General features: G+C 72.5%; 52 protein-coding genes and 2 pseudogenes (1 of these 54 running past the window's edge). 34 read left to right on the top strand and 20 right to left on the bottom strand.

Features of this window, described 5'->3' with window-relative positions; genetic code table 11:
- On the top strand, positions 1-387 hold the end of the coding sequence (locus ACIP4Y_RS04575; protein WP_401387625.1) for a hypothetical protein. 1,131 nt of this gene lie to the left of the window's left edge; only the last 387 of its 1,518 coding nucleotides appear in the window; its start codon lies off the left edge, out of view; it ends in the stop codon at positions 385-387.
- 96 nt (positions 388-483) lie between these two features.
- On the opposite strand, the gene ACIP4Y_RS04570 is transcribed toward ACIP4Y_RS04575, so the two are convergent.
- Positions 484-840 (bottom strand): iron-sulfur cluster assembly accessory protein, encoded by a 357-nt coding sequence (locus tag ACIP4Y_RS04570; protein ID WP_028422454.1) that lies wholly within the window; start codon positions 838-840, stop codon positions 484-486.
- Positions 841-1,105: 265 nt separating this feature from the next.
- Between ACIP4Y_RS04570 and nadA the strand changes: the two genes are divergently transcribed.
- On the top strand, positions 1,106-2,290 hold the full coding sequence (gene nadA, locus ACIP4Y_RS04565; protein WP_401387622.1) for a quinolinate synthase NadA: 1,185 nt from the start codon (positions 1,106-1,108) through the stop codon (positions 2,288-2,290).
- Positions 2,291-2,348: 58 nt separating this feature from the next.
- Here the strand turns inward: nadA and ACIP4Y_RS04560 are convergent, their stop codons facing one another.
- The 5 genes from ACIP4Y_RS04560 to ACIP4Y_RS04540 form a co-directional block, all read right to left on the bottom strand.
- Positions 2,349-5,450, bottom strand: a complete 3,102-nt coding sequence (locus tag ACIP4Y_RS04560; RefSeq protein WP_401387619.1) for an efflux RND transporter permease subunit — start codon at positions 5,448-5,450, stop codon at positions 2,349-2,351.
- Positions 5,451-5,607: 157 nt separating this feature from the next.
- Positions 5,608-6,288: a response regulator gene (locus ACIP4Y_RS04555; RefSeq protein ID WP_401387616.1), complete on the bottom strand. Its 681-nt coding sequence runs from the start codon at positions 6,286-6,288 to the stop codon at positions 5,608-5,610.
- Positions 6,285-7,502: a sensor histidine kinase gene (locus tag ACIP4Y_RS04550; RefSeq protein ID WP_401387613.1), complete on the bottom strand. Its 1,218-nt coding sequence runs from the start codon at positions 7,500-7,502 to the stop codon at positions 6,285-6,287. The genes ACIP4Y_RS04555 and ACIP4Y_RS04550 overlap by 4 nt, the downstream gene beginning before the upstream one ends.
- Positions 7,503-7,550: 48 nt before the next feature.
- On the bottom strand, positions 7,551-7,829 hold the full coding sequence (locus tag ACIP4Y_RS04545; protein WP_401387610.1) for a hypothetical protein: 279 nt from the start codon (positions 7,827-7,829) through the stop codon (positions 7,551-7,553).
- Positions 7,830-7,862: 33 nt separating this feature from the next.
- Entirely contained in the window at positions 7,863-8,642 is a 780-nt protein-coding gene (locus ACIP4Y_RS04540) for a PspA/IM30 family protein (protein WP_208031826.1), read from the bottom strand.
- 312 nt (positions 8,643-8,954) lie between these two features.
- Here ACIP4Y_RS04540 and ACIP4Y_RS04535 point away from each other — a divergent pair, with 312 nt between their 5' ends.
- From ACIP4Y_RS04535 to ACIP4Y_RS04525, 3 genes are all read left to right on the top strand, one after another.
- The gene (locus ACIP4Y_RS04535) at positions 8,955-9,551 is read left to right on the top strand and encodes a DUF3043 domain-containing protein (protein ID WP_401387607.1); all 597 of its coding nucleotides are present in this window, start codon (positions 8,955-8,957) and stop codon (positions 9,549-9,551) included.
- Positions 9,552-9,634: 83 nt separating this feature from the next.
- The gene (locus tag ACIP4Y_RS04530; protein ID WP_401388679.1) at positions 9,635-10,336 is read left to right on the top strand and encodes a class I SAM-dependent methyltransferase; all 702 of its coding nucleotides are present in this window, start codon (positions 9,635-9,637) and stop codon (positions 10,334-10,336) included.
- Between the two features lie 56 nt (positions 10,337-10,392).
- Entirely contained in the window at positions 10,393-11,484 is a 1,092-nt protein-coding gene (locus ACIP4Y_RS04525) for a S1C family serine protease (RefSeq protein WP_401387604.1), read from the top strand.
- A gap of 49 nt (positions 11,485-11,533) precedes the next feature.
- Here the strand turns inward: ACIP4Y_RS04525 and ACIP4Y_RS04520 are convergent, their stop codons facing one another.
- On the bottom strand, positions 11,534-11,743 hold the full coding sequence (locus ACIP4Y_RS04520; RefSeq protein WP_030340902.1) for a hypothetical protein: 210 nt from the start codon (positions 11,741-11,743) through the stop codon (positions 11,534-11,536).
- A 79-nt stretch (positions 11,744-11,822) separates the two neighbouring features.
- Between ACIP4Y_RS04520 and ACIP4Y_RS04515 the strand changes: the two genes are divergently transcribed.
- Complete coding sequence (locus tag ACIP4Y_RS04515) at positions 11,823-13,025, top strand: bifunctional adenosylcobinamide kinase/adenosylcobinamide-phosphate guanylyltransferase (protein ID WP_401387601.1); 1,203 nt, start codon at positions 11,823-11,825, stop codon at positions 13,023-13,025.
- 1 nt (position 13,026) lies between these two features.
- Here ACIP4Y_RS04515 and ACIP4Y_RS04510 read toward each other — a convergent pair whose 3' ends face one another.
- On the bottom strand, positions 13,027-14,001 hold the full coding sequence (locus ACIP4Y_RS04510) for a class I SAM-dependent methyltransferase (RefSeq protein WP_401387598.1): 975 nt from the start codon (positions 13,999-14,001) through the stop codon (positions 13,027-13,029).
- Positions 14,002-14,134: 133 nt separating this feature from the next.
- On the opposite strand from ACIP4Y_RS04510, the gene cobT reads away from it, so the two are divergent.
- The 3 genes from cobT (at position 14,135) to ACIP4Y_RS04495 (ending at position 17,904) form a co-directional block, all read left to right on the top strand.
- Complete coding sequence (gene cobT, locus ACIP4Y_RS04505; protein ID WP_401387595.1) at positions 14,135-15,259, top strand: nicotinate-nucleotide--dimethylbenzimidazole phosphoribosyltransferase; 1,125 nt, start codon at positions 14,135-14,137, stop codon at positions 15,257-15,259.
- Between the two features lie 43 nt (positions 15,260-15,302).
- On the top strand, positions 15,303-17,099 hold the full coding sequence (locus ACIP4Y_RS04500) for a phosphatidylglycerol lysyltransferase domain-containing protein (protein WP_358647580.1): 1,797 nt from the start codon (positions 15,303-15,305) through the stop codon (positions 17,097-17,099).
- Positions 17,100-17,169: 70 nt separating this feature from the next.
- Positions 17,170-17,904 carry a hypothetical protein gene (locus tag ACIP4Y_RS04495; protein WP_358647578.1) on the top strand — a complete coding sequence of 245 codons (735 nt, stop codon included), beginning with the start codon at positions 17,170-17,172 and terminating at the stop codon, positions 17,902-17,904.
- Here ACIP4Y_RS04495 and ACIP4Y_RS04490 read toward each other — a convergent pair.
- On the bottom strand, positions 17,844-18,608 hold the full coding sequence (locus ACIP4Y_RS04490) for a hypothetical protein (RefSeq protein WP_401387591.1): 765 nt from the start codon (positions 18,606-18,608) through the stop codon (positions 17,844-17,846). The genes ACIP4Y_RS04495 and ACIP4Y_RS04490 overlap by 61 nt on opposite strands.
- Before the next feature lie 60 nt (positions 18,609-18,668).
- Here ACIP4Y_RS04490 and ACIP4Y_RS04485 point away from each other — a divergent pair, with 60 nt between their 5' ends.
- The 9 genes from ACIP4Y_RS04485 (at position 18,669) to ACIP4Y_RS04445 (ending at position 31,781) form a co-directional block, all read left to right on the top strand.
- Positions 18,669-19,430, top strand: a complete 762-nt coding sequence (locus ACIP4Y_RS04485) for an adenosylcobinamide-GDP ribazoletransferase (RefSeq protein WP_401387588.1) — start codon at positions 18,669-18,671, stop codon at positions 19,428-19,430.
- Between the two features lie 191 nt (positions 19,431-19,621).
- Entirely contained in the window at positions 19,622-21,166 is a 1,545-nt protein-coding gene (locus ACIP4Y_RS04480) for a leucyl aminopeptidase (protein WP_358647572.1), read from the top strand.
- A gap of 284 nt (positions 21,167-21,450) precedes the next feature.
- Positions 21,451-22,839 (top strand): dihydrolipoyl dehydrogenase, encoded by a 1,389-nt coding sequence (gene lpdA, locus ACIP4Y_RS04475; RefSeq protein WP_401387585.1) that lies wholly within the window; start codon positions 21,451-21,453, stop codon positions 22,837-22,839.
- Between the two features lie 61 nt (positions 22,840-22,900).
- Complete coding sequence (sucB, locus tag ACIP4Y_RS04470) at positions 22,901-24,709, top strand: 2-oxoglutarate dehydrogenase, E2 component, dihydrolipoamide succinyltransferase (protein WP_401387582.1); 1,809 nt, start codon at positions 22,901-22,903, stop codon at positions 24,707-24,709.
- A 183-nt stretch (positions 24,710-24,892) separates the two neighbouring features.
- Positions 24,893-25,516: a GntR family transcriptional regulator gene (locus ACIP4Y_RS04465; RefSeq protein ID WP_358641062.1), complete on the top strand. Its 624-nt coding sequence runs from the start codon at positions 24,893-24,895 to the stop codon at positions 25,514-25,516.
- Positions 25,517-25,797: 281 nt separating this feature from the next.
- The gene (aceE, locus tag ACIP4Y_RS04460) at positions 25,798-28,500 is read left to right on the top strand and encodes a pyruvate dehydrogenase (acetyl-transferring), homodimeric type (RefSeq protein WP_401387579.1); all 2,703 of its coding nucleotides are present in this window, start codon (positions 25,798-25,800) and stop codon (positions 28,498-28,500) included.
- A 74-nt stretch (positions 28,501-28,574) separates the two neighbouring features.
- Positions 28,575-29,558: a helix-turn-helix transcriptional regulator gene (locus ACIP4Y_RS04455; RefSeq protein WP_401387576.1), complete on the top strand. Its 984-nt coding sequence runs from the start codon at positions 28,575-28,577 to the stop codon at positions 29,556-29,558.
- A 250-nt stretch (positions 29,559-29,808) separates the two neighbouring features.
- Positions 29,809-30,327: a DUF4240 domain-containing protein gene (locus tag ACIP4Y_RS04450; protein WP_401388676.1), complete on the top strand. Its 519-nt coding sequence runs from the start codon at positions 29,809-29,811 to the stop codon at positions 30,325-30,327.
- Between the two features lie 269 nt (positions 30,328-30,596).
- Positions 30,597-31,781, top strand: a complete 1,185-nt coding sequence (locus tag ACIP4Y_RS04445) for a MarP family serine protease (protein ID WP_358641068.1) — start codon at positions 30,597-30,599, stop codon at positions 31,779-31,781.
- 36 nt (positions 31,782-31,817) lie between these two features.
- Here ACIP4Y_RS04445 and ACIP4Y_RS04440 read toward each other — a convergent pair whose 3' ends face one another.
- A complete protein-coding gene (locus ACIP4Y_RS04440) occupies positions 31,818-32,306 on the bottom strand; it encodes a GNAT family N-acetyltransferase (RefSeq protein WP_401387572.1) in 489 nt (162 codons plus the stop codon).
- A gap of 73 nt (positions 32,307-32,379) precedes the next feature.
- Here ACIP4Y_RS04440 and ACIP4Y_RS04435 point away from each other — a divergent pair, with 73 nt between their 5' ends.
- Both ACIP4Y_RS04435 and ACIP4Y_RS04430 read left to right on the top strand, forming a co-directional pair.
- Positions 32,380-33,276 carry a TIGR01777 family oxidoreductase gene (locus tag ACIP4Y_RS04435; RefSeq protein ID WP_401387569.1) on the top strand — a complete coding sequence of 299 codons (897 nt, stop codon included), beginning with the start codon at positions 32,380-32,382 and terminating at the stop codon, positions 33,274-33,276.
- A gap of 180 nt (positions 33,277-33,456) precedes the next feature.
- Positions 33,457-34,821, top strand: coding sequence for an NAD(P)/FAD-dependent oxidoreductase (locus ACIP4Y_RS04430; protein ID WP_401387566.1), 1,365 nt, complete (start codon positions 33,457-33,459; stop codon positions 34,819-34,821).
- Between the two features lie 71 nt (positions 34,822-34,892).
- Here the strand turns inward: ACIP4Y_RS04430 and ACIP4Y_RS04425 are convergent, their stop codons facing one another.
- Positions 34,893-36,350: a regulator gene (locus ACIP4Y_RS04425; protein ID WP_401387563.1), complete on the bottom strand. Its 1,458-nt coding sequence runs from the start codon at positions 36,348-36,350 to the stop codon at positions 34,893-34,895.
- Between the two features lie 239 nt (positions 36,351-36,589).
- Between ACIP4Y_RS04425 and lipB the strand changes: the two genes are divergently transcribed.
- The 6 genes from lipB to ACIP4Y_RS04395 all read left to right on the top strand — a co-directional run bounded on the left by lipB (position 36,590) and on the right by ACIP4Y_RS04395 (position 41,946).
- On the top strand, positions 36,590-37,387 hold the full coding sequence (lipB, locus tag ACIP4Y_RS04420; protein ID WP_401387560.1) for a lipoyl(octanoyl) transferase LipB: 798 nt from the start codon (positions 36,590-36,592) through the stop codon (positions 37,385-37,387).
- A gap of 115 nt (positions 37,388-37,502) precedes the next feature.
- Positions 37,503-38,492: a lipoyl synthase gene (gene lipA / locus ACIP4Y_RS04415; RefSeq protein ID WP_358641080.1), complete on the top strand. Its 990-nt coding sequence runs from the start codon at positions 37,503-37,505 to the stop codon at positions 38,490-38,492.
- A 230-nt stretch (positions 38,493-38,722) separates the two neighbouring features.
- Complete coding sequence (locus tag ACIP4Y_RS04410) at positions 38,723-38,923, top strand: hypothetical protein (protein ID WP_208031848.1); 201 nt, start codon at positions 38,723-38,725, stop codon at positions 38,921-38,923.
- A 58-nt stretch (positions 38,924-38,981) separates the two neighbouring features.
- Positions 38,982-39,683 (top strand): DUF4191 domain-containing protein, encoded by a 702-nt coding sequence (locus tag ACIP4Y_RS04405; RefSeq protein ID WP_358641082.1) that lies wholly within the window; start codon positions 38,982-38,984, stop codon positions 39,681-39,683.
- A gap of 66 nt (positions 39,684-39,749) precedes the next feature.
- The gene (locus tag ACIP4Y_RS04400; protein WP_401387555.1) at positions 39,750-40,838 is read left to right on the top strand and encodes a nitrous oxide reductase family maturation protein NosD; all 1,089 of its coding nucleotides are present in this window, start codon (positions 39,750-39,752) and stop codon (positions 40,836-40,838) included.
- Between the two features lie 112 nt (positions 40,839-40,950).
- Positions 40,951-41,946 (top strand): methyltransferase, encoded by a 996-nt coding sequence (locus tag ACIP4Y_RS04395; RefSeq protein WP_401388673.1) that lies wholly within the window; start codon positions 40,951-40,953, stop codon positions 41,944-41,946.
- 73 nt (positions 41,947-42,019) lie between these two features.
- On the opposite strand, the gene ACIP4Y_RS04390 is transcribed toward ACIP4Y_RS04395, so the two are convergent.
- Genes ACIP4Y_RS04390 through ACIP4Y_RS04360 form a run of 7 tightly spaced genes read right to left on the bottom strand, consistent with a single transcriptional unit; the run spans position 42,020 to position 47,185 of the window.
- Complete coding sequence (locus ACIP4Y_RS04390; protein WP_401387552.1) at positions 42,020-42,352, bottom strand: TcmI family type II polyketide cyclase; 333 nt, start codon at positions 42,350-42,352, stop codon at positions 42,020-42,022.
- Between the two features lie 21 nt (positions 42,353-42,373).
- Positions 42,374-42,853, bottom strand: coding sequence for an SRPBCC family protein (locus tag ACIP4Y_RS04385; protein WP_401387549.1), 480 nt, complete (start codon positions 42,851-42,853; stop codon positions 42,374-42,376).
- Position 42,854: 1 nt separating this feature from the next.
- Entirely contained in the window at positions 42,855-43,109 is a 255-nt protein-coding gene (locus ACIP4Y_RS04380; protein ID WP_358641092.1) for an acyl carrier protein, read from the bottom strand.
- 19 nt (positions 43,110-43,128) lie between these two features.
- Complete coding sequence (locus tag ACIP4Y_RS04375) at positions 43,129-44,373, bottom strand: beta-ketoacyl synthase N-terminal-like domain-containing protein (RefSeq protein WP_401387546.1); 1,245 nt, start codon at positions 44,371-44,373, stop codon at positions 43,129-43,131.
- Between the two features lie 7 nt (positions 44,374-44,380).
- Positions 44,381-45,640 (bottom strand): beta-ketoacyl-[acyl-carrier-protein] synthase family protein, encoded by a 1,260-nt coding sequence (locus ACIP4Y_RS04370; protein WP_358641096.1) that lies wholly within the window; start codon positions 45,638-45,640, stop codon positions 44,381-44,383.
- Positions 45,637-46,044, bottom strand: coding sequence for a cupin domain-containing protein (locus tag ACIP4Y_RS04365; RefSeq protein WP_401388670.1), 408 nt, complete (start codon positions 46,042-46,044; stop codon positions 45,637-45,639). Before ACIP4Y_RS04365 ends, ACIP4Y_RS04370 begins: the two co-directional genes overlap by 4 nt.
- A gap of 58 nt (positions 46,045-46,102) precedes the next feature.
- Positions 46,103-47,185, bottom strand: a complete 1,083-nt coding sequence (locus tag ACIP4Y_RS04360) for a SchA/CurD-like domain-containing protein (protein ID WP_401387543.1) — start codon at positions 47,183-47,185, stop codon at positions 46,103-46,105.
- 200 nt (positions 47,186-47,385) lie between these two features.
- Here ACIP4Y_RS04360 and ACIP4Y_RS04355 point away from each other — a divergent pair, with 200 nt between their 5' ends.
- The gene (locus ACIP4Y_RS04355; protein ID WP_401387540.1) at positions 47,386-49,044 is read left to right on the top strand and encodes an FAD-dependent oxidoreductase; all 1,659 of its coding nucleotides are present in this window, start codon (positions 47,386-47,388) and stop codon (positions 49,042-49,044) included.
- A gap of 64 nt (positions 49,045-49,108) precedes the next feature.
- Here the strand turns inward: ACIP4Y_RS04355 and ACIP4Y_RS04350 are convergent, their stop codons facing one another.
- Positions 49,109-49,576 carry an RDD family protein gene (locus tag ACIP4Y_RS04350; RefSeq protein WP_358641104.1) on the bottom strand — a complete coding sequence of 156 codons (468 nt, stop codon included), beginning with the start codon at positions 49,574-49,576 and terminating at the stop codon, positions 49,109-49,111.
- A 210-nt stretch (positions 49,577-49,786) separates the two neighbouring features.
- Here ACIP4Y_RS04350 and glnA point away from each other — a divergent pair, with 210 nt between their 5' ends.
- The 6 genes and pseudogenes from glnA (at position 49,787) to ACIP4Y_RS04320 (ending at position 54,739) form a co-directional block, all read left to right on the top strand.
- Positions 49,787-51,196 (top strand): type I glutamate--ammonia ligase, encoded by a 1,410-nt coding sequence (gene glnA, locus ACIP4Y_RS04345; protein ID WP_208031859.1) that lies wholly within the window; start codon positions 49,787-49,789, stop codon positions 51,194-51,196.
- A 76-nt stretch (positions 51,197-51,272) separates the two neighbouring features.
- Positions 51,273-51,408, top strand: a pseudogene (locus tag ACIP4Y_RS04340) (AraC family transcriptional regulator); the annotation flags it as partial.
- A gap of 98 nt (positions 51,409-51,506) precedes the next feature.
- Positions 51,507-51,761, top strand: coding sequence for a hypothetical protein (locus ACIP4Y_RS04335; RefSeq protein ID WP_358641106.1), 255 nt, complete (start codon positions 51,507-51,509; stop codon positions 51,759-51,761).
- 47 nt (positions 51,762-51,808) lie between these two features.
- Positions 51,809-53,102: pseudogene (locus tag ACIP4Y_RS04330) on the top strand (hypothetical protein).
- 129 nt (positions 53,103-53,231) lie between these two features.
- A complete protein-coding gene (htpX, locus tag ACIP4Y_RS04325; RefSeq protein WP_401387535.1) occupies positions 53,232-54,152 on the top strand; it encodes a zinc metalloprotease HtpX in 921 nt (306 codons plus the stop codon).
- Between the two features lie 2 nt (positions 54,153-54,154).
- The gene (locus ACIP4Y_RS04320) at positions 54,155-54,739 is read left to right on the top strand and encodes a hypothetical protein (protein ID WP_401387532.1); all 585 of its coding nucleotides are present in this window, start codon (positions 54,155-54,157) and stop codon (positions 54,737-54,739) included.
- Between the two features lie 19 nt (positions 54,740-54,758).
- Here ACIP4Y_RS04320 and ACIP4Y_RS04315 read toward each other — a convergent pair whose 3' ends face one another.
- Positions 54,759-55,034, bottom strand: a complete 276-nt coding sequence (locus tag ACIP4Y_RS04315; RefSeq protein WP_401387529.1) for a hypothetical protein — start codon at positions 55,032-55,034, stop codon at positions 54,759-54,761.
- Positions 55,035-55,179: 145 nt separating this feature from the next.
- Between ACIP4Y_RS04315 and ACIP4Y_RS04310 the strand changes: the two genes are divergently transcribed.
- Positions 55,180-55,950, top strand: coding sequence for an alpha/beta hydrolase (locus tag ACIP4Y_RS04310; protein WP_401387527.1), 771 nt, complete (start codon positions 55,180-55,182; stop codon positions 55,948-55,950).
- Positions 55,951-56,021 lie beyond the last annotated feature (71 nt).

The following is a 56,021-nucleotide window of genomic DNA, read 5'->3' as shown; positions in this document are numbered from 1 at the left end:
GCGGTCGACCCGAAGTACCTGGCGTCGGCGTCCGCGCCCTCGTCGCCCTCCTTGGCGCCGTCGGCCTCCACGGCGCCCGGGAAGAGCCGGAGCGTGCCGGTGAACGCCTACACGGCCGACGGGCGGACGCTGAACCTGAGCTTCTACGGCGGGGTGTGCGCCGACTACAAGACGTCGGCCCGGGAGAGCGGCGGCCGGGTGACGGTGACGGTCACCGAGAAGCCCTGGCCGGACCGGGTGTGCGTCCTGATCGCCAAGCAGTACGTGAAGACTGTGACACTGGAGGCGCCGCTGGACGGGCGGACGGTGGTCGGCACGGACGGCAAGGCGGTCCCGAAGGCCAAGCCGGGCTCGCTGCGGCCGGACGCGTCGGCGCAGCCGCGCTAGCCGGGCGCGGGCGCCGGACACGAAAGGGCGGCGGCCCCCCGAAGGGGACCGCCGCCCTTTCCTGCCTTGTCCGTGCCTGTGCCGGCCGGCGTCGGCTCAGCTGAAGGAGTCGCCGCAGGCGCAGGAGCCGGTCGCGTTCGGGTTGTCGATCGTGAAGCCCTGCTTCTCGATCGTGTCCACGAAGTCGATGGTGGCGCCGCCCAGGTACGGGGCGCTCATCCGGTCCGTGACGACCTTGACCCCGCCGAAGTCCTTCTCCACGTCGCCGTCGAGCGAGCGCTCGTCGAAGAAGAGCTGGTAGCGCAGGCCGGAGCAGCCGCCGGGCTGGACGGCGACGCGCAGCGCGAGGTCGTCGCGGCCTTCCTGGTCGAGCAGGGCCTTGACCTTGGCCGCGGCGGCGTCGGTCAGGATGATGCCGTCGGTGACGGTGGTGGTCTCGTCCGATACGGACATCTACATCTCTCCCGGGTTGTACGGAGACTGCTTGCCGACGAGTGCAACCGGCGCTTCCGCGGATTCATTCCGGGCCGGGCATTCGCGTGGTCGCGTTCTTTCCTTGCTTCCTCATGCTCGCACATGCCCGGGGAGGCGGACAGGCGCCCGAAGAGGGACCCCGGCGGGATTCACGTCACATCGACGCTATCGCCATCGTCAAAGTGACGTGAACCAGTTATGATAGATAGCGTCAGTTAGACGAAAAGTAGAAAGGGTGCGTGTGGTGACCACCGCCCAGACCCAGGAGCTCGACGTGCAGCCGACTCCGCTCGCCCTGCTGCTGCTCGGCCGCGAGGCCGACCCGAAGAGCGAGCGGGGCGTCGAGTGTCCCGGTGACCTGCCGTCGCCGTCCGACCCCGATCTGGTCGAGCGTGCCCGCGCCGCCAAGGAGAAGCTCGGCGACAAGGTCTTCGTGCTCGGCCACCACTACCAGCGCGACGAGGTCATCCAGTTCGCCGATGTCACGGGCGACTCCTTCAAGCTGGCCCGGGACGCGGCGGCGCGCCCGGAGGCCGAGTACATCGTCTTCTGCGGTGTGCACTTCATGGCCGAGTCGGCGGACATCCTGACCTCGGACGACCAGAAGGTCGTCCTGCCCGACCTCGCCGCCGGCTGCTCCATGGCCGACATGGCGACGGCCGAGCAGGTCGCCGAGTGCTGGGACGTGCTGACCGAGGCGGGCATCGCCGAGCAGGTGGTCCCGGTGTCGTACATGAACTCCTCCGCCGACATCAAGGCGTTCACCGGCAAGCACGGCGGCACGATCTGCACCTCGTCCAACGCCAAGCGCGCCCTGGACTGGGCCTTCGAGCAGGGGGAGAAGGTCCTCTTCCTGCCGGACCAGCACCTGGGCCGCAACACCGCCGTCCGCGACATGGGCATGTCCCTGGACGACTGCGTGGTCTACAACCCGCACAAGCCGAACGGCGGGCTGACCGCGGAGGAGCTGCGCGCCGCGAAGATGATCCTGTGGCGCGGCCACTGCTCGGTCCACGGCCGCTTCAGCCTGGACTCGGTCAACGACGTCCGCGAGCGCATCCCGGGCGTGAACGTCCTGGTCCACCCCGAGTGCAAGCACGAGGTCGTGGCCGCGGCGGACTACGTCGGCTCGACCGAGTACATCATCAAGGCCCTCGAAGCCGCCCCGGCCGGGTCCAAGTGGGCCATCGGCACCGAGCTGAACCTGGTCCGCCGGCTGGCGAACCGTTTCGCGCCCGAGGGCAAGGAGATCGTCTTCCTCGACAAGACCGTCTGCTTCTGCTCGACCATGAACCGCATCGACCTGCCCCACCTGGTCTGGGCCCTGGAGTCCCTGGCCGAGGGCAACCTGGTCAACCGCATCGAGGTCGACAAGGAGACGGAGGCGTTCGCCAAGCTGGCGCTGGAGCGGATGCTGGCGCTGCCGTAGCCCATGCGAGAAGGCCGGGTCCCGTACGTCGTACGGGACCCGGCCTTCTCGCATGCCGTCAGACCCCGGCCGGCTCCGGCGTCCGCTGCTCGCTCGGCGCCCTCTTGGCCGCCCGCTTCTTCGCCCGGCGCTCCTTGCGCAGCTCCAGCATCGCGTAGAGCGTCGGGACGAGGAGCAGGGTCAGCAGGGTCGAGGTGATCAGGCCGCCGATGACCACCACGGCCAGCGGCTGGGCGATGAAGCCGCCCTCGCCGGTGACCCCCAGGGCCATCGGGAGCAGGGCGAAGATGGTCGCCAGCGCCGTCATCAGGATCGGGCGGAGCCGGTGCCGGCCGCCCTCGATGACGGCCTCCACCACACCGTGGCCCTGCGCCCGGTACTGGTTGATCAGGTCGATCAGCACGATCGCGTTGGTCACCACGATGCCGATCAGCATCAGCATGCCGATCATCGCGGGCACGCCCATCGGGGTGCCGGTGGCGACCAGCAGGCCGATCGCGCCCGTCGCCGCGAACGGGATGGAGACCAGCAGGATCAGCGGCTGGGCGAGGGAGCGGAACGTCGCGACCAGAAGCATGAAGACGATCGCGATGGCCGCCAGCATGGCCAGGCCCAGGTTCTTGAACGCGTCGTCCTGGTCGGAGCTGACACCACCGATCTCGGCCGTGGCGCCCGCCGGGAGCTTCAGCGCCTTGATCCTGGTCTGGAGCCTGCTGCTGATCGCGCCCGTGTTGTCACCGGTCGGCCTGGCCGTGACGGTGGCCGCGCGCTGCCCGTCGATGCGGGTCATGGACACCGGGCCGTCCACCAGCCGCACCGTGGCGATGTCGCCGAGCTCGACCGGGCCGAGGCGCAGGTTCTTCAGCTGGGCCAGCGTGGTCGCGGGCTTCGCCGACCGTACGACGACGTCCCGCTCGGTGTCGTCCAGGATCGCCTTGGCCGCCGTCGTACCGCGCACGGCCTGCGCCACCGCGGCGCCCAGCTTCTGGTCGTCGAACCCGGCCGCCGCCGCCTTGGCGTTGGCCTTGACGGAGATCCGCGGCACGCTCCGCGCCAGGTCGCTGCTGACGTCCGTGACGTGGTCGAGGCCGGCGACCGTGGAGCGGACCTGCTCCGCCGCCGTCCGCAGCGCCTGCGGATCGGACGCCTTGACCACCACGCTCAGGTCCTGGTTGCCGAAGCCGTCACCGGCCGACACGGTGGTCGTACCGATGCCCTCGAGCTTCTTCAGGCCGTCCTCGAGGTGCTTCTGCACGTCGTCGTAGGACGCGGAGTCCTTCAGCATCACCTGGTACGACGCCTGGTTGGTGTCGGTGCCGCCGCCGAAGGCCGCCATGAAGCCGGAGGAGCCGACGGTGACCTGGTAGTCCTTCACGCCCTCGGTGGAGGCGAGCAGCTTCTCGACCTTCTTCGCCTGCGCGTCGGTGGCGGCCAGGCTGGTGCCGGGCTTCAGCTTCTGCTTGACGGTCAGGACCTCCTGGTCGCCCTGGTCGAAGAAGTTCGTCTTCAGCAGGCCGGACATGCCGAAGGTGACGACCAGGACGACGATCGCGAGGAGCACGCTCGTGAGGCGGCGGCGGGTCGCGAAGCGCAGGACGGGGACGTAGGCGCGCTGGAGACGGCTGCCGGCCTCCTTCTCCTCGGCCTTGCGGCGGGCCTCGGCCGCGTCGTCGGGGGTGCCCTTCAGGGCGCGCAGGAACCAGTACGACAGCACCGGTACGACGGTGAGCGACACGAGCAGGGAGGCCAGCAGGGCCGCCGTCACCGTGATGCTGAACGAGCCGAACAGGGCGCCCACCATGCCGCCGACCAGACCGATCGGCAGGAACACGGCGACCGTGGTGAGGGTGGAGGAGGTGACCGCGCCGGCCACCTCGCGCACCGCGGTGAGGATGGCCTCCTTGCGCTCCTCGCCGTAGCCGAGGTGCCGCTTGATGTTCTCCAGGACGACGATCGAGTCGTCGACGACCCGGCCGATGGCGATGGTCAGCGCGCCCAGCGTCAGCATGTTCAGCGACAGGTCGCGCATCCACAGCACGAGCAGCGCGAGGACCACGGACAGCGGGATGGACACCGCCGTGACCAGGGTGGAGCGGACCGAGGCCAGGAAGACCAGGATCACCAGGACCGCGAAGAGCAGGCCGAGCGCGCCCTCCGTGGTCAAGCCCTTGATGGACTTGGACACGGCCGGGCCCTGGTCGCTGACGACGGTGAGCCGCGCACCGGAGCCGAGGTCCGCGCGCAGGCCGGGCAGCTTGTCCTTGACCGCGTCGGAGATGGCGACCGCGCTGCCGTCGTGGTCCATCGTGACGTTGACGGCGAGGCTGGGCCGGCCGTCGGTGCGGGTGATGGAGTCGGCCGGGGCCGGCTGCTCCTTCACGGTGGCCACGTCGGCGAGCCGCACGGGCCGCTTCACGCCCTCGCCGGTGACCCTCAGGTCCCTGATCTGCTGCAGCGAGGTGAAGCCGCCGCCGACCTGGACGGTGCGGTTGGCGCCGTCCTCGTCGAAGGAGCCGGCCGGGACGGTCGCGCCGCCCGCCTGGAGGGCCTGGCCGAGAGCGGCGGCGGTGAGACCGGCCCGGGCGAGCTTCGCGTCGTTGGGGGTGACGGTGACCTGGAGGTCACGGACGCCCATGACCTGCACACGGCCGACACCGTCGATGTCCTTCAGCGCCGGTACGACGGTGGTGTCGAGCTGGTCGGCGAGGGCCTGCTGGTCCTTGTCGGAGGTGACGGCGAGGACGACGGTCGGCATGTCGTCCGTGGAGCCGGAGACCACCTGCGGGTCGACGTCGTCCGGGAGCCGGTTGCGGGCCCGGTTCACGGCCTGCTGGACGTCGGAGACGATCCGCTCGGTGTCGTTGCCGTAGTCGAAGGACGCCATGATCACGGCGTTGCCCTCGCTCGCCGTGGAGGTGACTGCGGTGACGCCGTCGACGCCCTGGAGGTTGTCCTCGATCGGCTCGACGACCTGCTTCTCGACCACGTCGGGCGAGGCGCCCTGGTACGGCGCGACGACCGACACCATGGGCAGTTCGATGGTGGGCAGCAGCTGCTGCTTGATCTGGGGTATCGCGATCAGCCCGAAGGCGAGCGCGATGATCGACACGAGCCCGACGAGGGCCCGTTGGGCAAGGCTGAATCGGGACAGCCAGGACATGGGTCAGGGTCTCTCTTCTGTGAGCGGCAGAAGCGGCAAGGACGCAGGTGAGCGCCCACTCGACCACCCTGAGCCATGCCGGGGGCCCGTTCCGTAGGCCCCAGGTCCCGTTCCTTTATCGCGCCCCTACTCCGCGCGCAGTACGCACGGGTGGAGATCACTCCATCCTCGGACGGACCAGCCCCGACTCGTACGCGATCACGACGAGCTGCGCCCGGTCCCGTGCGCCCAGCTTGGCCATGGCCCGGTTGACGTGCGTCTTCACCGTCAGCGGGCTGACCGCCAGGCGTTCGGCGATCTCGTCGTTGGAGTGGCCGCCGGCGACCTGCACGAGGACCTCCCGCTCCCTGCCGGTGAGCGCGCCGAGCCGCTCGGAGCGGGCCGGGTCGCGGCCGTCGCCGTCGTCGCCCCGGGCGAGGAAGCGGGCGATCAGGCCCTTGGTGGCGGCCGGGGACAGCAGCGCCTCGCCGCCGGCCGCGACCCGGATGGCGCTCAGCAGCTCCTCGGGCTCGCTGCCCTTGCCGAGGAAGCCGGAGGCGCCGGCCCGCAGCGCCTGGACGACGTAGTCGTCGACCTCGAACGTGGTCAGGATGACCACGCGGACCTGCGCGAGGGCGGGATCGGCACTGATCAGCCGGGTCGCGGCGAGACCGTCGGTGCCGGGCATCCGGATGTCCATGAGGACGACGTCGGGGCCGTGCTCCTGGGCGAGACGGACCGCCTCCGCGCCGTCGGAGGCCTCCCCCACCACCTCCATGTCGGGCTCGGAGTCGACCAGCACCCGGAACGCGCTGCGCAGCAGTGCCTGGTCGTCGGCGAGCAGGACACGGATGGTCATACGGACTCCCCCTGGGCCGTCGTCGTCTTGACCGGCAGGATCGCATGGACCCGGAAGCCGCCCCCGTAGCGGGGCCCGGTGGTCAGGGTGCCGCCGAGGGCGGTGACCCGCTCCCGCATGCCGAGCAGCCCGTGCCCACCGCCGGCCTCCGGCGCGCCGGCCGTGCCCGAGCCGTCGTCCAGCACGGTGACCTCCACGTTGGGTCCGACCCGTACGACGCTCACCTCGGCCTCGGCGTCGGGCCCCGCGTGCTTCTGCACGTTGGTGAGGGCCTCCTGGACGATCCGGTAGGCGGCCAGGCCGACGGCGGCCGGGAGTTCGGTGCCCTGGTCGGCGCGGGCCACGGCCACCGGCAGGCCCGCGCTGCGGAAGGTGTCGGCCAGCTCCTCCAGGCGGCTCAGGCCGGGGGCCGGTTCGGTGGGGGCCTCCGGGTCGCCGGACTGGCGGAGCAGGCCGACGGTGGCGCGGAGTTCGTTCAGCGCGCTGCGGCTGGCCTCCCGGACGTGCGCGAGGGCCTCCTTGGCCTGGTCGGGCCGCTTGTCCATGACATGCGCGGCGACGCCGGCCTGCACGTTGACCAGGGCGATGTGGTGGGCGACGACGTCGTGCAGATCGCGGGCGATCCGCAGCCGCTCCTCGGCGACCCGGCGGCGCGCCTCCTCCTCCCGGGTGCGTTCGGCGCGTTCCGCGCGGTCCCGGATGGCCTGGACGACCGCGCGACGGCTGCGTACGGCGTCCCCCGCGGTGGCCCCGATGCCGGTCCAGGCGAGCACGCCCAGGTTCTCCTGGGCGTACCAGGGCAGCGGGCCGGCGAGCATGGCGGCGGCCGTCAGCACCGTCATGGTGAGCAGGCCGAGGCGCCAGGTGGTGGGGCGGTCGGTGGTCGCGGCCACGGTGTACAGGGCGACGACGGCGGACATCGCGACCGGGGCGCGCGGGTCGCCGGTGACGCACTCGACGAGGGACACCGTGCCGGCGACGGCCAGGACCGTGCGCGGGGTGCGGCGGCGGAAGACGAGCGCCGCCGCACCGGCCAGCATCAGCAGCAGGCTGAGGGCGTCCGGGATCCGCAGCTCCCAGGTGACGCCGTGTTCCCGCCGGGGCACGGCGAAGGAACCGGCGACCATGCAGGCCAGCACGCCCGCCGCGACTGCCGCGTCCAGGGCGAGGGGGTGCGCTTTGAGACTGCACCGGGCGCGTTCGAGAGTGCTCACGGAGGAACAGTACGGTTCCGGCACAGGCCGGATCAGGCCCTGATGCGCTCAGCCCGGGATCAGCCCGTCGTCGCTCAGCAGTTCCCGGACCTCCTCCAGCGTCGCGTCGGCCGACGGCAGGATCAGGTCGGACGGCTCCAGCGAGGCGTCGGGCAACGGCGTGCCGAGCCCGCGGACGGCGTCCAGGAGAGCGCCGAGGGTGCGGCGGAAGCCGTCCTCGTCGCCGCTCTCCATCTCGGCCAGCAGCTCGTCGTCCAGCTTGTTCAGCTCGGTGAGGTGGGTGTCGTCCAGTCTCACCTGGCCCTCCCCCATGATCCGTACGATCATGTCGGCCTCCTCGGCTCGGTCCCCGGCGCCGGCCTACTGCTTGTCGAAGCGCGGGGTGTCCTGCGGCTGCTGCTGGGACTGCCCCTGACCGGTGCCGCCCTCGATGGCCTGCTGCGGGGAACCCCCGGCCAGCTCGGCCTTCATGCGCTGCAGTTCCAGCTCTACATCCGTACCACCGGAGAGCCGGTCCAGCTCGGCCTGGATGTCGTCCTTGTGCATGCCGGACTGGTCGTCCAGGGCGCCGGAGGCGAGCAGTTCGTCGATGGCGCCGGCCCGGGCCTGGAGCTGGGCGGTCTTGTCCTCGGCGCGCTGGATGGCCAGGCCGACGTCGCCCATCTCCTCGGAGATGCCGGAGAAGGCCTCCCCGATGCGGGTCTGGGCCTGGGCCGCGGTGTAGGTGGCCTTGATGGTCTCCTTCTTCGTACGGAAGGCGTCCACCTTGGCCTGGAGGCGCTGGGCCGCCAGGGTGAGCTTCTCCTCCTCGCCCTGGAGGGTCGCGTGCTGCGTCTCGAGGTCCGTGACCTGCTGCTGGAGCGCGGCCTTGCGGGACAGCGCCTCGCGGGCCAGGTCCTCCCGGCCGAGCGCGAGCGCCTTGCGGCCCTGGTCCTCCAGCTTGGCGGACTGCTGCTGCAGCTGGTTGAGCTGGAGCTCCAGGCGCTTGCGGCTGGTCGCCACGTCGGCCACGCCGCGCCGCACCTTCTGCAGCAGCTCCAGCTGCTTCTGGTAGGAGTAATCGAGGGTCTCGCGCGGGTCCTCGGCCCGGTCAAGGGCCTTGTTCGCCTTCGCGCGGAAGATCATCCCCATACGCTTCATGACACCGCTCATGGGCTTCGCGCGCCCCCTTCTGACGGACTCCAGCTCACCGATCCTGCGACAGGACCCACAGTACGGGCCCTGCTTCCATTACCGCACTGTTCGCGGGGTGATGCGCTCATCCCCGAGGACGACTGCGGACCGCACCGCTCCGGCGTAAGGAGTAGGTGATCCACCCGGATCCCACCGCTTCCGTCCCCGGTCTCGTCCCGGTCTCGTCCCCGCTCTGTCCCTCTGAAGACGTCCGGTGTTGCCGGATCGTTCCCCACCGGACTGGGGTCCATGCCGGTGCAGCCCGTACCCTTGGGTTTTGTGTTCCGTAGCCGTGCCAAGGAAGAGAAGGCCCCCGCCGACAAGGCGCCGGTGACCGACTCCAAGCAGCCCCGTGACCCGCAGGCCCCCAAGGGCAGGCCCACGCCCAAGCGCAGTGAGGCCCAGTCCCAGCGCCGCAGCGTCGCCCACACGCCGACCAACCGCAAGGAGGCAGCCAAGCGCCAGCGCGAGGAGCGGCGACGAGCGCTGGAGCGGCAGCGCCAGGCGCTGGCCGGCGGCGACGAGCGGTACCTGCCCGCCCGTGACAAGGGCCCGGTCCGGCGGTTCGCCCGGGACTGGACGGACTCGCGGTTCAACGTGGCCGAGTTCTTCCTGCCGCTCGCCGTGGTCATCCTGGTGCTGAGCGTGGTGCGGGTGCCGGCGATCCAGAGCATCGCGCTGCTGATGTGGCTGGTCGTGATCGTGCTGATCGTGCTGGACGCGGCGTTCAGCGGCTTCCGGCTGAAGAAGCGGCTCAAGGAGCGCTTCCCGGACGAGAACACGCGCGGCGCGGTCGCCTACGCCCTGATGCGGTCCCTGCAGATGCGCCGGCTTCGGCTGCCGAAGCCGCAGGTCAAGCGCGGAGAGCGGCCCTGAGCGCTGACGCTTTCACCGGGGGCGCGGCCGAGGCCCGGCCGAACAGGCTGGGCGGCCTGCGGGATGTCGTGAGCCAGGAGCTGGTGGCGCGGCAGCTGGACGAGCAGATAGCCGGGCGGTTCCCGGTCGGGCGGCGGCTGCGGGTGCTCGACGTGGGGATGGGCCGCGGCGCGCAGGCGCTGCGGCTGGCCCGGCTCGGCCACCAGGTGACCGGGGTGGAGCAGGACGCGACGATGATCGCCGCCGCCCGGGAGGCCGTGGCCCGGGAGCCGGAGGGCATCCGGGAGCGGGTCCGGCTGGTGCAGGGCGACGGGCGGGACACCGGCGTGCACTTCCTGCCGGGCAGCTTCGACGTGGTGCTGTGCCACGCCGTACTGATGTACGTCGAGGAGCCCGACCCGCTGGTGGCGGGCCTGGCCCGGATGCTGGCCCCCGGCGGTCTGCTCTCTCTTCTGGTGCGCAACGGCGACGCGCTCGCCATGCGCCCGGGCCTGACCGGCGACTGGGCCGGCGCCCTGGCCGCCTTCGACACCACCGCGTACCGCAACCGCCTCGGCCTGGACGTCCGCGCCGACCGCCTGGCCTCCCTGACCGCCACGCTCGCCGGCATCGCCGCCCCGCTGCACGCCTGGTACGGCGTCCGGGTCTTCACGGACACGGCGGCGGGCGACGCGGCGATACCGGACGACCTCCCGACGCTGCTCGCGGTGGAGGAGCGGGCCGGGCGCACGGACCCCTATCGCGGGGTGGCGGCGCTGCTGCATCTGTGCGGGGTACGCGGCTGAGCCCGTTCGGGGCAACAGCGCGGGACGGATGATCACCTTGCGGTGAGACTCGGGGCATGGACGCTTCCCGTACCCGTGCGCGTGCCCCGCGGACGGCCGTCCGCGCCGCCGCGCTGGCGTGCTGCGCGGCCCTCGCCGCCGGCTGCACCGTCCCCGCCGCCCCGGCCGGGCGGGACGCCCCGGCGACGGTTCCGGCGGGCACCCGGGCGGCCGTGCCGATGGCCGCGAGCGACCTGCAGAACCAGTACCAGAGGGTCATCAAGGAGGTCCTGCCGTCGGTGGTGCAGATCCAGGCGAGCCACGACCTGGGCTCCGGTGTGGTGTACGACGGCAACGGACACATCGTCACCAACGCGCACGTGGTCGGGTCGGAGAAGACCTTCCAGGTGACCACGGCCAGCAACGAGGAGCCGCTCACCGCGAGCCTGGTCTACTCCTACCCCGAGCAGGACCTGGCCGTGATCCGGCTGGACCGGGTGCCGGACGGGCTGAAGCCGGCGGTGCTCGGGAACTCCGACAAGGTGGAGGTCGGTCAGATCGTGCTGGCGATGGGGTCGCCGCTGGGGCTGTCGTCCAGCGTGACCCAGGGCATCGTCTCGGCGACCGGACGGACCGTCAGCGAGGGCAGCGCGGAGGGCGGTACGGGCGCGACGATCGCGAACATGGTGCAGACGTCGGCCGCGATCAACCCCGGCAACAGCGGCGGCGCCCTGGTCGACCTCGACGGGCAGGTGATCGGCATCCCGACGCTCGCGGCGGCCGACCCCAGCCTCGGCGGCAGCGCGGCGCCCGGTATCGGGTTCGCGATCCCGGCGTCGATGGTGCGGACGATCGCCGACCAGATCGTCAAGCAGGGCAAGGTCGTCGACTCGGGGCGGGCGGCCCTCGACATCACCGCGCGGACCGTCGTGGACGACCGCTACCAGCCGGTCGGGGTGGCGGTGGTCAGCGTCCGGGCCGGCGGTGCGGCCGACCGGGCGGGCCTGCGGCCCGGGGACATCATCACCAGGGTGGGTGACGAGCCCATCACCACCATCACCTCGCTCGCCGAGGCGCTGGCGGCCGACAAGCCGGGCCGGCGGACGTCGGTGACGTACCTGCGCGACGGCGCCGAGAAGACGGTCCAGGTGACGCTGGGCGAGCAGTGAGGAGGGAAGCCCGCGGCCCCCTCCCCACCTTCTCGTCCCGCCGGTGGCCTCAGGCGTCGGCCTGCAGGCTCATCGGCCCGTAGATCTCGGTGGTCTCCTCGAACAGCCGCACCTGGTCGGCCCCGCCCTCCAGCAGCGCCTTCCAGTGTTCGCCGATCCAGGACTCGGCGTCGCCCTGGGTGGTGAACTCCTCGGGCTGCACGGCCGGCTGGACCTCCGTCCCGTCGGCCTTCTCGAACCGCCACGTCCATGCCGTCATGTGGGCCTCCTTTGATCCAACACCTGCCGAGAGCCTAGCCGGAAGCGCAAGACCTGCTCAGAGAGGTGAAAATCGATCCGTGGACATCACTCTGCTCGGTACCGGCGCCCCCGCGGGACTGCCTCGCCCCGACTGTTCCTGTGCCGCCTGTGCGACCGCGCTCGGGCCGGACGCACGGGCCGCGACCGCGGTGCTCGTGGACGGCGCGCTGCTGCTCGACCTGACACCGGGTGCGGCCTTCGCGGCGGCGCGCGCCGGGCATTCGCTGGGCGGGGTACGGCAGGTGCTGCTGTCGCATCCGCACGACGGTCCCGCGGTGGAGGTGCCGGCCGGGCTGCCGCAGCCCGGGCGGGTGCCGGACGGGCGGGAGTTGGCGCTGCTGACGGGGCATCGGGTGCGGGCGGTGGCGATGGACGCGGGCGGCACCGGGTACGCGGTGACCGGGCCGGACGGGCAGCGGCTGCTGTACCTGCCGCCGGGCGGGGCTCCGGCCGGTCTCGAGGAGGCGACGGCGGAGTCGTACGACATGCTCCTCGCGGATGTCGTCGGGCGGCCCGACGCGCTCGCCCGGCTCCGCGCGGTGGGCTCGGTCGGGCCCACGACCGACGTGCTCGCGGTCCATCTGGACCACGACGTGCCGCCCGGCGCGGAGTTGCGGCGCCGGCTCGCGGCGGCCGGGGCCCGGGCGGTGCCGGACGGTACGACGCTGGTGGTCGGGGCGTACGAGGAGGTGCCGGACGTGCCGCGGCGGACGCTGGTGCTGGGCGGGGCGCGCTCGGGCAAGTCGGTGGAGGCGGAGCGGCGGCTGGAGACCTTCCCGGACGTGCTGTACGTGGCGACGGGCGGCACGCGGGGCGGGGACACCGAGTGGGCGGCGCGGGTGGCCGTGCACCGGGAGCGGCGGCCGGGGTCGTGGCGTACGGCGGAGACGACGGACCTGGTGCCGCTGCTGGCCGAGGACGGGCCGCCGCTGCTGATCGACTGTCTGTCGCTGTGGCTGACCGATGTCATGGACTCCGTCGGGGCGTGGGACGACGCGGAGTGGGCGGGCGGCGGCGAGAAGGCGTTGCGGGAGCGGGTGCGGGAACTGGCGTCCGCGGTGCGCGCCACTCGGCGGACCGTGGTCGCGGTGTCCAACGAGGTCGGCTCCGGGATCGTCCCCGCGACGGCCTCCGGGCGGCGGTACCGGGACGAACTCGGGCGGCTGAACGCGGCGTTCGGCGCGGAGTGCGAACAGGTGCTGCTCGTCGTCGCCGGGCAGGCGTTGGTGCTCCGGGGGTGAGCTACTTCCGCGCCACGATCCGGTACGCGTTGGAGAAGCGGGTGCGGCGGAAGAGGGGGGCCAGGGCGTGGTCCAGTGCTGCGGCCACGTCCAGGAGGGGGCCGGCCGCGAGCTGGAGCAGTGGGTGGGCGGGGGCCAGGGAGAGGGCGACGGCGGCTGCGAGGTCGTAGGGCACATGCGGATCCTTGCGGTCCGTCACCAGGATCGTGCAGCCCAGGGTCTCCAGCTCCGCGCGCAGGTTGGCCAGGGGCAGCAGGTGCAGGTGGCGCGGCTGGCCGTAGGGGAGCCACCGTCTGCCGAGGAGCGTGGCGAACAGGCAGCGGGGGTCCGGGACTTCGACGACCAGGTGGCCGCCGGGCCTGAGCACGGTCAGCGCGGCCCGGAGTTCGGCGCGCGGGTCGGGCGCGTGCTCCAGGTGACGGAACAGGGTGACCACGTCGTAGCGGGCGCGCAGCCGCGCCGCCATCCCCGGCGTGGCCAGGTAGCCCTGGTGCGCCTCCTCCACCCGCCCCTCCCGCAGCGCCTGCTCCACCCGGGCCGTCGGATCGAGCCCGTCGAAGCTGGTGTAGGGGAAGAACTCCTTCGCCGCCTCGGGAAAGCGGCCGTAGCCCGTGCCGACGTCCAGCCAGCTCTCCGGCTCGCGCAGCGCCGACAGGCGCCAGGCGGTGGTGCGGTGCCGGCGGCGGACCGCTCCGGGGGAGAGGACGCGGGCGGTGAGCTCGTCGAGGTGTCTTTCGTAGAAGTCCCGGTGGAAGAAGGCGATTCCCTCCGCGGTGAGCCGCGGGTTCTGGAAGGCGTGGCCGCAGTCCCGGCACCGGTCGAGGACGAACGTGCCGGGCCGGTGGCGCAGCGGGTCGGGCGCGCGTACCCGGGTGCGCAGGCTGCGGGAGCCGCACCAGGGGCAGTCCTCGCGGCGCGGCTCCTGGAAGGGGTCGAAGGGGGTGGTGATCTGCGGGGTGAGGGGCGTGGTCGGCATGGGCGGCTCCCTGTGCGACATTCCGCGGCAAAACGGAACGTATGGGATACCGACCTGAGGTGCAAAGACGTCGCGGGGGTGTGGTGGCGATGTGGCGCGGAAGCCGTCGTTGGCTGGCGGTACTGTTCGGCGAATGAGCAGCCTTAATCTGGACGACTTCACCGATCTGATCGAGCGCCCGGACGGGGGCGTGCGCCGCGACGCCGAGGCCCGGCGGGAGCGCCAGATCGTGCCGCCGGGGGCGCTGGGCCGCCTGGACGAGCTGGGCGAATGGCTGGCGGCCGCGCGGGGCGCCGTACCGGTACGGCCGGTCGAACGGCCGCGGGTGGTGCTGTTCGCCGGTGACCACGGCGTCGCCGAGCTGGGCGTGTCGGCTCGGCCCGCGGGCGGTGCGGAGCAGCTGGTGCGGGCGGTGCTGGAGGGCGCCAGCCCGGTGTCCGTGCTCGCGCGCCGACTGGAGGTGCCGGTACGGGTCGTGGACATGGCGCTGGACTGCGAGCCGGACGCCTTCCCGAAGGACGTGACACGGCACCGGGTGCGGCGGGGCAGCGGCCGTATCGACATCGAGGACGCGCTCACGCCGGAGCAGGCCGAGGCCGCCCTGCTGGCGGGTGTCGCGGTCGCCGACGAGGAGGCCGACTCGGGCACCGATCTCGTGGTGCTCGGGGATGTCAGCGTGGGCGGGACCACGCCGGCGGCGGTGCTGATCGCCGCGCTGTGCGGGACCGACGCGTCCGTGGTGACCGGGCGGGGCGGGGTCGCGATCGACGACCTGGCGTGGATGCGCAAGTGCGCGGCGATCCGGGACGCGCTCCGGCGGGCCCGGCCGGTGCTCGGCGACCAGGTCCAGCTGCTGGCGGCGGTCGGCGGGGCGGACCTCGCGGCGATGACCGGGTTCCTGCTCCAGTGCGCGGTACGGAAACTGCCGGTGATTCTCGACGGGGTCGTGGCCGCAGCCTGCGCGCTGGTCGCCCAGCGGGTGGCGTTCCGGGCGCCGGACTGGTGGCTGGCCGGGCACGACAGCGGGGAGCCGGGACAGGCGAAGGCGCTGGACCGGATGGCCCTCGAACCGCTGCTGGCGCAGGGCGTGAAGGTCGGCGAGGGGGTCGGCGCGCTGCTGGCGCTGCCGCTGGTGCGGGCCGCGGCCGCGCTGGCGGCGGAGTTGCCGGAGACGCCGGGGCCCGGGGAGGAGCCGGAGACGGAGGAGGCGGAGCAGCCGGGCGGGGGAAGCGGAGGGGCGACGTCCGCGCCGGAGTGAAAAGTGCCGTTCGCCATATCCGCGCCCCATATGATCCTGCCCCATGGGAGATGCCCGAATTGCCGTGGAGCAGCGAGTCGAGGCGGCGCGGACGGGTGAGCAGGTGCGGCGGTCCACCGGGGCGTCCCGGCGGGCCGCCGCCTTCGCCGTCTGGTACCTGCGGACCGTCGCCTTCATCAACTTCCTCAGCGCGGTGTGGGTCTCGCTCGGCCAGGACGTGCGCCGGCACAACCAGGACGACTTCTTCACGCCGTACCTGCTGACGGCCGGCTTCGCCTCCGGGGTGTTCACCGCCTTCCTGGCGATCACCATGCGGCGCCGCAAGCGGGCCGCGTGGATCCTCAACCTGGTGGTGAGCGGGCTCTTCCTGGCCCTGTTCGCGTTCGCCATGGCCTTCCCGGAGATCCGGCGGTACGCGCAGAACTGGATCTCCCTGGCGCTGACCGCCGCCTTCGTGGGCGCGCTGCTCGTCGGCCGGCGGGAGTTCTACGCCAAGGGCGACCGGTCCAACCCGCGGCTCGCGGCCACGGTGGCCGTCGGCGGCGGGCTGGTGGCGAGCCTGCTGGCCGGGCTGCTGGTGACGGTCACCAACCAGGCGCCGGACGCGGCCCGCTCGACGTTCCCGGAGCGCTGGCACTACGGCACCCTGCGGCTGGTGTCGGTGGCCGCCGAGGAGTCCCACTTCCCGGGCATCGACCCGCCGAACTGGGCCAACGTGGCGGTCAACGTGCTCAGTACGGCCCTGGTCCTCGCCGTCCTCTACGCCGCCTTCCGGTCCCGGCGGGCCGTGGACCCGCTCACCGAGGACGACGAGAAGCGGCTGCGCGAGCTGCTGGAGCGGCACGGCGACCGCGACTCGCTCGGCTACTTCGCGCTGCGCCGGGAGAAGAGCGTCGTGTGGTCGCCGACGGGGAAGGCGGGCGTCGCCTACCGGGTCGTCGGCGGGGTGAGCCTGGCGTCCGGGGATCCGATCGGGGACCCGGAGGCGTGGCCGGGGGCCATTGCGCCGTGGCTCGCCCAGGCGCGGGCGCACGGCTGGATCCCGGCGGTGATGGGGGCGAGCGAGGAGGCCGGGACGGTCTACTCCCGGCACGGCCTGGACGCCCTCGAACTCGGGGACGAGGCGATCGTGGAGGTCGCCGAGTTCACCCTGGAGGGCCGCGCGATGCGTACCGTCCGGCAGGCGTACAACCGGGTGAAGCGGGCCGGGTACCGGGTGCGCATCCGGCGGCACGCCGACATCCCGGCCCACGAGATGGCGTCCCTCGTCGAGCGGGCCGACGACTGGCGGGACGGTGCCACCGAGCGCGGCTTCAGCATGGCGCTGGGCCGGCTCGGGGACCCCGGGGACGGCCGGTGCGTGATGCTGGAGTGCACGGACGCCGAGGGCCGGCTGCGGGCGCTGCTCTCCTTCGTGCCGTGGGGGCCGCACGGGCTGTCCCTCGACCTCATGCGGCGCGACCGGGACTCCGACAACGGGCTGATGGAGTTCATGGTCATCGAGCTGCTGCGGCGGGCCGGGGAGATCGGGATCACGCAGGTCTCACTGAACTTCGCGATGTTCCGGTCGGTCTTCGAACGTGGCGCACGTCTCGGTGCCGGTCCGGTGCTGAGGCTGTGGCGGTCGCTGCTCAGCTTCTTCTCACGCTGGTGGCAGATCGAATCGCTGTACCGCGCCAACGCGAAGTACCGGCCCATCTGGGAGCCGCGGTTCCTGCTCTTCGAGAAGAGCGCGGACCTGCTGCGCATCGGCCTCGCCTCGGCCCGCGCGGAAGGCTTCCTGGAAGCGCCGGGACTGCCGAAGTGGCTGCACCGCAGGCACCTGGACACGCACCGATGAGACACGCTCGACGGGGGAACGCTCGATGGCCGGAACGCTTGACGGGGGAACGTTCGATGAGGGCCGTGCCATGAGGGCCCTGGCCCGCTGGGCACGTGCCGAGTGGGGGCCGCTGTGCGCCGCCGCACGCGAGGCCTTGCGGAAACGGGGGCCGGCGGCGGTCCCGATGACGGTCGCCGCGGTGGGTCTGACGGCGTTCCTGCAGTACGTGCAGAACCAGCCGTGGGGCTACCAGCCGGTGCAGAACCTGGGTGCGGTGCGGGCCGAGGACCCGCTGTGGCTGGCCCTGCTGCGCACGCCCCTGTCACTGTTCGTGCCCGCGCTGGACCTGCCGGTGTGGGGGGCGCTGGCCCAGATCCTGCTGGTGTTCGGGATCGCCGAGCTGTGCCTGGGCTGGTGGCGGACGCTGACCATCGCCTACGTCGCCACGCTCGCCGGAACCCTGTACGCGCGCCTGGGCATCACCCTCGGCGGGCACGCCCCGTTCGGGCTGCCGTGGACCGACGGGCAGGTGGTGGACACCGGCCCGTCGGCGGCGGTCGTGGGCCTCGCGGTGTTCGTGGCCTGGCGGTACGGCGCCTACGTGACGGCGGGTGCGGTGACCCTGGCCATGGTCGTCGAGGTGCTGGTGAAGGAGAACCTGGCGGGCAAGGAGCACCTGGCCGCGCTGATGGCGGTGGGGCTGCTGTGCCTGCTGGCGGCGGTGCGGCACCAGCGGGCGGGCCGGCCGCGCCGCGCCCGCCGTCACCTGTGGTCGGGCAGGCGCGCCGGACGCGGGTCGGGCTTGCCGCCGATCCAGTCCTGAACGGCGCGGCGCGGCCGGGCCCAGCGGCGGTCGTGCCGGTAGGCGCGCAGGGCGGCCTTGGCGCGGGCGCGGGGGCGGCGGACGTAGAAACGGCGGGCCCACGGGGAGCCGGGGCGGGCGAGCCGGACCGCGCCGACCAGCGCGACCAGCGGCACGATCACCCCGAAGAGCGCGGTGCGGGCCTTGCCCTTGCCCAGGGCGATGAGCGAGAGGAGGAAGTTCCCGGAGATGGTGGCGAGGGCGCCGCCGCGGTCCTGGAGCTCCTCCTGCGACAGGTCGTTGACGCCGAACGGGGAGAAGCCCCCGAGCAGCAGGCCGACGAGGGCGGCGGTGAGCACGACGACCTCGACGCTCTTGCGGCCCTCCTCGGTCCAGTAGACGTCGTCCAGGTGCAGGATCAGCGCGAACTCGTCCAGGACCAGGCCCGCGCCCATGCCGAACAGCACGGAGGAGACGGTCCCGCCTGCGCCGTGCCGGTCGCTGGCGACCGCGCCGAAGCCGCCGACGAGGGTCAGGACGACCCCGGGCACGACGTGGTGAATGTGCAGCCCGCCGGCCTTGACGTTCCCGAACGGGCCCTTGCCGGCCCGGATGAGACGGGTGACGACCCGGGTGACGACGAAGGTCAGCACGAAGGCGGCGAGGGCGAGCAGCAGCGGGAGTTTGCCCGGCTCGACGATGTTGCGCACCCACCAGTGCCCCATGTGCGCACTGTATCCCCGGCACCCATCGGTGGCCCTCCGGCCGCCCGGTACCCTGCGCCGATGCAGAAGTCCTCCCCCCTCGACGGTCTCCGGTTCGCCTTCGGCACCCTCACCGTGCTGCCCGTCCGGGTGCACCGCTGGGACCGGGTGGCCGCGCGCGGGGGCATGCTGTCGGCCCCGGTGGCCGGGCTGGTCGTCGGCGGCTGCGCGGCCGGGCTCGGTGTGCTGCTGCTCCTGCTCGGCGCGGGCCCGCTGCTCGCCGCCGTCGCCTCGGTCGCCGTACCGGCCGCGCTGACCCGGGGCCTGCACCTCGACGGGCTCGCCGACACCGCCGACGGGCTGGGCAGCGGCAGACCCGCCGAGGACGCGCTGCGGATCATGAAGCAGTCGGACATCGGGCCGTTCGGGGTGCTCACCCTCGTCCTGGTGCTGCTGGCCCAGGTCGCCGTGCTGGCGCAGCTCTACGGCGACTCGTGGGCCCGGGGTGCCGTGGCGGCCGTGGCCTCGGCGGTCACGGCCCGGCTGGCCCTCACCCTGGCCGCCCGCGCGGGGGTGCCGCCCGCCCGCCCGGAGGGGCTGGGGGCGGCGGTGGCCGGGGTCGTGCCGGGGGCTGTCGCCCTGGGGGTCGCGGTGGGGGTGGTGGCGGTGGCCGCGGTGGCGGGCCCGCGGGTCGCTGCGGCTGTGGTGGCGGGGGCCGGTGGGGCCGAGGTGCTGTTGCGGCTGTGCGTCCGCAGGTTCGGCGGGGTCACCGGAGACGTGTTCGGCGCGGTCGCCGAGACGGCCGCGACCATGGCCCTCGTGGTGCTGGCTCTTGGTCGCTAGCGCCTTGGGGCACCCGAAGCAATGAGCGAACGCGCCCACGCGCGTAGTCTCGTCCCGGGTGTTCGCCGACAGGGTGAAGGCCCCGGTTGCCACCTGTCCCCAGGCGTGGACCTAGGGTCGGCTCTCGGGCCCGGTCGACCCACCCCATTTCGGCCACTGCAACTTCACATCGGAAGCGAGATTTCACCACCGTGACTGCTCTGACTCTCAGCACCGCCTCGGCGCCCGGCCTGCGGGCCGACGCGATCGTGATCGGTGTCGCCAAGGGCGCCCAGGGGCCCGTCGTCGCGCCGGGCGCCGAGGCCGTGGACAAGGCGTACGACGGCAAGCTGGCCGGCGTCCTGGAGACCCTCGGCGCCTCGGGTGCCGAGGGCGAGCTGACGAAGCTGCCCGCACCGGCCGGCTTCAAGGCCCCCCTCGTGGTGGCGGTGGGCCTCGGCGCGGAGCCCGACGACAAGGACGCCGACGCCGGCTACGACGCCGAGGCCCTGCGCAAGGCCGCCGGCGTGGCCGCCCGCGCACTCACCGGGTCCCGGAAGGCCGCGTTCGCGCTGCCCGTGGACGGCCCCGGCGCCATCGGCGCGATCAGCGAGGGCATCCTGCTCGGCGCCTACTCCTTCGACACCTACAAGGGCGGCGCCCAGGACGCCAAGAACGCCAAGGCCAAGAACGGCAAGGCGGCGCTGGCCGAGGCCGCGCTGCTCGGCGGCAAGCCGCGCGACGCCGCCCACAAGGGCGCGCTCGCCCGCGCGGTCGCGGTCTCCGAGGAGCTGAACCGCGCCCGCGACCTGATCAACATGCCGCCGAACGACCTCACCCCCGCCGCCTTCGCCGGCATCGCGCAGACCGCGGCCAAGGAGCACGGCCTCAAGGTGCAGGTGCTCGACGACAAGGCCCTGGCCAAGGGCGGCTACGGCGGCATCCTCGGCGTCGGCGGCGGCTCGGCGGCCACCCCGCGCCTGGTGAAGCTGTCGTACCGGCACCCGAAGGCGGAGAAGCACCTGGCCTTCGTCGGCAAGGGCATCACCTACGACTCGGGCGGCATCTCGCTGAAGCCGGCCGGGCACAACGAGACGATGAAGTGCGACATGAGCGGTGCCGCCGCCGTGTTCGCCGCGGTCGTCGCCGCCGCGCGCCTCGGGCTGGAGGTCAACGTCACCGGCTGGCTGGCGCTGGCCGAGAACATGCCGTCCGGCTCCGCGGTGCGCCCGGGTGACGTGCTGCGCATGTACAGCGGCAAGACGGTCGAGGTGCTCAACACCGACGCCGAGGGCCGGCTGGTACTCGCCGACGCGCTGTGGGCGGCCTCGCAGGAGGACCCGGACGCGATCGTGGACGTGGCCACGCTGACCGGCGCGATGATGCTGGCGCTGGGCAGCCGGACGTTCGGTGTCATGGCCAACGACGACGCGTTCCGCTCCGCGGTGTACGAGGCGGCGGAGGAGGTCGGCGAGCCGGCCTGGCCGATGCCGCTGCCGGAGCACCTGCGCAAGGGCATGGACTCGACCGTGGCCGACATCGCGAACATGGGCGAGCGGATGGGTGGCGGGCTGGTCGCCGGTCTCTTCCTCCGCGAGTTCGTGGGCGAGGGCATCACGTGGGCGCACCTCGACATCGCCGGGCCGGCGTTCAACGAGGGCGGGCCGTTCGGTTACACGCCCAAGGGTGGTACGGGGTCGGCGGTGCGGACGCTGGTCCGGCTGGCCGAGCTGACGGCCGCGGGTGACCTGGGCTGAGTCGCCTGACGACTCGGTCCGGTCCGTAGTACGGCGTCTGCAGGGGCGTGGGGAAGCTGTTCGCGCAGTTCCCCGCGCCCCTGCCCCGGCGCGCCTTCGTTTTCCAGTGAACGTGGGACGTCTCACACACCGGCCCGGCGTCTCGATCCCGTCCGACAAGTGCAAAGATGGAGCCCGGCAGGACAGGGCCCCCACCGAAGGGCCGAAGCATCAAGCGGCCGGACACCAGCCGCCTGCCGGTCATCGGAGACCGGCGTACGGCGCACATGCATGGAGGACGTGACGTGGCGAACGACGCCAGCACCGTTTTCGACCTAGTGATCCTCGGCGGTGGTAGCGGTGGTTACGCCGCGGCCCTGCGCGGGGCGCAGCTGGGCCTGGACGTCGCCCTGGTCGAGAAGGACAAGGTCGGCGGCACCTGCCTGCACCGGGGTTGCATCCCCACCAAGGCCCTGCTGCACGCGGGCGAGATCGCCGACCAGGCCCGCGAGAGCGAGCAGTTCGGCGTCAAGGCCACCTTCGAGGGCATCGACGTCCCGGCCGTCCACAAGTACAAGGACGACGTGATCTCGGGCCTGTACAAGGGTCTGCAGGGGCTCATCGCGTCCCGGAAGGTGACGTACATCGAGGGTGAGGGCCGGCTGTCCTCCCCCACCTCCGTGGACGTGAACGGCCAGCGCATCCAGGGCCGCCACGTCCTGCTGGCGACCGGCTCCGTGCCGAAGTCGCTGCCGGGCCTGGAGATCGACGGCAACCGCATCATCTCCTCCGACCACGCCCTCGTCCTGGACCGCGTGCCCAAGTCCGCGATCATCCTCGGCGGCGGTGTCATCGGTGTCGAGTTCGCCTCGGCGTGGAAGTCCTTCGGCTCGGACGTCACGGTCATCGAGGGCCTGAAGCACCTCGTCCCGGTCGAGGACGAGAACTCCTCGAAGCTCCTCGAGCGCGCGTTCCGCAAGCGCGGCATCAAGTTCAACCTCGGCACCTTCTTCCAGAAGGCCGAGTACACCCAGGACGGTGTGAAGGTCACCCTCGCCGACGGCAAGGAGTTCGAGGCCGAGGTCCTCCTCGTCGCCGTCGGCCGCGGCCCGGTCTCGCAGGGCCTGGGCTACGAGGAGGCCGGGGTCGCCATGGACCGCGGTTACGTCCTCGTCGACGAGTACATGCGGACCAACGTCCCGACCATCTCCGCCGTCGGTGACCTCGTCCCGACGCTCCAGCTCGCGCACGTCGGCTTCGCCGAGGGCATCCTGGTGGCGGAGCGTCTGGCCGGTCTGAAGGTCGTTCCGATCGACTACGACGGTGTCCCGCGGGTGACGTACTGCCACCCGGAGGTCGCCTCCGTCGGTATCACCGAGGCCAAGGCCAAGGAGATCTACGGCGCGGACAAGGTCGTCGCTCTGAAGTACAACCTGGCGGGCAACGGCAGGAGCAAGATCCTCAAGACCGCGGGCGAGATCAAGCTCGTCCAGGTCAAGGACGGTGCCGTGGTCGGCGTCCACATGGTCGGCGACCGCATGGGTGAGCAGGTCGGCGAGGCCCAGCTGATCTACAACTGGGAGGCGCTGCCGGCCGAGGTCGCCCAGCTCATCCACGCCCACCCGACGCAGAACGAGGCGCTCGGCGAGGCCCACCTGGCCCTGGCCGGCAAGCCGCTGCACTCCCACGACTGAGCCTTCGGTCAACGGGCGCGACGACACAGACTTCCGCAATTCGTTAGGAGCAACCGAAACCATGGCGGTTTCCGTAACCCTTCCGGCGCTCGGTGAGAGCGTCACCGAGGGCACTGTCACCCGCTGGCTGAAGGCCGAGGGCGAACGCGTCGAGGCCGACGAGCCGCTGCTCGAGGTATCGACCGACAAGGTCGACACCGAGATCCCGGCCCCCGCCTCCGGTGTGCTGGCCTCCATCAAGGTCGCCGAGGACGAGACCGTCGAGGTCGGCGCCGAGCTGGCGCTGATCGACGACGGCACCGGTGCGCCTGCTGCCGCCCCGGCCCCCGCCGCCGCCGAGGCCCCCGCCCCGGCTCCGGCCGCCGAGCCCGCTCCGGCCCCGGCCGCCGAGGCCCCGGCCGCCCCGGCTCCGGCCCCCGCCGCCGAGACCGCTCCGGCCGCTCCGGCCGGTGGCGCCGAGGGCACGGACGTGGTCCTGCCCGCGCTCGGTGAGTCCGTCACCGAGGGCACCGTCACCCGCTGGCTGAAGTCGGTCGGCGACTCCGTCGAGGCCGACGAGCCGCTGCTCGAGGTCTCCACGGACAAGGTCGACACCGAGATCCCGGCGCCCACCTCCGGTGTGCTGCTGGAGATCACGGTCGGCGAGGACGAGACCGCCGAGGTCGGCGCCAAGCTCGCCGTCATCGGCGCCCCGGGTGCTGCCCCGGCCGCCGCTCCGGCTCCGGCCGCCCCGGCCCCCGCCGCGGCTCCGGCCCCCGAGCCGGCGCCCGCCGCCGCTGCCCCGGCGCCCGCCCCGGCTCCGGCTCCGGCCCCCGCCGCTCCGGCCCCGGCCCCGGCGCCCGCCGCCGCTGCCCCGGCGCCCGCGCCGGCGCCCGCCCCGGCTCCGGTCACCCCGGCCACCGCGCCCACCTCCCCGACCGCCACCCAGGCGACGGACGAGGGCGCGTACGTGACCCCGCTGGTGCGCAAGCTCGCCGCCGAGAACGGCGTCGACCTGGCCACCGTGAAGGGCACCGGCGTCGGCGGCCGTATCCGCAAGCAGGACGTCGTCGCCGCCGCCGAGGCCGCGAAGGCCGCCGCCGCCCCGGCTCCGGCCGCTGCCGCCGCCCCGGCCGCCGCCAAGAAGGCCCCGGCGCTGGAGGTCTCCCCGCTGCGCGGCCAGACCGTCAAGATGCCTCGCATCCGCAAGGTCATCGGCGACAACATGGTCAAGGCGCTGCACGAGCAGGCCCAGCTGTCGTCGGTCGTCGAGGTCGACGTCACCCGCCTGATGAAGCTGCGCGCCAAGGCGAAGGACTCCTTCGCGGCCCGCGAGGGCGTCAAGCTCTCCCCGATGCCGTTCTTCGTCAAGGCCGCCGCGCAGGCGCTGAAGGCCCACCCGGTCATCAACGCCAGGATCAACGAGGCCGAGGGGACCATCACCTACTTCGACACCGAGAACATCGGTATCGCGGTGGACTCCGAGAAGGGCCTGATGACCCCGGTCATCAAGAACGCCGGCGACCTCAACATCGCGGGCATCGCCAAGGCCACGGCCGAGCTGGCGGGCAAGGTCCGGGCCAACAAGATCACCCCGGACGAGCTGTCCGGCGCGACCTTCACCATCTCCAACACCGGTTCGCGCGGCGCGCTGTTCGACACGATCATCGTGCCGCCGGGCCAGGTCGCGATCCTCGGCATCGGTGCCACGGTCAAGCGTCCGGCCGTCATCGAGACCGAGGAGGGCACGGTCATCGGCGTCCGCGACATGACCTACCTGACCCTCTCCTACGACCACCGCCTGGTCGACGGCGCCGACGCGGCCCGTTACCTGACGGCGGTCAAGGCGATCCTGGAGGCGGGCGAGTTCGAGGTCGAGCTCGGTCTCTGACCCGTAGTCGCCGATCAGGCCGTACGGCACCCCGCCCGGAACCTTCCGGGCGGGGTGTTCGCGTTTGTCTGCATGCCGGGCGTGTAAGCCTTGTCTCACCTGCGCAAAAGCACCCCCACGCGCCCTACCCGCGGAGCGGACCGGCCTTATTGTCTAAACGTCAGCCCTCCCTAAGGAGCCCTCATGACCGCGCCCGTCGTCCACTCGCTGCGCGAGCAGATCCGCGAGCACATCGTGGAGGGGATCGTCAGCGGGCGCTGGCAGCCGGGCGAGCGCATCGTGGAGCGCCGGATCGCCACCGAGCTGGAGGTCAGCCAGACCCCGGTCCGTGAGGCCCTGCGCGAGCTGGAGTCCCTGCGCCTGATCGAGTCGGCCCCCAACAAGGGCGTACGCGTGCGCAACCTGACCGCGGCCGACCTGGAGGAGAGCTACCCGGTGCGGGCCGGCCTGGAGGCCATCGCGGCGGAGCTGGCGGCGGAGCGCCTCGCGGAGGACTGCTCGGCGCTGGAGCCGCACGTCCTGGCCCTGTACGAGGCCGACCGGAAGGCGGACGGCACGGCCCAGGTGCGCCACACGGTCGGCTTCCACCGGGAACTGGTCCGCGCGGCGCGCAACTCGGTGCTGCTGCACACCTGGGAGGGCCTGGGCATCGAGGTGTTCACGGCGCTGTCGATCCGCTGGCTGGGCACGGTCCAGCAGTCGTACGCGGAGGAGCACGAGGAGCTGGTACAGGCGTTCCAGCGGCGGGATCCGCGCATCGCCGAGCTGGTCAAGGCGCACGTCCTCGGCTGCGCGCCGCGGGCGTGACGGGGCCCGGTTCAGTCGAGCGCGCCCTCGCTCAAACGCCGCCTCACCTGCGAAAACAAGGCTTTTTCGCGTCACCCGGTGCCATCATTGAAGGCACCGGGTGCCTACTTTCTCGGAATCAAGACTTTTTCACCCTCAACCCTTTGATCGATCATCGATCAGGGAGTTACAGTCGCCGACGGACTTCCACCGAGGTCCGCTGCCCTGTCCTGCCAAAGACCAAGGGCACCCCCGAACCCTTACCGATGAGGGAACCCCCTTCGACTGAGGAAGGCGGCGACATGACCGACCCCAACGCCATCCAGCCGAGCGCGCTCGACCAGCTCCCGGACCGCGACCCGGAGGAGACCGCCGAGTGGCAGGCCTCCCTGGACGCCGTCGCCAGGGAGGCCGGGCCGCACCGCGCCGCGTACCTGATGCGCCGCACGCTGGAGCGCGCCGAGGCGGGCGGCATCGCGCTGCCGAAGCTCCTCGAGACCGACTACGTCAACACCATCCCGACCGCCGCCGAGCCGGCCGTGCCCGGTGACGAGGAGATGGAGCGCCGGATCACCGCGTGGAACCGCTGGAACGCGGCCGCCATGGTGACCCGGGGCAGCAAGTACGGCGTCGGCGGCCACATCGCCACCTTCGCCTCGGCGGCCTGGCTGTACGAGACCGGCTTCAACCACTTCTTCAAGGGCAAGGAGGGCGACGGCTCGGGTGACCAGCTCTACATCCAGGGCCACGCCTCCCCCGGCATCTACGCCCGCGCCTTCCTCGACGGCCGGCTGAACGAGCACCACCTCGACAACTTCCGTCAGGAAACGGGCGGCAACGGCCTGCCCTCCTACCCGCACCCGCGCCGCCTGCCCTGGCTGTGGGAGTTCCCGACGGTGTCGATGGGCCTCGGCCCGCTCTCCGCGATCTACCAGGCGCGCTTCAACCGCTACCTCACCAACCGCGGCATCAAGGACGTCTCGGCGTCCCACGTGTGGGCCTTCCTCGGCGACGGCGAGATGGACGAGCCGGAGTCGACGGCGGCTCTCGCGCTCGCCGCGCGTGAGGAGCTGGACAACCTCACCTTCGTCATCAACTGCAACCTGCAGCGCCTCGACGGCCCGGTCCGCGCGAACTTCAAGATCGTGCAGGAGCTGGAGGCCCAGTTCCGCGGCGCCGGCTGGAACGTCGTCAAGACGCTGTGGGGCACCGCCTGGGACGAGCTGTTCCAGCTCGACACCACCGGTGCGCTCGTACGCCGCCTGCGCGAGGTACCGGACGCGCAGATCCAGACGTACCAGACCCGCGACGCCGCCTACATCCGCCAGGACTTCTTCGGCAAGGACCCGGCGCTCGCCGAGATGGCGAAGCTGCTGAGCGACGACAAGATCCTCGAGTGCTTCCACCTCTCCCGCGGTGGCCACGAGTCCCGCAAGGTCTACGCGGCCTACAAGGCGGCCGTCGAGCACAAGGGCGCGCCGACCGTGATCCTGGCCCAGACGGTCAAGGGCCACACCCTCGGCGAGGGCTTCGCGTCGAAGAACGCCAACCACCAGATGAAGAAGCTCTCGGTGGACGAGTTCAAGGCGATGCGCGACCTGCTGGAGCTGCCGATCAAGGACAGCGACTTCGTCGACGGCGTGGTGCCCTACGGCCACCCGGGCGCCGACTCCCCCGAGGTCCGCTACCTCCAGGAGCGCCGCGCGGCCCTCGGCGGCCCGGCCCCGGCCCGCCGTACGCACCCGCTGCCCGCGCTGCCCGCCCCGGCGGAGAAGGCCTTCGCCTCCTTCGACAAGGGCTCCGGCTCGCAGAACGTGGCCACCACCATGGCCTTCGTCCGCCTGGTCAAGGACCTGGTCCGCGACAAGGAGACCGGCAGGCGCTGGGTGCCGATCGTCCCGGACGAGGCGCGCACCTTCGGCATGGAGTCGCTGTTCCCGTCGCTCGGGATCTACTCCCCCAAGGGCCAGACGTACGAGCCGGTCGACCGCGACCAGCTGATGTACTACAAGGAGGCCAAGAACGGCCAGATCCTCAATGAGGGGATCACCGAGGCCGGTTCGATGGCCGACTTCATCGCCGCGTCCACCGCGTACGCGACGCACGGCGAGGCGATGATCCCGTTTTACATCTTCTACTCGATGTTCGGCTGGCAGCGCACGGCCGACCAGATGTGGCAGCTCGGCGACCAGCTCGGCCGCGGCTTCCTCGTCGGCGCGACGGCCGGGCGTACGACCCTCACCGGTGAGGGCCTGCAGCACGCCGACGGCCACTCCCCGGTGATCGCCGCGACCAACCCGGCCGCGCTGACGTACGACCCCGCGTTCGCCTACGAGATCGCGGTGATCGTCCGTGAGGGTCTGCGCCGGATGTACGGCGAGGCCAAGCCGGGCGAGGACCAGAACGTCTTCTACTACCTGACGGTCTACAACGAGCCGCTGCCGCAGCCGGCGAAGCCGCAGGGCCTCGGTATCGACGAAGGCATCGTCAAGGGCCTGTACCGCTTCAACACGGCCGAGTCCGCGGGCGTGTCCGCCCCGGCCGACGCCCCGCGCATCCAGCTGCTCGGCTCCGGTACGGCGATCCACTGGGCCCTCGAGGCGCAGCGGCTGCTCGCCGAGGACTGGGGCGTGGCCGCCGACGTGTGGTCCGCGACCTCCTGGTCGGAGCTGCGCAGGGACGCGATGGAGGCCGACGCGGCGCTGCTGCGCGGCGAGGAGCGGGTGCCGTACGTCCGCCAGGCGCTGCAGGGCGCCGAGGGCCCGGTGCTGGCGGTGTCCGACTACATGCGCCAGGTTCCGGACCAGATCGCGCAGTGGGTGGAGCAGGACTACTCCTCGCTGGGCGCCGACGGCTTCGGTCTGTCGGACACCCGTGAGGCCGCCCGCCGCCACTTCGGCGTCGACGCCCAGTCGATCGTCGTCGCGGCCCTGGCCCAGCTCGCCCGGCGCGGCGAGGTGAAGGCCACGGCGGTCAAGGAGGCCCGGGAGAAGTACGGGCTGTAATCACCGCGGTCCTGGAAGGGGTACGGCTGCTGCCGTACCCCTTCTTTGTCAGTGGCCCCCGGCATCATGAACGCATGCGTGCCGCACGTCTGATCAAGATGGTCCTCCTGCTCCAGTCCCGGCCCGCCATGACCGCCGCCGAACTCGCGCGCGAACTGGAGGTGTCGGAGCGGACCGTCACACGGGACGCGCAGGCGCTGTCGGAGGCGGGGGTGCCGGTGTATGCCGACCGGGGGCGGGCCGGCGGGTACCGGCTGGTCGGCGGGTACCGGACGCGGCTGACCGGGCTGGCCCGGAGCGAGGCCGAGGCGCTGTTCCTGAGCGGGGTGCCGGGCGCGCTGCGGGAGATGGGTCTGGAGGACGTCGCCTCGGCGGCCCGGCTGAAGGTGTCGGCGGCGCTGCTGCCCTCCCTGCGGGACGCCCCGGACACCGCCGCGCAGCGCTTCCATCTGGACGCCCCGGCCTGGTTCCGGGAGCCCGAGACGCCCGCGCTGCTGCCCGTGATCGCCGAGGCGGTGTGGGACGACCGCTGCCTCAGGGCCCGCTACCGGCGCGGGGACGGCGAGGTCGAGCGGACGCTGGAGCCGTACGGGCTCGTGCTGAAGGCGGGCGTCTGGTACCTGTGCGCGCGGGTGGCCGGCGGCTCCTTCCGGACGTACCGGATCGACCGGTTCGAGGCCGTCGACGCCCTCGCCGAGCGTTTCCACCGGGCGGCGGATTTCGACCTGCCCGCCCACTGGGCCGAGCAGGCCGAGCGGTTCGCCCGGTCGATCCTGCACGCGGAGGTGGTCGTACGGCTCTCCCCGGACGGCGTGCGCCGGCTGCCGCACGCCGTCGATCCGCTCGCCGCCCGGGAGGCGCTGGCCGGTGCGGGCGCGCCGGACGCCGAGGGCTGGGTGACGGTGACGCTGCCCGTGGAGTCGCAGGAGGTCGCGCACGGCCAGCTGGCCGCGCTCGGACCGGAGGCGGAGGTGCTGGCTCCGGCGAGCCTGCGGGAGCGGTGCGCCGCGGACGCGGCCCGGCTCGCCGCGCGGTACGCCCGCGGGGACGCCGGTTGACGATCCGCGGCCCACGGCGCGGTACTCCGCGTGCGGCCCGCCCGCCGGGGCCCGGCTGGGTGACGGTGACGCTGCCCGCGGAGTCGCAGGAGGTCGCGCACGGCCCGCTGACCCCGCTCGGACCGCAGGCGGAGGAGCCTGCGGGAGCGGTGCGCGGCGGACACGGCCCGATACGCCGGTTGACGATCCGCGGTCCGGCGCGGTACTCCGCGTGCGGCCCACCGGCCGAGGCCCGATGCTGGTGACCGTGATGGACGAGACGGAGTTCTGGGAGCTGATCGACTCCACCCGCGAGGCCGCCGAGGGCGACCCCGAGGAGCAGGCCGACCTGCTCGTGGACCGGCTGCTCCAGCTGGATCCCGAGCTGGTCCTGGACTTCGCCCGTCACTTCGAGGCCCGCTACAACCGCGCCTACCGCTGGGATCTGTGGGGCGCGGCCTGGCTGCTGCTGGACGGGTGCAGCGACGACGCCTTCGACTTCTTCCGGTGCTGGCTGATCGGCCAGGGCCGGGAGGTGTTCGAGGGCGCGCTGCACGATCCGGACGCGCTGGCCGGGCTGCTGGGCGAGTTCGACGAGGAGATCGACGGCGACGGCGAGGAGCTGGGGTACGCGGCGGACGAGGCGTACGAGCAGCTGACCGGCACCGTCGCGCCCGACCTGGGCATCGCCCCGGCGCCCGCGGAGCCGCAGGGCACGCCCCTGGACCTGGAGAACGACCGGGTGCTCGCCGAGCGCTATCCCCGCCTGTGGGAGCGGTTCAAGGGGTGACGCCGGCCCCTGCGCGGTCGCCGGGGCCGAGGACGACGGTCACGACCGCGCAGACCACCGCGGGCTGCGTGCCGCCTGGGCCGCGGGCGCTGTGCGGTGCCCGTGATGTGCGCTGCGCCACCGGCTGGAACCATCGTCCAGGTCCGGGTCGTTCCTGGGGGTACACGCGTGCCTGACCGGTTCCGCCGCCCGGTGGCCGTCTCCGGTGCGTGTGCTGATCAGCGGACCGGTCCGGTCCGTACTGAGGGGTCCGAGAGAAAGGCGGCTCCGTGGACCTGCTCGACCTGGTGCTTGTGCTGGTGATCGTCGTCTACGCGGTGTCCGGGTACCGGCGCGGCCTGGTGGCCGGATGCGTCTCGCTGGCCGGGTTCGTGGGCGGAGCGGTCATCGGCGTGTGGCTGCTGCCCTGGGTGACGGGCCAGGTGGAGCGGGGCACGTCGGCGGCCACGGTGCTCGCGGTGCTGACGGTGCTGGTGCCGGCGGTGGTGGGGCACGAGCTGGCGGGCCGGCTGGCGCTGCGGCTGCGCGGGGAGCTGGACCGGGGTCCGCTGCGGGTGGCGGACGGGCTGGGAGGTGCCGCGGCGAACTCGGTCGCGGTGCTGATCGTGGCCTGGGTCGCGGCGAGCGTGCTGAGCGCGGCCCCCTCGCAGCCCCTGACGACGGCGATACGGAACTCGGCACTGCTGGGCGCGGTGCAGGAGGCGATGCCGCAGACCACGCCGGCGTGGTTCGCGCGGGCCACCTCCGCGCTGACCGAGGCGGGCTTCCCGCAGGTCTTCAACCCGTTCGAGAACGAGTCGACGGCCCGGGTGGCCCGCCCGACCGGGGACAGCGTCACCCCGGCCGCGACGAGCGCCGCCAAGCGAAGCTCGGTGAAGATCGAGGGCGCCGCGGGCGTGGAGGGCCGTGAGGGCAGCGGGTTCGTGTACGCGCCGCAGCGGGTGATGACCAACGCGCACGTGGTGGCCGGCATCGACGACCCGGGCGTGCGGGTCGGCGGGGTGGGGCCGTCGTACCGGGCGCGGGTGGTGCTGTTCGACCCGGACCGGGACGTGGCGGTGCTGTATGTGCCGGGGCTGCGCGCGCCGGTGCTGCGGTTCGACCCGAGTGCCGCGCGCGGGGACGCGGCGGTGGTGGCGGGCTATCCGCAGGACGGGGCGCTGGACCTGCAGGCGGCGACGGTGGCGAACCGGGTGCGGGCGACCGGCCGGAACATCTACAACGACCGCACGGTCACCCGGGAGATCTACTCGGTCCGCTCCACGGTCCGGCCGGGCAACTCCGGCGGCCCGCTGCTGACCACGGACGGCAGGGTGTTCGGGGTGGTCTTCGCCCGGTCCACCTCGGACGCCGAGACGGGGTACGCGCTGACGGCGGCCGAGGTGGCGGGCGACGCCCGTCGCGCGGCCACGGCGACGGCGCGGGTGGACACGGGCCAGCTGGTCGACTCGTAGGCCGGCGTGCCGCGTGGGCCGGCGTGGGCGCGGGGCCTACAGGCCGCGGCCCATGCACACGTCGTCGACGTACCGGCCGTCGATGAGGAACTCCTCCGGCAGCACGCCCTCGACGGCGAAGCCCTCGGACGCGTACAGCGTCCGGGCGGGGGTGTTGTGCGCCAGCACGCGCAGGGTGAGGCGCCGCGCGCCGCGCCGGCGCGCCTCGGCGACGGCGGCCCGGATCAGGGCGCGCCCGACACCCCGCCCGCGCGCCTCCACGGCGACGGCGAACCCCTGGATGGCCAGGACGTGCGCGTTGGCGGGGAGCGGGGTCGGGTGGATGAGGCGGATGTAGCCGAGGAGGCGCCCGTCGGCCTCGGCGACGAGGAAGTCGTCGGGGCGGTGCCGCTCGTCGAAGAACGGCGGGTAGGGCGGCTGCGGCCGGGGTGCCACCGCGTGCAGGGTGGACCAGGTGGCCCGGTCGAGGACGGCGAGCTCCTCGTCGTCGGCGGGCCGGGCGGTGCGTATGTGCGGCTCGGGCATGACGGTCACCCTACGGCGGGCGGTCCGGGCGTCCCAGCGCGTTTCCGACCGGCCGTACGGTCATGCTGGGGCCATGGAACGTTCACGTATCGCGGTGGCCGGTGCGTCCGGTCTCATCGGCAGCGCTCTGGTGCGGTCCCTGACCGCGGACGGGCACGAGGTGGTCCGGCTGGTGCGCCGGGCCCCCCGGGGCGCGGACGAGGTCCGTTGGGATCCCGGGCGGAGGTACGTCGACACGGCCGGGCTGGCCGGGTGCGACGCGGTGGTCAACCTGGCGGCGGCCGGGGTGGGCGACCGGCGCTGGACGCCGGAGTACAAGCGGCTGCTCCGGGACAGCCGGGTGCTGGGCACGGCGGCGCTGGCCGAGGCGGTGGCCGCGCTGCCGCGCCCGCCGCGGGTGTTCGTGAACGGCAGTGCGATCGGCTTCTACGGCGACACGGGCGACCGGGTGGTGGACGAGGACGCGTCCCCGGGCGACGGTTTCCTGGCCGCGCTGTGCGTGGAGTGGGAGGCGGCGGCGGCGCCCGCGCAGGAGGCGGGCGTGCGGACGGTGTGCGCGCGGACGGGGCTGGTGGTGGCCCGGGGCGGCGGGGCCTGGGGGCGGCTGTTCCCGCTGTTCCGGGCGGGGCTCGGGGGGCGGCTGGGCGACGGGCGGCAGTACTGGTCGTACATCGCGCTGCACGACGAGGTCGCCGCGATCCGGCATCTCATCGACCACGACGACCTGTCGGGTCCGGTCAATCTGACGGCTCCGCAGCCGCTGACGAACAGTGAGATCACGGCGGCGATGGCCCGCGCGCTGCACCGGCCGGCGGTGTTCGCGGTGCCCGCCCCGGTGCTGCGCGCGGTGCTCGGGGAGATGGCCGGGGACGTGCTGGGCAGTCAGCGCGTGGTGCCGAAACGGTTGCTGGAGTCGGGGTTCCGGTTCGCGTTTCCGGGCATCGATGAAGCGATCCGTGCGGCCCTGTGAGCCGGCTGACAACACCGGCGAACGAAAGTGACCGTATGCGACCTCCATGCGACCGTGCCCTGTTGATGCGCGACTGTTTCTGACCGATCACGCCCCTACCCTCGACCCGAACTCGGGTATCTCTTGCGCCTGTTGGGGGCATGACGTCTCCACCGGTCGCGCAACCACAGGAGGGGCCTCGTGCTTGAGCCCGCGTACCAGGTGGACGTCGTCATCGTGGGAGCCGGAATCGCCGGTCTCTCGGCGGCTCATCGGCTGACCAGTGCAGGAATCACCACTGCGGTCCTGGAGGCCGCCCCCTACGTCGGGGGCCGCATGTCGACCGAGAAGGTCGACGGCTTCCGGCTCGACCGCATCGGACAGCTGCTGTCCACGTCCTATCCGGAACTCCGCCGGACCCCGGGCCTGGACGCCCTGACCCTGCGCCGCTTCGCGCCGGGCGTCCTGCTGCACCGCGACGGCCGCACCCAGCGCGCGGGCACGCCGGCGGCCGTCGGGAGCGCAAGGGGCGCACGGGGCGCACTCCATGTGGTGCGCGCCCTCGCCAGCTCCCCCAGGGGTACGGCGGCCACGCCCGGCGCGCCGGTGGGCGGCGCGGTGGACCAGGCCCGGCTGGGCGCCGCGCTGGGCCGGATCGCGGCGACCCCCGTCGAGCGGATCCTGGCCCGCCCCGAGATGCCGGCCGCGCAGGCGCTCGCGCAGCGCGGGGTGCCGGCGCGCACCATCGACGGCTTCCTGCGCCCGCTGCTCGCCGCGCTGCTGTGCGACCCGGAGCTGACCACCTCCAGCAGGTGCGCCGACCTGGCGCTGCACGCCTTCGCGAGCGGGCGGCTCTGCGTGCCGGAGGGCGGCGCGGACGTGCTGCCGGAGCTGCTGGCCCGGACGCTGCCGCCGGGCACCGTGCACACCGGGGTGCGGGTCACCTCGGTGTCGACGACCTCGGTGGCCACCGCCGAGCACGGGCAGATCCGCTGCCGGGCTGTGCTGCTGGCGACGGACGCGCGGGCCGCGGCCGAGCTGCTGCCGGGGCTCAGGGTGCCGGACTTCCACCCGGTGACGGTCGTCCACCACACCACGGACGACCCGGCGGCGGCCTTCTCGACGGGCGGCTCGCTGCTGCTGGACGCCGACCGGGGCGGGCCGGTGGCGCACACGGCGGTGCTCAGCAACGTGGACCCGAGCCGGGCACCGGCCGGCCGCGTGCTGATCTCGTCGACGGTGCTGGGCACCCCGCCGGAGGGGGTGGACACGGCGGTCCGCATCCACCTCTCCCGCCTCTACGGCACCTCCACGCGCCGCTGGGAGACGCTGGCCGTGCACCACACCCCCGAGGCGGTCCCCGCCATGCGCCCCCCGCACGACCTGCGCCGCCCGGTACGCCTCCTGGCGGGCCTCTACGTCTGCGGCGACCACCGCGACACCAGCACGGTCCAGGGCGCCCTCCACTCCGCCCACAGGGCCGCGTCGGCCATCCTGGCGGACCTGGGCGCGGCGGGCTCCATGCACAGCGCGGACCCGGCCCCGACGATGCCGAGGGCGGCGTAACCGCGCCCGAAGGGGCGCGGGGAACCGCGCGCTCGGCCACATCGGCGCGGCACCCGGCGAACCACCCGGAACTACCCCAGCGCCGCAACCTTCTCCCGGTACACCCTCACCGGTGCCGCATCCCGGTAAGGCTCCAGCCGCCGCTCGAACTCCTTCACGTACTCCACCGCGCGAGCCGACCGCATCTCCGCGGCCTGTCCCGCAGCCTCCGCGGCGATCGCGCACGCCTGGTCGAGCTCGCCGAGGCCGAGGCGCGCGGTGGCGAGGACGACCCGGCAGAACAGGCGGCTGCGGGCATAGGTGGGCGCCCGCAGCTGCAGGGACCGCTCGGCGTGCTGCGCGGCCGCCCGGAACTGCTGCAGATCCCGGTGGCAGTGCCCGAACTCGTCGGCGAGCTGCGCCTCGTCGAAGAACGCCGCCCAGTACGGCACCTCGTCCCCGGGCCGGGCCGCCTCCAGGGCGCGCTCGGCCCGCACCAGCGCCGCGGTGCACGCCCGCACCTCGCCGAGCACCCCGTGCGCCCGCGCCTCGGACGCGTGCAGCAGCGCCTGGACGACAGGCGGCGCGCCCGTGCCGACGCCCTGCTGGGCGACCCGCGCCAGCTGCACCGCCTCCCGGCCGTGGCCGAGGTAGACGGCCTGGCGGCTCATGGTGACCAGGACGTACGAGCCGTAGGCCCGGTCGCCGGCCGCCTGGGCCAGCCGCAGGGCCTGCACGAAGTAGCGCTGGGCGAGCCCGTGCGCGGCGATGTCGTACGAGGTCCAGCCCGCGAGCCGGGTCAGGTCGGCGGCGGCGCCGAACAGCCGGCGGCCGGTCTGCTCGTCGTAGCTGCCGCGGAGCATCGGCTCGCACTCGTGCTCCAGGTAGCGCACCAGGGCCTGCCGGGCGTGGCCGCCGCCGAACCGGTCGTCGAGGGTGCGGAACAGCTCGCCGACCGAGTGCAGGGCGGCGATGTCACCGCTGCCGACCTTGTGCCCGGGGGCGCGCTCGGCCTGCCCGCGCGACCGCGGCGGGGCCGGCAGCTGGGGTTTGGCCGCTCCGGGCCGGCCCTGCGGCGGCACCCGCGGCACCGGTTCCCGGGCCACCCGGTCGTCGGCCTTGCCGATCAGCCAGTCCCGGCTGGGCACGACGAGCCCCGCCGGGGTGAAGGCGATCTTGCGCAGCTCGGCGTGGCTGCCGGAGTCCTTGCGCCACAGCCCGCTGACGATGTCGACGGCCTCCTCCGGGGTGGCCGCGTACTCCAGCCCGGCGTAGACCGGCGCGCAGGCGTCCAGGCCGAGGTCCTGTGCGGTGAGCCGGCGCCCCAGCCGGCGGGTGAACACCTCGGCGATGAGGGCGGGGGTGGTCCCCCGCGGCTGCTGTCCGCGCAGCCAGCGGGTGACCGAGGTCTTGTCGTATCTGAGGTCCAGCCCGTGCTCGAGGCCGAGCTGGTCGACGCGACGAGCCAGACCCGCGTTGGAGAACCCCGCCTCTGCGATGAGCGCGGCGAGCTGGCGGTTGGGGGTGCGCTGCGCGGGTCGGTCCGTCATCTGCGGTGCGGTCTCCTGCCTTCCGGGCCTTTGATGTGCCCGGATTGCCTTTGAGCAGCCCTTATGGCCTCACGAACGGCGCGAATGTAGCGGAGAGTGAGCAGACGGTCGCATACTTCGCGAGGCATTCATCCGATCGTGTGAGGAACGCCCGCAGGGCTGACGTACGCCGGTCGGACGTACAGTGGCGTGGGCGCGATACGTGCCTGACACATCCTTCGCCGAGGGAGGCGCTTGCCGTGAGTGAGTTGCGGTTCGTCCGCATGGGATTCGGTGCCGATGCCATCGACTACCAGGAGGCCTGGGACGAGCAGCGCCGGGTGCACGCGGCCCGGTTCGCCGACGAGGTCCCGGACACCGTGATCCTTCTGGAGCACCCCCCGGTGTACACGGCGGGCCGGCGCACCGAGGACAGCGAGCGTCCGCTGGACGGCACTCCGGTCATCGACGTGGACCGCGGCGGCAAGATCACCTGGCACGGCCCGGGCCAGCTGGTGGGCTACCCGATCCAGAAGCTGCCCCGCCCGGTGGACGTGGTCGCGCACGTTCGGCGGCTGGAGGAGGCGATCATCCGCTCCTGCGCCGAGTTCGGCCTGGAGACCACGCGGGTGGAGGGCCGGAGCGGCGTGTGGGTGCTCGGCGACCCGGTCGAGCAGCGGCCGGCGCTCGGAGGGCTGTCCCTGGACTTCGACCCGCGGCTGCACGACGAGGAGTTCGACCCGCGGCTCAACGGCCCCGAGTACGCCCCGTCCAACGCGGGCCAGCGGCGCGAGGACCGCAAGATCGCCGCGATCGGCATCCGGGTCGCCAAGGGCGTCACGATGCACGGCTTCTCCTTCAACGTGAACCCCGACAACGCCTGGTTCGACCGGATCATCCCGTGCGGCATCCGCGACGCCGGGGTCACCTCGCTCGCGAACGAGCTGGGCCGGGACGTCACGATCGAGGAGGTCCTGCCGGTGGTGGAGCGGCACCTGAAGGACGTCCTGGAGAACGCGGACCTGAAGCCGCGGGTGATCGAGAAGGCGTCCGCCTGATCGTCCGTCGGGGGAATGCGCCCTGCGACAGCGGGGTTGGCCTCGACGGCAGGGCGCACAGAGCACGGGCGTACCCTGGTGTACGCCGAAGAATCGAAGTCACAGGGAGCCGGTCGTGTCCGCAGTCGCACCCGACGGACGCAAGATGCTGCGCCTGGAGGTCCGCAACAGCCAGACCCCCATCGAGCGCAAGCCCGAGTGGATCAAGACCCGGGCGAAAATGGGCCCCGAGTACACCGCGATGCAGAAGCTCGTGAAGAGCGAGGGCCTGCACACGGTCTGCCAGGAAGCCGGCTGCCCGAACATCTACGAGTGCTGGGAGGACCGCGAGGCGACCTTCCTCATCGGCGGCGACCAGTGCACCCGGCGCTGTGACTTCTGCCAGATCGACACGGGCAAGCCCGAGGCGCTCGACCGCGACGAGCCGCGCCGCGTGGGCGAGTCCGTGGTCACCATGGACCTGAACTACGCCACCATCACCGGCGTCGCCCGCGACGACCTGGCGGACGGCGGCGCCTGGCTGTACGCCGAGACCGTGCGCCAGATCCACCAGCAGACCGCGGACCGCGAGGCCGGCCGGACCAAGGTGGAACTGCTGGCCCCCGACTTCAACGCCGTCCCCGAGCAGCTGGCCGAGGTCTTCTCCTCCCGGCCCGAGGTCTTCGCGCACAACGTCGAGACCGTCCCCCGGATCTTCAAGCGGATCCGCCCCGGCTTCCGCTACGAGCGCTCCCTGAAGGTCATCACCGAGGCCCGCGACTTCGGCCTGGTCACCAAGTCCAACCTGATCCTCGGCATGGGCGAGACCCGCGAGGAGGTCAGCGAGGCGCTGAAGCAGCTGCACGACGCGGGCTGCGAGCTGGTGACCATCACCCAGTACCTGCGCCCCTCCGTGCGCCACCACCCCGTGGAGCGCTGGGTCAAGCCGCAGGAGTTCGTGGAGCTGAAGGAGGAGGCCGAGCAGATCGGCTTCTCCGGGGTGATGTCCGGCCCGCTGGTGCGCTCGTCGTACCGTGCCGGACGCCTGTACCGGATGGCGGTCGAACAGCGTCATGCGGCTGCTCCGCAGCCGGGCGGTGCGTTCGTCGCCACCCAGGCGGTGTGAGCCGAGCGTGTGAATTCACGCACAAGTAATTACCGGCCAGTATTGGCCAGGACGACGCGGTCCTGACCGTCCTCGCTGATGAGGGCGCGCGCCAGGACCGCGTCGGCGTTTCCGGGCGCCCCACCAAGGCTTCACGGGCGTTTGACCGGTCGGACACGCCCTGGTAACACCAATCAGTGACTCTGGTATCACGCCCCGTATCTCCATCGCTCCGAGGGGGGACCTCGATCATGCAGGCCGCACCGGTACGCGCCACCGCCATCCCGACCTTCACCGACGCCCTCCGGGCCGTCGAGTCCCTGCTCATGAGCGGCGGTCAGCGCACCGCCCGCCGCAACGCGTGGACGTCCGTCCTGGAGGACCGCCGCCGGGCCAAGGACCGGGTCGAGGCCCAGCGGGTCCTGGACCAGGCCGCCGCCGGCCGCTCCTGATCTTCCCTGCCGGGCACTGCCGTCGTCCGCGCTCCTGGGGGCACGTAGACTTCGTGGCATGGCGAGGAAGGAAACCGCGGCGAACGCCGCGAACGCAGGGCGACTGAAGCAGATCGCCCTCACGTACAAGATGACCCGCAAGGCCGACAAGACGATCGGCCTTGTACTCGCGGCCGTCGGCATCGGCACCCTCGGTGTCTTCCTCGCGATCGGCTTCCTGATCGGCCACCCGGTCTATCTGGGCATCTTCGGCCTGCTGATCGCTCTGCTGGCGACGGCGATCGTGTTCGGCCGCCGGGCCGAGCGGGCCGCCTTCGGCCAGATGGAGGGCCAGCCGGGCGCCGCCGCGGCCGTGCTCGACAACATCGGCCGGGGCTGGACGACGACTCCGGCGGTGGCGATGAACCGCAGCCAGGACGTGGTGCACCGGGCCGTCGGCAAGGCCGGCATCGTGCTGGTCGCCGAGGGCAACCCGAACCGGGTGAAGAGCCTGCTGGCCGCCGAGAAGAAGAAGATGAACCGCATCGTCGCGGACGTGCCGGTGCACGACCTGATCGTCGGCGACGGCGAGGGCCAGGTCGAGCTGAAGAAGCTCCGCACCACCATGCTGAAGCTCCCGCGCGTGCTCACCGGCCCCCAGGTCACGGCCACCAACGACCGGCTGCGGGCCCTGGGCGACCTGATGAGCAACATGCCGCTGCCGAAGGGCCCGATGCCCAAGGGCATGAAGCTGCCGAAGGGCGGGCCGCGGGGCCGCTAGGTCTGACACGCCGCCGAACGGAGCATCCGGCCGGTAATCGGGTCGTCCGCTCCTAGCCTTCGGCATGTGACAAAACGACACATTGCGTACCTGGCGTGCGCCACGTCCCTCGTCGGAGCATTCGCCGGCGCCACCCCGGCGTCGGCCGCCCACCGGGTCCTCGTGGTGCATGCGGGTGAGTCGATCCAGAAGGCGGTCAACGCCGCCAAGGCCGGCGACATCGTGTTCGTGCTCGCCGGCACCTACCGTGAGAGCGTCACGGTGAAGACGGCGGGCCTGACCCTGCGCGGCGCGGGCCCCGGCACCGTGATCCAGCCCCCCGCGAAGAAGACCAAGCCCGCCCCGCACGGCAAGAAGGCCGCCGTCACCTGCCTTTCGGACGGCAACGGCATCTGTGTGGTCGGGGGCAAGAACAAGCCGCTCAAGGACGTCACCGTCTCCGATCTGAAGGTGACCGGCTTCGCCCGCAGCGGCCTGTTCTCCATGGGCACCGACCGGCTGACCGTGAAGCGTGTGATCGCCGAGCACAACGGCCAGTGGGGCATCGCCCAGGAACACTCCACCCGCGGGCTGTTCCGCAACAACACCGCCCTGGGCAACGGGGACGCAGGCCTGTTCCTCGCCAACAACGTCAAGGCCGAGCAGGGGGCCACGGACAGCAAGGGCGCGGTGGTCGACCACAACCGTCTGCAGGACAACCGGATCGGCATCACCGTCCGCCGCCTGCGCAACCTCGCCGTCACGCACAACTACGTCACCGGCAACTGCGCGGGCGTGTTCGTCGTCGGCGACGAGAACAAGCCGCGGGCCGGCGCCCTCACCGTCAGCGACAACCTGGTCGTGCAGAACAACAAGTACTGCCCGAAGACCGCCCGGCTGCCCTACCTGAAGGGCTCCGGCATCGTGCTGACCGGCACGGAGAAGACCCTGGTGACACGGAACCGGGTCACCGGCCACCAGGGCAAGTCCCCGCTGTCGGGCGGCATCGTCCTGTTCAAGAGCTTCGTGGGCGCCACCAGCGAGAAGAACCGGATCACCGGCAACCGGCTGATGGACAACTCCCCGGCGGACCTCGTCAACCAGGAGTCCGCCAAGAGCGACAACGCGTTCACCGGCAACTCCTGCCGGGCCTCCAAGCCCGCGGGCCTGTGCTGACCGGACGGCCGTACCCGACCCACGCAAGGAAGGAAGGCGGCACATGACCGCACCATCCCGCGGGCTCTCGGCTCCCTCGGAGCCGGGGGCACCCACCTCCCCTCCGCCGTCGATGCGGCTGCGCGAGCTCGTGTTCGGGGCGGCCTGCGCCGCCGCGGTCCGCGCCGCCGCCCGGCTGGGTGTCGCCGACGCGCTCGGCGACGCCCCCATGACGGTGGAGACCCTGGCGACGGCGCTGCACACCGAGCCGGGGCCGCTGCGCCGGCTACTGCGCGCCCTGTCCTGCCACGGTGTCTTCGCCGAGCGGCCGGACGGGACGTTCGCCCACACCGAGATGTCCCGGCTGCTGCGCGAGGACGACCCGAACAGCCTGCGGGCCATCGCGCTGTGGTGCACCGAGCCGTGGACCTGGGACGCCTGGCCACGGCTGGACGAGGCGGTGCGCACCGGCCGGAACGTCGTGGAGGACCTGTACGGAAAGGAGTTCTTCGCCTACCTCAACGAGGACGCCCCCGAGTCCGCGGACGTCTTCAACCGCGCGATGACCCGCTCCAGCGAGCAGTCGGCGCGGGAGGTGGCGGCCCTGCTGGACCTGTCCGGCAGCCGCTCGGTCGCGGACATCGGCGGCGGCCAGGGGCATGTGGTGGCCTGTCTGCTGGACAAGTACCCGGCGATGCGCGGCAGCCTGCTCGACCTGCCCCGGGTGGTCGAGAACGCCCTGCCGCGGCTGCGCGAGGGCGGTGACCTCGCCGACCGCGTGCAGATCGTGCCGGGCGACGTCCGGGACGCGGTCCCGGTCGAGGCCGACGCCTACATCATCAAGAACATCCTGGAGTGGGACGACGAGAGCACGGCCCGGCTGCTGCGCAACGTCGTCGAGGCGGGCGGCCCCGGCACCCGTGTCATCGTCATCGAGAACCTGGTGGACGACACCCCCTCGATGCGCTTCAGCACGGCCATGGACCTGCTGCTGCTGCTGAACGTCGGCGGGGCCAAGCACACCACGGACAGCATGGTCAGCCGGCTCCAGGCGGCGGGCCTGGCCATCGGTGAGATCCGCCCGGTCAACCCGTTCCTGCACGCGTTCGACTGCATGGTCCCCGCGTGAGCGGCTCCCCCCAGCACACCGGTGCCGGGTCCGCGTCGGACGCGGGCCCGGCACCGGTGGTCCGGCCGGAGGGTCAGGCGCCGGCGTCGCGCTCCCACAGGTAGAAGCGCTGTGCCATGGCGTCCTTCGGGGACCGCCAGGTCTCCGGGTCGTACGCGCTGACGTACGCCGAAAGCCGCTCGCTGACCTCCTTGAACTCGGGGTGCGAGGTGATCTTGGCGATGGCCGGTCCGGGCTCGCGGTCGGACTCGATGAGGTGCATGTACACATCGCCGAACTGGAAGAGGCTGCGCCGGACGACACCGACGAGGTGCGGCAGCTCCCCCCGGTCGGACTCCGCGAACACCTTGGCGATGTCGGGGGCGGAGCCCGGGGCCATACGGGCGACGATCAGGGCCTGGTGCACGGTCGTCTCCTGTCGTCCGGCTCAGTCGGCCAGGGCCGGGGCGGGCCGCTCACCGGCGGCCGCCTTCTCGATCTTCTCCCGGATCAGCTCCATCTGGACCTTGGAGTTCTTGTTGATGTTGTCGGTCATCCAGTCGTCGTCGACCGGCGCGTCCGGCTTCATCTCGAAGTCCTGGGTCCAGACCATCCGGGTGCCGGCGGGAACCTCCTCGTACCGCCAGTGGATGTTCATGTAGGCGAAGGGCCCGGTCTCCACCCGGCGCGCCTTGACGGTGCGGGAGGACCGGTCCGGCTCGCGCTCCGAGACCCAGCTCCAGACGGTGCCGTTTTCGTCCGGGTGCATGGTGAGCCGGAAGGTCGTCTTCTCGCCCTCCCGCTTGAGGACCTCCACCGACGCGTACTCGCTGAACAGCTGCGGCCAGCGCTCCAGGTCGTTGGTCATGTCCCAGACCAGGTCCAGCGGGGCGGCGATGGTGATCTCGTTCCGGGTGTGTCCTGCCATGTCAGGCTCCTGCCATCAGGGTGCTGTTGACGAGGTCGAGGAACTGCTGCGGTGTCTTGCAGCGCTCCGCGTCGACCGGCATCGGGGTGCCGTGCGTGTTCTCCAGTTCGCCGACGATGCCGAGCAGGCCGAGCGAGTCGACGCCGAGGACGTCGAAACCCATGTCCGGCTGCTCCTTGAGCTGCTCCGGGCTGACGGTGACCCCGGCGGCCTTCTTCATCAGCGCGGCGAGTTCTTCCACGGTGATCTGGGGCATGTTCTCCTCCTTTGCTTCCTCACTGCGCGGTGCCGCGTCGCAGCACCAGCGCCGAGTTCGACCCCATGAGTCCGCGGCTGAGGACCAGCGCCGTCCGCAGTTCGGCGGCACGGGCCCGGCCCGTCACGAGGTCGAGGTCGTGGCTGACGTCGAAGACGTTCGGCGTCGGCGGGATCAGGCCGTGCTCCATCGCGAGCACGGCCGCCGCGGTGTCCAGCACGGGGGCCGCGCAGTACCCCCGGCCGATCCCGGTCTTCGGCGCGGTGACCGGTACCCGGGTGCCGTGCTCGCCGAGGACGTCGGCGATGGCCAGCGCCTCGGCGCGGTCCGCCGCCGGGACCCCGAGGGCGTCGGCGAAGACGACGTCGACCTCCTCGGGGGCGCAGCCGGCCTCCCGCAGGGCCTGCCGGGCGGCCTGCGCGAGGCCCTCCCGGGACTTCTCCCAGCGGGAGGCGCCGGTGAAGGTCGCCCCGTGGCCCGCCACGAAGGCCCGGATCCGGGCGCCGCGGGCGCGGGCGGTGCCCGACGCCTCCACCACGAGCATGGCGCCGCCCTCGGCCGGCACGAACCCGCAGGCCCCGTCCGTGAACGGGCGGTACGCCCGGGACGGCTCCGGCTCGCGGCTCAGTTCGTCGTAGCCGAGCTGGCAGACCATCGAGTACGGCGCGAGGGGCGCCTCGGTGGAACCGGCCACGATCACGTCGGTGCCGCGCCGCACCGCCCGTGCCGCATGGGCGACGGCGTCCAGGCCGCCGGCCTCGTCGGAGGCGACGACCGAGCAGGGTCCCTTGAAGCCGCGGCGGATGGACACCTGGCCGGTGCTCGCGGCGTAGAACCAGGCAATGGACTGGTACGGCCCGACGAACCGGCTGCCCTTGCCCCACAGCTGCTGCAGTTCGCGCTGGCCGAACTCGCCGCCGCCGGACCCGGCCGCGGTGACCACGCCGATGGAGTAGGGCGCGTCGGGCACGCTGCCCGGCCCGAGCCGGGCGTCGTCCAGCGCGAAGTCGGCCGCGGCCATGGCGTAGTGCGTGAACCGGTCCGTCTGGACGAGGAAACGCTCCTCGATCGTCGCCGCCGGGTCGAAGGCGCGGACCTCACCGGCCACCTTGAGGGGAAGGTGCTCGCAGCCCTCGCGGGTGACCCGGTCGAGGACGCTCAGGCCCTCCTGGGTGGACTTCCAGAAGGTGCCGGTGGTGGTGCCGTTGGGCGCGACCACACCGATGCCGGTGATGGCCGCGTGCCGGTCCTGCGGTTCGCTCATCGTGTCCTCACTCCCTCGGCCGGGTCAGGATCACCGCGGACTGGAAACCGCCGAACCCGCTGCCCACGGACAGCACGCTGGTCAGCTTCCGTTCGCGGGCGACACGCGGGACGTAGTCCAGGTCGCACTCGGGGTCGGGGATCTCGTAGTTCGCGGTCGGCGGTACGGCCTGCTTGACCAGGGCCAGCACACAGGCGACCAGCTCGATGGCGCCGATCGCCCCGAGGGAGTGCCCCACCATGGACTTGATGGAGCTCATCGGGGTGTCGTAGGCGTGGTGGCCGAGCGCCCGCTTCACGGCCGCCGTCTCGTGGCGGTCGTTCTGCCGGGTGCCGGAGCCGTGCGCGTTGACGTAGTCGATCGCCGTCGGGTCGAGCCGCGCCTGGCCTAGGGCGGTGTCTATGGCCCGCGCCATCTCCAGGCCCTCCTTGGTCAGGCCGGTCATGTGGTAGGCGTTGCCGTAGGTGGCGTAGCCGCCGAACTCGCAGTACACGTGGGCACCGCGGGCCCGGGCGTGCTCCAGTTCCTCCAGGACGAGCACCGCGCCGCCCTCGCCCATGACGAAGCCGTCACGGTTGTTGTCGAAGGGCCGGGAGGCGTGCGCGGGGTCGTCGTTGTTCGGGGACGTGGCCTTGATCGCGTCGAAGCAGGCCATGGTGATCGGGGAGATCGGCGAGTCCGACGCCCCTGCGATGCATATGTCGGCCCGGCCTTCCTGGACGGTGTGGAAGGCGTACCCGACGGCGTCCAGGCCGGAGGTGCAGCCGGTGGACACGGTCTGCACCGGACCCTGTGCGCCGAAACGTTCCGCCACCGCGGAGGCCACGGTGCTCGGCGAGAACGCCCGGTGCAGCTGCGGCTCGGCCTCGGTGGGGTCGACGTCCCAGCGCTGCCCGCGATGGCTGACCAGGACGTAGTCGTGCTCCAGCCGGGTGGTGCCGCCGACGGCGGTGCCCAGGGAGACACCGACCCGCCAGGGGTCCTCCCGGGCGAGGTCGAGACCGGAGTCCCGGACCGCCTCCTCGCCGGCGACCAGGGCGAACTGTATGTACCGGTCCGCCCGCTGGATCTGATCGGCGTCCAGGCCGTGTGCGGCGGGATCGAAGTCGCACTCGGCGGCGATCCGGGACCTCAGCCCGGCCGGGTCGAAGAACGTGATGCCCCGCGTCGCGGTGCGGCCTTCGGCGAGCAGCTCCCAGAACGCCGGTACGCCGATCCCGCCCGGGGCCACGACGCCTATGCCGGTGACCGCCACGCGCCGGCTCATGAGCGGACCTGCGCCCGGTCGGCCGGCGCTGCGGCGACGGTCTCCATCCCCTCGGTGTCGACGTGGCCGAGGGCCGGCCGGGGGGCCAGCGGGCCCAGGTGGAAGACGATCCGCGCCTCCACGTTGCCGACGTTGCGGAAGCGGTGGCGCATGTTCATGGGGATCATCAGCCCCTGCTCGGGCCGCAGCGGGTGCGGCTCGCCGTCCAGGTCCACCTCCAGCTGGCCGCAGACGACGTAGACGAACTCCTCGGAGTAGGGGTGGTAGTGCTCCCCGATGCGGTCGCCGGGCTGCACGATGGCCACGCCCATGAAACCGCTGGTGGAGCCCACCGTCGCCGGGGTGAGCATGGCGCGCAGATCGCCGCCGCGCCGGGTGTTGGGCTCGACCTCGCTGAGGTCCACGATCTTCGGAAGGGGTTTGATCACGGCGTTCCTCCGTTGGTGTGCTGGGCCTGCCGGGTCAGGCGTCGGGCGAGCGGCGGTCGGTGACGAGGTCCATGCCGACGGGCTCCCCGTCCAGCAGGCTGCCGAGCGCGGCCTGCCGTCCGGGCTCCGGCAGCAGGGCCCGGGCACCCGGGCCGGGGCGTACGTCGACCAGCCGGACGACGACGTCGTCACGCTGGAAGATCGTGCTGCGCAGGACGGGGCTGTCCGGGTCCTCCGCGGCCGCCTCGTCCTGCTGGGCGAGCAGCTCCGCCAGCCGCATCCCGCAGTCCGGCCGGGCCGGGTAGTACAGCGCCTGCCGCTCGCCCTCGGTGAGTTCGTCCGCGGTGACGTGGTGCACGGCGGGCAGCGCCGCCCGGGTGAAGAACACCCGCGCGGACTCCTGGTCGTTGAGATCCCGCTCCTGCTCCAGGTAGGGGTTGATGGCCTCCTCGACGGCCCGCACCTCGGGCTGCCGGGCGACGTGGCGCAGCGCCGCCAGCAGGTCGCCGCGCACCTCGATGGCCCGCACGACCCGGTTGCCGTGCATGAACAGGGAGGTACGGCACAGCCGGGTCGTCTCGTCGACCCGCGCCTGGGGCGAGGCGTAGTCGGAGAGGATCCTCTTGACCTCCCGCTCGCTGCCCGGCTTGACCGTGAAGGTCAGCGCGTGCCGGATCACGCCGTCGCCGATCCGCGGCGAGGCCTGGAGCCGGCGCCGCGACGCGGCCCCGGCCGGCTCGCCGCCGGTCTCGCGGACGATGTGGAACCGCAGCGACCGGGTGTCCCGGACGCAGCTGTGCAGCGGTTCCACCATCCGCACGTGCTCCTCGCTGTTCACCCAGGTGAGGAACGGCGGGGCGCTCTCCCACTCACTGGTGATGAGCCATTGGGAGGGATTCTCGATCGACTGGCACAGCTGGTCGCTGACGTGGCCGGGCACCTGCGCCACCTGGTTGCACAGTTGCTCGTAGGCCTCCAGGAACTGCTGCTGGGCACCGTCGTGGACGTCCACGAGCAGGACGACCCGGAGACGGGAGCCGTCGAACACGGACTGGGAGACCCTCTTCGACAACTCGCGCGTCGACTGGTCCGAGATCTTTTCCGACAAGGTGGTCATGCTGCGCATCTCCTTCACGGGGGCAGAGGCGAACGCCGGCCGCCGATGACGCGACTTCAGCGCTTCTTGATCCTGTGCCGCTTCCCGCGGTGCGCGCGACTCGCGTGAACCACGTGGGTGATTGAGCACGCGAAAGCCGTCCCAGCGGGCACAGAAACTGCGACGCGCCTCACACTCCCGACCCTGCCTCTGGAGACTCGATGCAGCAGAAAGCCGATCACCAGGTGCCCGTCCTCGTCGTGGGCGGTTCTCTGGTGGGCCTGTCCCTCTCCCTGTTCCTGGGCCGTCTCGGCGTACCGCACATGCTCGTCGAGCGGCACTCGGGAACCTCGATCCACCCGCGTGGCCGCGGCAACAACCTGCGCACGATGGAGCTGTTCCGGGTGGCCGGCATCGAGCCGGACATCAAGGCGGCGGCCTCGCTCCTCGCGGCCAACCACGGCATCCTCCAGACGCCGACGCTGGTCGGCGACGCCGGCGAATGGCTGTTCAGAGAGATCGACCCGGGGGGCGGACTGGCGAAGTTCAGCCCCACGACGTGGTGCCTGTGCAGCCAGAACGACCTCGAACCGGTGCTGCTGAAGGGGGCCCGCACCCTCGGCGGCGACCTGCGCTACTTCCACGAACTGGAATCCTTCGAGCAGGACCCCGAAGGGGTGACGGCGTTCGTCCGGGACCGTGACAGCGACGCGCTGTACACCGTCCGGGCGGACTACCTGGTCGCGTGCGACGGCCCGCGCAGCCCCGTCCGGAACCGGCTCGGCATCGGGCAGAGCGGGCCGGGCGACCTCTTCGCCAACGTGAGCGTCACCTTCCGCTCCAAGCTGCTCGCCGAGACGGTCGGCGACCGGCACTTCATCTGCTGCTACCTCACCAACCCCGAGGCCGACGGCGCCCTGCTGCCCGTCGACAACAAGGAGCACTGGGTCTTCCACGCCCCCTGGCACCCGGAGCACGGCGAGACCCTGGAGGAGTTCACCGAGGAGCGGCTCCAGCGGCACATCCGGCTGGCCGTCGGCGTCCCCGACCTCGACATCGAGATCACCGGCAAGGCGTCCTGGCGCGCCGCCGAACGCGTCGCCGAGCGGTACACGGCGGGCCGGGTCCTGCTCGCCGGCGACTCCGCCCACGAGATGTCCCCGACCGGCGCCTTCGGCTCCAACACCGGCATCCAGGACGCCCACAACCTGGCCTGGAAGCTGGCCGCCGTCCTCGACGGCTGGGCCGGACCGGGGCTGCTGGAGACCTACGACACCGAGCGCCGGCCCGTCGCCCTGGCCACCAGCGCCCGCGCCTCGGCCCGCTCGGTGGAGCACAGCCACCCCGGCTTCGCGCCCACGCCCGGCGTCGGCGGCGGGCCGCGCAGCGGCATCCTCCCGGTGGTCCTGTGCTACCGCTACCTGGAGGGCGCCGTCCTGGACGCCGACCCCGCCCATCCGGTCGTACCCGACGCGGTGCGGCTGACGGGGGACCCGGGCAGCCGGTCCCCGCACCTGTGGCTGCGCCGCGCGAGCGCCCGGCTCTCCACGGTCGACCTGTACGAGCGGTCCATGGTGCTGCTCTGCGACGCCGGGTCGGCGGCGGGTGCCGCCTGGCACGCGGCCGCCCGGCGCATCGCCGGCACGGACGGCGTACGGCTGGAGGCGTACCGGATCGGCGCGGGTGCGGACGCCGACCTGACGTACGACGGAGAGGGACCCGGCGGCGGCACCGACTGGGCCGCGGCGCACGGCACGACGGCCGACGGGGCGGTGCTGGTACGGCCGGACGGGTTCGTGGCCTGGCGCGCGGCCGGCGCGGTGGCGGATCCGGAGACGGAGCTGCGGGGGGTGCTGGCGGCGGTGCTGCGGAGGGGCTGAGCGCATGGGTGAGCCCGGTGACCGTCGGCCACCGGGCTCATCGGGATCAGGGATCAGGCCCCGGTCAGATCCGTACCTCGACCGTCTTCGCGAGCCGGTCGTGCAGGCCTCGGCCGTCGCGGTCCCAGACCAGGGCGGGGATCGCGAGGCAGAGCAGGACCGTGCGCACCAGGGCGCGCCCCGGGCTGACCGTGCCGGTTTCCAGGGCCACGACCCGGATGCCGAAGAGGCGCTTGCCCGGGGTGAAGCCGACCGTACCGACGGTCAGGGCGCTCAGGACGAAGAAGACGCCGAGCGCCCAGTTGCTCGTAGCGGGGCCGTAGCCGTGGGTGATCAGGCCGTATGCGATCAGGACGCACAGCGCCCAGTCGACGGCGAGGGCGCCGAGCCGCCTGCCGGGCCGTGCGATCGAGTTCGGTCCGTGCTCCGGGAGACCGAGCTGCTCGCCCCGGTATCCGAAGTCGGCACCCGCCTCTTCCATGGCCGCGCGCGGCCCGGAGAGCCACGATCCGATTGCCTGCCTGTTGTCCACCCGTCCACGGTACTGCGCCCGGTTTCGGGCACTACGCACAGGGGTGTGTCGGGGCTACCGTGGACAGGTGGCTGGTTAACTTCTGCGAAACAAACGGGTCACGCCCGAGAAATCACCCGTCCCTAGGGTCGAGACCAGCGTGTGCCACCGCACTGGCTGCACGAACGATCTACCACCCCGGCGAGGACGGTCGGGAGTAGGAGGAGCTGGATGTTCCAGAACGCCGACGAGGCCAAGAAGTTCATCGCGGACGAGGACGTCAAGTTCGTCGACGTCCGCTTCTGCGACCTGCCGGGCGTCATGCAGCACTTCACGGTGCCCGTTGAGGCGTTCGACCCGGACGAGGAGCTGGCCTTCGACGGATCGTCGATCCGTGGTTTCCAGGCCATCCACGAGTCCGACATGGCTCTGCGTGCCGACCTGTCCACCGCGCGGGTCGACCCGTTCCGCCGGGACAAGACCCTCAACATCAACTTCTTCATCCACGACCCGATCACGGGCGAGCAGTACTCCCGTGACCCGCGGAACGTGGCGAAGAAGGCGGAGGCGTACCTGGCGTCGACGGGTATCGCCGACACCGCGTACTTCGGCCCCGAGGCCGAGTTCTACGTCTTCGACAGCGTGCGCTTCGCCACCTCGGCGAACGAGTCCTTCTACCACATCGACTCCGAGGCGGGCGCCTGGAACACCGGCGCCCTGGAGAACAACCGTGGGTACAAGGTCCGCTACAAGGGCGGTTACTTCCCGGTCGCCCCGGTCGACCACTTCGCCGACCTGCGCGCCGAGATCTCCCTGGAGCTGGAGCGGTCCGGCCTGAAGGTCGAGCGCCAGCACCACGAGGTCGGCACCGCCGGCCAGGCGGAGATCAACTACAAGTTCAACACCCTGCTCGCCGCCGCCGACGACCTGCAGCTCTTCAAGTACATCGTGAAGAACGTCGCCTGGCGCAACGGCAAGACGGCGACCTTCATGCCGAAGCCGATCTTCGGTGACAACGGCTCGGGCATGCACGTGCACCAGTCGCTGTGGAGCAACGGCGACCCGCTGTTCTACGACGAGGCCGGTTACGCGGGCCTGTCGGACACCGCCCGCTACTACATCGGCGGCATCCTCAAGCACGCCCCGTCGCTGCTGGCCTTCACCAACCCGACGGTGAACTCGTACCACCGTCTGGTGCCGGGCTTCGAGGCGCCGATCAACCTGGTGTACTCGCAGCGCAACCGCTCCGCCGCGATGCGTATCCCGATCACGGGCTCCAACCCGAAGGCCAAGCGCGTCGAGTTCCGCGCGCCCGACTCCTCCGGCAACCCGTACCTGGCCTTCTCGGCCCTGCTCCTCGCGGGCCTGGACGGTATCAAGAACAAGATCGAGCCGGCCGAGCCGATCGACAAGGACCTGTACGAGCTGGCTCCCGAGGAGCACGCGAACGTCGCCCAGGTCCCGACCTCGCTCAACGCCGTCCTCGACGCCCTCGAGGCCGACCACGAGTTCCTCCTCCAGGGCGACGTGTTCACGTCCGACCTGATCGAGACGTGGATCGACTTCAAGCGCACCAACGAGATCGCCCCGCTGCAGCTGCGTCCGCACCCGCACGAGTTCGAGCTGTACTTCGACGTGTGACAGACGCGCCGAAGCGCTGACCGAGGCCCCGCCGCTCCCCTGGGAACGGCGGGGCCTCGGCGTTCGTCGCGGCAGGACCACGGACGACACCGGCGACCGGGTCGCGTCCGCGTGCGGTTTCGGTACGACCGACACCCTGCATCCGGGCGTTCCGCCGCAAGCTCGACACCACACCCGCCGAGTACCGCACCCGTTTCCGCCATTCCGGCTGACGGGTCCCGCCCCCGTGCAACCTTTCACGCTTCTCAAACTTCCTATTGTCGGGGGATCATCCCTCCGGATCGTGTCGGACGAGAGAGGTTGAACGGGGATGCCGGAACAGGACGACTGGGAGCACGAGTTCGATCACAGGTGGGCGAACTCGGCCGAGCACAAGGAGCCCTCCGCCCGGGCCCGCATGCTCGCCGCCCGCTGGAAGGAGAACCCTCCGGCCCCCACCCCCTTCCGCGCCGACCCGGACCCGGCCCCCCGCCGCTCGTCCTGGGTCTCGACCGCCGTGGTCCTCGGCTGCGTGGCGGTGGTCATCGTCCTCCTGGGCTACGCCCAGATGCGCTCGCCGTACTAGGAGCCGAGCCGGAAGACGCGCGCGGACGACACGAGCAGGAGACGTACATGCGGGAGGGCGTCGCGGCGGCACTCCGCCTCGCCAGGGGCGCGGCGCTGCCGGACGCGCTCGACACCGGCGACCCGGCGGCCTGGCTGGAGCTGGACGAAGGCGTGCGGGCAGTGGAGTGGAGCGGGCCGCCGGCCGCCCGCGGCGGCTGGGAGCGGTCGGCCGGCGAGCGCGCCCTGCTCACCGCCCTGACCGCCGGCGATCCGCTGAGCGACGCCCGGCTCGCCGTCGCCCTGTGCCACGGTGACGGCAGGGTCCGGCACCGCGCGCTGGGCCGGGTCGCCGGCCGTCCGGCGCTGCTCCCCCTCGTGGTCGTGCGGTGCACCGACTGGGCACAGCCGGTGCGGGCACGGGCCCGGGACCGGCTCACCGAGGCGCTGGACGCCGTGACGGCCGCGCCGCTCGCCCCGCTGATCCGGCGCCTGGGCGACCGCCACCGCGGTGACTTCGCCATGGGCCTGCTCGATGACGTCCTGCGGCGGGCGCCCCGCGAGCGGCTGGCCCCGCTGCTCGCGTCCGGTGACCGTGCGGTACGCCGGTTCGCCTACGGCCTGGCCGTCGAGGAGGGCTCCCTCTCGCCCGCCGAACTGGCCCGTGCCGCCGCCCGCGACGACGACGCCGTCGTACAGACGCTGTGCGCGGACGCGGCGCTCACCGCCATCACGCACGGCACCGCGGCGGAGGTGCTGGACGCTCTGCTCGGCGCCCGCAGCCCGCAGGCCCGGTCGGCCGGCGTGACCGCGCTGCGCCGGCTGGGCCGGCCGGACCGGGCGGTGGACTTCCTCGCGGACCGGTCGGCGCTGGTGCGGGCCTGCGCCCGCTATGTCCTGCGGCAGCACGGGACCGACCCGCTGTCCTGGTACCGGGCGCGCTGTGCCGAGGCCGCCGACCCGGTGCTGCCGCCCGGTGCCGCCATCGGGCTCGCGGAGTGCGGGACGCGCGCGGACGCCGCCCTGCTGTGGCCGCTGCTGGATCACCCGGCGCCGGGGGTGCGGGCACGGGCCGTGGCCGGGCTGCGGACGCTGGACTGACGGACGTACGGCGGATGTGGCGGCTGCTGGACGACCCGGCACCCGGCGTGGTGCGCGAGGCCACGCTCGCCCTGCTGCCGTCGGCCGCCGGGCTGCCGGAGCAGGAACTGGTGCGGCGGCTGGACCCGGCACGTCCCCGCTGGGAGCGGGTGTCGGCGTGGCGGCTGCTGAACGCGCACGGCAGGTCGTACGCCTACGGGCGGCCGTGACGCTGCTCGGCGGTCCCGACCTGCCGGCCCGGGGCCGCGCCCTGCCGGGCTGACCCAGGGCACCGCACCGGTGACGCACAGGGACATTTTGCTGCTCCTGGGGCCGTTCGGGACCAGCTCATGGGAATCCCCAGGTGCACACTGGACAGCGGGGCGAGTGCCTGACTGCGGGGTGATGCAAGATGCGGAGCCGGTTCCGGAGTGATCGGCGGCTGGCCGTGCGTATGGGACTCACGATGTTCCTGCTCGGGCTGCTGTACGTGGGGTTCGTCGCCGCGCTGATCGTGCTGCTGAGGTCCTGGCTGCTGGTCGCCGTCCTGATCGGGGCGATGTTCGTGGCGCAGTTCTGGTTCTCGGACCGGATCGCGATGTTCGCGATGCGCGGGCGGGTCGTGGAGCGGGAGGAGTACCCCGAGCTGCATGCCGTGGTCGACCGGCTGTGCGCGATCGCCGACCTGCCCAAGCCGGTGGTCGCCGTGTCCTCGATGGACATGCCGAACGCGTTCGCGACCGGGCGCAGCGCGGATCACGCGGTGGTGTGTGTGACGACCGGGCTGCTGCGCCGGCTGGAGCCGGCGGAGCTGGAGGGCGTGCTGGCGCACGAGCTGTCGCATGTGCGGCACAAGGACGTCGCCGTGATCACGATCGCGTCGTTCCTGGGGGTGGTCGCGGGTCTGGTCGTACGGTTCGCGTTCTACTCGCAGGTCTTCGGCGGCGGCCGCCGGGACCAGAACACCGCCGCCGTGTTCGCCGCCGTGCTGGGCGTCTCCGCGGCCGTGTACGCGATCAGCTTCCTGCTGATTCGGGCTTTGTCGCGGTACCGGGAGCTGGCGGCCGACCGTGCGGCGGCGCTGCTGACCGGCCGGCCCTCGGCGCTGGCGGCGGCGCTCACCAAGGTCTCCGGGGAGATCGCGCGGATCCCGGCCAGGGACCTGCGGACGGCGCAGGCGTTCAACGCGTTCTACTTCACCCCGGCGACCGGCCGGGAGCCCGGCATCGAGCGGTTCTTCTCCACGCACCCGAGCCTGGAGCAGCGGCTGGAGCAGCTGGGCCGGATCTCGGCGGAGCTGGGCGAGGCGGCCACCCCGGGGAAGGCGGGCTGACCGTGGGGCTGCTGGACATCCTGCTGGGCCGTTCGAAGCCGGTCGCGCCCGATCTGGACCGGCTGTTCGGGCTGCCGTCGGCGGCCGTGACGCTGGAGGCGGCGGCCGGTTTCACGCCGACCGGGGGCGGGGCGGTGTGCTTCGCCACGGTCGAGGGGGCGGCCTTCGAGCAGATGCACCGGGAGGTGCAGGCGCTGCTGGACGCGGACACCGACCGCACCGGCCCGCCGGTGGAGCTGCGCCGGGACGGCTACGGCTACTCCTGGCTGGTGTCCCGGCGCTCCCCCGACCAGCTGCCCGAGCTGGTCAACGACCTGCACGCGGTGAACACCTCGCTGGAGGTCAACGGCTTCGGCCCGCAACTGCTGTGCTCCCTGGCCGGGTTCACGGACGGGGCGGACCGCAGGCCGGCGCTCGTCTACCTCTACAAGCGCGGCACCTTCTATCCGTTCGCCCCGCTGCCCGGTGCCGCCGAGCGGCGGGACACCGCGCTGGAGCTGCAGCTGAAGGCGGTGCTCGGGAACGATCTGCCGATCGAGCCGGATCTGGGCCGCTGGTTCCCGGTGTGGGGCGCCCCCGGCCTGTGACGGCCGGCGACGCCCCCGCTCACTTCGTGCTCCTGCCCCGCTCCTGCCGCCGGGCCTCGTAGGGCCGCTCACGGCGGTAGCGGCGCTCCCACTTGGCCTGCCGGTCCCGGCGCTCCCGGTACGCCCGGTAGCTGTCGGGCGGGGCGCCGGTGCCCGCGGGCGGGGCCGTACCGGGCGAGCCGCGCCCGTGGGTCGCGTACAGGTACAACAGGGCGACGGCGGCGAGCCACCACAGATGGTTTCCGATTCCGAGGATCACCAGGACGACGGTCCCGGTCGCGAGCATTCCACGCATGACGGACCTCCGTGTGAGGTGAGTCGAAGGGACGGGAGAGGCGGAGCGTGTCTGATTCGCCGCCGTTTGTTCAGAGTAGGGAGGGCGTGGCAGCCGCTGCACCCCGTTTTCCGGCTGCGGCGAAGGCCGTGAGTGAATGGCCCGCATGGACGAACTCACCGCTTTCAGCTACCCGTACGACGGCGAACGGCTCAGCGGAGTGAGCGCGGGGCCGCCCGGCCGGGCCACGGCGGTCCTGCTGCACGGCGCGGGCAACGGCAGCAAGGAGCGGCTGCTGCCGTTCGTCACCGACTTCGCCGACCGGGGCTGCCGCGCCCTGGCGTTCGACTTCTCCGGTCACGGCGAGAGCACGGGCGCACTCGCGGAGCTGAGCCTGCGCCGGCGGTTCGAGCAGGCGGTTGCGGTGCTCGACGCGCACGCCCCGGCCGGCGATCCGCTGGTGCTGGTCGGCTTCAGCATGAGCGGGCAGACGGTGGCGGATCTGGTACGGCACTACGGGCGCCGGGTGGCGGCGGTGGGGCTGTGCGCGCCCGCCGTGTACACGCCCGAGGCCTGGGAGGTCCCGTTCGGCACCGGCGAGGGCCGCTTCTCCGCGCTGATCCGCACCCCGGACAGCTGGCGGCACTCCCCCGCCCTGGAGGCGTTCCGCTCGTACGCGGGCCGGGCGGTGCTGGCGGTCCCGGGCACCGACTCGGTCATCCCGCCGGCGGTGACGGCGGCCGTACAGGAGGCGCTGTCGGCCGGCAGCCGGTTCACCCGCTTCGAACTCCCCGAGGCGGACCACTTCCTGGGCCTGTGGTTCCGCGACCACGCCGAAGACCGGAAGGCGTTCGTGACGGCGCTGCTGGACGGGCGGCCCCGGGCCCGGGGCCCCGTTGTCAGTGGCGTCGGCGACCATGGCGGCACGGGATCGTGAGCCAGGGGAGGCGGGCATGACGCGCGGACGACGGCACATCGGCACGGCGGAGCGGCGGGCCCGGCTGGCCC

This window comes from Streptomyces sp. NPDC088810, from assembly GCF_044750305.1.
Lineage (GTDB): Bacteria > Actinomycetota > Actinomycetes > Streptomycetales > Streptomycetaceae > Streptomyces.
Note: the sequence above shows the minus strand (reverse complement) of the source record. Positions and strands in the feature narration are given on the sequence as shown.

Bases quoted from the DNA above. Each gene is read 5' to 3' on its own strand.
- glnA (WP_208031859.1), top strand. From the start codon at position 49,787: ATGTTCCAGAACGCCGACGAGGCCAAGAAGTTCATCGCGGACGAGGAC.
- ACIP4Y_RS04555 (WP_401387616.1), bottom strand. From the start codon at position 6,288: ATGACCATCCGTGTCCTGCTCGCCGACGACCAGGCACTGCTGCGCAGC.
- ACIP4Y_RS04425 (WP_401387563.1), bottom strand. From the start codon at position 36,350: ATGACGGACCGACCCGCGCAGCGCACCCCCAACCGCCAGCTCGCCGCG.
- ACIP4Y_RS04540 (WP_208031826.1), bottom strand. From the start codon at position 8,642: ATGAAGCGTATGGGGATGATCTTCCGCGCGAAGGCGAACAAGGCCCTT.
- ACIP4Y_RS04570 (WP_028422454.1), bottom strand. From the start codon at position 840: ATGTCCGTATCGGACGAGACCACCACCGTCACCGACGGCATCATCCTG.
- ACIP4Y_RS04370 (WP_358641096.1), bottom strand. From the start codon at position 45,640: ATGAGCCGGCGCGTGGCGGTCACCGGCATAGGCGTCGTGGCCCCGGGC.
- sucB (WP_401387582.1), top strand. From the start codon at position 22,901: ATGGCGGTTTCCGTAACCCTTCCGGCGCTCGGTGAGAGCGTCACCGAG.
- ACIP4Y_RS04440 (WP_401387572.1), bottom strand. From the start codon at position 32,306: ATGCCCGAGCCGCACATACGCACCGCCCGGCCCGCCGACGACGAGGAG.
- ACIP4Y_RS04455 (WP_401387576.1), top strand. From the start codon at position 28,575: ATGCGTGCCGCACGTCTGATCAAGATGGTCCTCCTGCTCCAGTCCCGG.
- ACIP4Y_RS04385 (WP_401387549.1), bottom strand. From the start codon at position 42,853: ATGGCAGGACACACCCGGAACGAGATCACCATCGCCGCCCCGCTGGAC.
- ACIP4Y_RS04545 (WP_401387610.1), bottom strand. From the start codon at position 7,829: ATGATCGTACGGATCATGGGGGAGGGCCAGGTGAGACTGGACGACACC.
- ACIP4Y_RS04435 (WP_401387569.1), top strand. From the start codon at position 32,380: ATGGAACGTTCACGTATCGCGGTGGCCGGTGCGTCCGGTCTCATCGGC.
- ACIP4Y_RS04520 (WP_030340902.1), bottom strand. From the start codon at position 11,743: ATGACGGCATGGACGTGGCGGTTCGAGAAGGCCGACGGGACGGAGGTC.
- ACIP4Y_RS04405 (WP_358641082.1), top strand. From the start codon at position 38,982: ATGGCGAGGAAGGAAACCGCGGCGAACGCCGCGAACGCAGGGCGACTG.
- ACIP4Y_RS04335 (WP_358641106.1), top strand. From the start codon at position 51,507: ATGCCGGAACAGGACGACTGGGAGCACGAGTTCGATCACAGGTGGGCG.
- ACIP4Y_RS04375 (WP_401387546.1), bottom strand. From the start codon at position 44,373: ATGAGCGAACCGCAGGACCGGCACGCGGCCATCACCGGCATCGGTGTG.
- cobT (WP_401387595.1), top strand. From the start codon at position 14,135: ATGAGCAGCCTTAATCTGGACGACTTCACCGATCTGATCGAGCGCCCG.
- ACIP4Y_RS04360 (WP_401387543.1), bottom strand. From the start codon at position 47,185: ATGACCACCTTGTCGGAAAAGATCTCGGACCAGTCGACGCGCGAGTTG.
- ACIP4Y_RS04500 (WP_358647580.1), top strand. From the start codon at position 15,303: ATGGGAGATGCCCGAATTGCCGTGGAGCAGCGAGTCGAGGCGGCGCGG.
- ACIP4Y_RS04395 (WP_401388673.1), top strand. From the start codon at position 40,951: ATGCGGCTGCGCGAGCTCGTGTTCGGGGCGGCCTGCGCCGCCGCGGTC.
- aceE (WP_401387579.1), top strand. From the start codon at position 25,798: ATGACCGACCCCAACGCCATCCAGCCGAGCGCGCTCGACCAGCTCCCG.
- ACIP4Y_RS04380 (WP_358641092.1), bottom strand. From the start codon at position 43,109: ATGCCCCAGATCACCGTGGAAGAACTCGCCGCGCTGATGAAGAAGGCC.
- ACIP4Y_RS04485 (WP_401387588.1), top strand. From the start codon at position 18,669: ATGCAGAAGTCCTCCCCCCTCGACGGTCTCCGGTTCGCCTTCGGCACC.
- ACIP4Y_RS04310 (WP_401387527.1), top strand. From the start codon at position 55,180: ATGGACGAACTCACCGCTTTCAGCTACCCGTACGACGGCGAACGGCTC.
- ACIP4Y_RS04465 (WP_358641062.1), top strand. From the start codon at position 24,893: ATGACCGCGCCCGTCGTCCACTCGCTGCGCGAGCAGATCCGCGAGCAC.
- ACIP4Y_RS04495 (WP_358647578.1), top strand. From the start codon at position 17,170: ATGAGGGCCCTGGCCCGCTGGGCACGTGCCGAGTGGGGGCCGCTGTGC.
- ACIP4Y_RS04410 (WP_208031848.1), top strand. From the start codon at position 38,723: ATGCAGGCCGCACCGGTACGCGCCACCGCCATCCCGACCTTCACCGAC.
- ACIP4Y_RS04355 (WP_401387540.1), top strand. From the start codon at position 47,386: ATGCAGCAGAAAGCCGATCACCAGGTGCCCGTCCTCGTCGTGGGCGGT.
- ACIP4Y_RS04525 (WP_401387604.1), top strand. From the start codon at position 10,393: ATGGACGCTTCCCGTACCCGTGCGCGTGCCCCGCGGACGGCCGTCCGC.
- htpX (WP_401387535.1), top strand. From the start codon at position 53,232: ATGCGGAGCCGGTTCCGGAGTGATCGGCGGCTGGCCGTGCGTATGGGA.
- ACIP4Y_RS04510 (WP_401387598.1), bottom strand. From the start codon at position 14,001: ATGCCGACCACGCCCCTCACCCCGCAGATCACCACCCCCTTCGACCCC.
- ACIP4Y_RS04560 (WP_401387619.1), bottom strand. From the start codon at position 5,450: ATGTCCTGGCTGTCCCGATTCAGCCTTGCCCAACGGGCCCTCGTCGGG.
- ACIP4Y_RS04490 (WP_401387591.1), bottom strand. From the start codon at position 18,608: ATGGGGCACTGGTGGGTGCGCAACATCGTCGAGCCGGGCAAACTCCCG.
- ACIP4Y_RS04315 (WP_401387529.1), bottom strand. From the start codon at position 55,034: ATGCGTGGAATGCTCGCGACCGGGACCGTCGTCCTGGTGATCCTCGGA.
- ACIP4Y_RS04450 (WP_401388676.1), top strand. From the start codon at position 29,809: ATGGACGAGACGGAGTTCTGGGAGCTGATCGACTCCACCCGCGAGGCC.